Raw genomic sequence first — 57,671 nt, 5'->3', positions numbered from 1 at the left:
TATACCAGATGGATTTAAACAACAGTTTTGAGTTGAAGAATAGTAAGTCGGCGAGGAATTATGGTGTTGAAGTGGAAATGAGAAAATCGCTGGCTTTTACAAAAGTACCGGTATTGCGTAACATTACGTTGTATGGAAACTTCACTTACCTGGATGCCAGGGTGAAAAAAATGAACAGCAACATCGGCCTCTTTGATCCGGCTAACCCATTAAAAGTATCCGTGAAAGAAACAGTGGGAGAGGAAGAGAAACGTCCACAAATGGGCGCCAGCAATGTCATGCTCAATGCAGGAGTGTATTATGACAGCAAACCGTTTTCAGTAAGTCTTGCTTATAACCGTGTTACCAATCGTGTTTTTATCCCCAACCTCGTTTACTATAATGCTTTAATGGAAAAACCGCTGGAGTCATTGGATATGCAGGTAGGGGTAAAATTGTTAAAAGATAAGGCAGGCGTGAAATTAAATGTCAGCAATTTATTGAATAGCTTTTCTGTCATCTATCGTAACGCATTTTCAGCGGAAGAAAGCAGGGCTTTACAAAGCGGTAAAGCACCTACTATGTCTCAATTGAATTATCAGTCAGGAGATTTGTTGAACTACAAATTAAGTCCCGGTCGTACTTATAGCGCTACTGTCAGTTATCAGTTTTAATAAAGTGATGACGGGTAATGTGCGCAAAAGAATTTTTTACGCGTAATCGAAAAATATATCTGATCAGGTATCTATCCATTATTAACTAGTGATTTGTTTAAACTTTAAAAAGTAAAATCCCATGAACAAGAAGCCCTTAGCGGTAACCCTCGTATCTGCAGCAGCATTGCTGGGTATGATGTTAGGCACTTCCTGCAAAAAAGAAAACAACGGTGTACAAAATGATCGTACAGTATTAGCTGGTGGCCCTTCAGGTGCATCTGGTACTTGCGGCGACAGTACTATTACTGGTGTAATTACCAGCAACATTACGCTGAAAAGCTGTAAAATTTACAAACTCGATGGTCTGGTTTATGTGTCCAACAATGCAACTGTAACCGTTGAAGCGGGTACAGTGATCAAAGGTATTAAAGGTGCTACAGGTACTGCCGGTGGTGGTTTGATAGTTACACGCGGTTCAAAACTGAACGCTGTTGGTACAGCTACTGATCCTATTATCTTTACCTCCAATGAAGCAACACCAGCTTCTGGTGACTGGGGTGGCGTGGTATTGTTAGGTAAAGCACCAACCAACCATGCAGCAGCAGTAACTGTTGAAGGTATCACTGGTACTCCTCCTGCTGACGCAACTTATGGTGGACCCACCAATAACATTCCAGGTGACAACTCTGGTTCACTGAAATATGTGAGAATTGAGTATGCTGGTTTTGAACTGTCTACAGACAATGAACTGAATGGTCTTACCCTTGCAGGTGTTGGTAGCGGTACTTTGATTGATTTCGTAGAAGTGTACAAATCAAAAGATGATGCATTTGAATTCTTTGGTGGTACAGTAAATGCTTCTCACCTGGTAGCGATCGACGCACTGGATGATATGTTTGATACTGATAATGGTTATTCTGGTACTATCTCTTATGCACTGGGTGTTTCTGATCCCAACCGTGCTGATAAGAGCCAGTCTAATGGTTTTGAAAGTGACAACAACGCTACTGGTGCTGCTGTAACTCCAAACACACATCCTACTTACAATAACATTACTATCATTGGTCAGGCTACTGCGACTGCTGCTTCCATTACTAATGGTTTGCCTTCAGGTACTGGTAAATATGGTCGTGCTGCTCACCTGAGAAGAAATGCTGAATTTGCTATCAACAGCTCTATCTTCTTAGGTTTCAACTACGGCATTTCTCTGGATACTGCATTGCCTGCTCCACCGAATACTCCGCCAAATACTTTGTCTAAATACCTGGCTGGTATTTCTACACTGAACACTAACTACGTACATGCTTACGTGTTTGCATTCGATAGAGAAGTTAATAACTCCGGATTTACTGCTATCACTCCACTTGGTACTACCAACAAAGGATATGTTAACGCTAATCCTAACCTGGATATCAAACTGGCTGCTCCATTCAGTGCAACCCGTGCTATCAGCAACTTTATTCCAACAGCTTTGTCTCCTGCCAAAGCTGCCGGTGCTTTCCCCACAGGAAACACTACCTGGGCTAATACCTGGACAGTACTGTAATATTTATTACCTGGTAACGTATAGGGGGATTTCCCCTATACGTTATTATCGTTTTTTAATTTAAAGTGGTAACCAATGTACAAGAAATCCTTTACTTACTTCTTACCTATTGTTGTAGCAGGAATGATATGGAGTGTTTCCTGTAAGAAGGAGGATAAGACCAGGATCAATGTTGATCGTTCAGTAGTCGCAGGTGGCCCATCCGGCGCTGCCGGTACCTGTGGAGATACCACTCTTTCTGGTGTAATAAGTACCAACCTGACCTTAAAGAGTTGTAAGATCTATAAACTGGATGGATTGGTTTACGTGGCAAACAATGCCACTGTAACTATTGAAGCTGGTACATTGATCAAAGGTGTAAAAGGAATTCGTGCCGGAGGAGTAGAAACAGCAGGCGGTGCCCTGATTGTTACCCGTGGCTCCAGGCTGAATGCTATTGGGAATGTTACCAATCCTATTATTTTTACGTCCAATGAACCTGTACCTGCTTCAGGGGACTGGGGAGGGGTGGTATTAATAGGCAAGGCTCCTACTAACTATGGTGCCTCCTTATCCATTGAAGGTGTTTTACCTAGTTCCGCTCCAGTGGATATCACTTATGGAGGCCCTGGAAACTTCAATTTCAACGATAATTCAGGAATACTGAAATATGTAAGAATTGAATATGCCGGCTTTGAACTTACTGTGGATAATGAATTGAACGGCCTTTCCCTTTATGGTGTGGGGAATGGCACTACGTTGGATTACATCGAAGTATATAAATCAAAAGCGGATGCTTTCTCTTTCACAGGCGGTACGGTGAATGCCTCTCATCTGCTGGCTATTGATGCTTTGGATGATATGTTTTATACTAATTTGGGTTATACTGGTACCATCTCTTTTGGATTTGGTATTGCTGATCCTACCCGTGCAAGCAAAAACCAATCCAATGGTTTTGAAAGTGAGAACAGTTTCAACGGCGCACCAACCGCGCCCATTACACATCCTGTTTATAATTACATGACTATTGTTGGTGTACCGAATGCCACAGCTGCTTCTATTACCAATGGCCTGCCTTCAGGTTCGGGTAAATATGGGCGTGCGGCGCATCTGAGAAGGAATACACAGTTTACGATCAATCGTTCTGTTTTCATCGGATTTAATTATGGTATTTCCCAGGATATAGCATTGCCTGTCGTTGAACCACCTAATAATACTTATACCAGGTACCTGGAAGGTATTTCTATATTGAATACCAACTATGTACATGGATATATATATGCCTATGATAAAGAAGTTAATTTTTCAGGGTTCACAGGGATTGTTCCATTGGGGACTACCAACAAAGCATATGTTAATGCGAATCCTAATCTCGATGTGAAACTGAGGTTTCCTTTCAATGTAACCCGTGCTATTGTTAATTATATTCCGCTTCAGTTATCTCCTGCGCTGATTGCAGGCGCTTTCCCTGCCGGCAATACTACATGGGCTGATGGCTGGACGGTGTTGTAATGTTTGCCGGCCATAAATACAACGTCTTTTTTTATTATATCTATTTAATTTTTATAAACAGCGTACACGTGAATAATAAGTCATTTTTTGTTATCAAAGGCCTTTCACTTTTTCTTTTTGTAGTAATGATTGCTTCCTGCCGGAAGGGGGATTTGCCGGAAGCACGCTACTTCGGTAAAGTGAATGTAACCTTACTCAATCTTCCCAATACACCCACCGTAATGATGTATTTCGATGGTCAACCATTGGATACTATCAAAGTAATCGGTGGTAGTTCCTATGTTGTTCCGGCTGGCAAACAAGGGAAGTTAGCTGCATATGATGCTGCAAGCAAAACGTTGCTGGCGGATACACTTATTACTATTTTGCCAAATGGTATGCAACAATTCAAGTTTGCATATAGTACAGAATTCGGACTGAAAGGATTTATCGCTGAAGGCAGCAGCTCTACGGTGCCGCCGGACTCGCTGGATGTACGGTTGTTTAATAATTTGAATCCTACTTTTTATCCAAAGGAAAAATATGACCTTATATTTATCTATGCAGATCCTGTATCCGGTGAGTTAGTACCATCCGATGTGGTAGTGAAAGGTTGGGAACGGAAAAAATTATCCCCGGTATTGAGATTTAAGGCAGTAACAACAGATGGACTGGTATATTATTACGCGGCCAAACTGATCGATCCCGAAACAGGTGCACTCGTAACACAGCCCGATGGATCTGAATTTTTTGCATTCACCAGTGATCAGGTTGCCGGGAAATCCAAGATAACTGTTATTAGTGATGATAGTAACGGTGTTATATCTCCTAATGAAATAGATCTCTGATAACCCCATGCGCCCTGCCAAAAAACATATAACCCGCCTGTTTCCATACGTCTTGTATGGGATCAGCAGCTTATCCGTTATAGCGGCAGGCTGCAAAAAAAACGATGAAGTAACGCTTGCGGCTTCACCGGACATTAAAATGGAAATGATCCCTGTTTCTGATACTATCCGGCATGTGATCGCCTCCCATACCTTACTGACAGCTAATCATCCCTGGTATATTGATGGTTGGGTGTATGTAACCAATGAGGCCACACTGCGTCTGGAAGCAGGTGCTACTATAAACGTACTGCCTTCGGCAGTTAATAAGAAAGATGGCAGCCACAGTGGAGGCTTGATTATTACCCGCGGTGCACATCTTATTGCGGTGGGAACGGACGCATTACCAATACAGATAAATGTGGCAGCAACCAATAATAACGGCGCTTCCGGCATCATCGTATTGGGGAAAGCTGCTGTTGAAAAAAGAAATAGTTTACTGGATAATCCGGATGGACCATCACTCAATCACCTGAGTTATGGTGGAAAAGTACCGGATGATAGTTCAGGCGTTATACAACATCTGCATATTAACTACTACCGTATTGCAGGTACAGGATTCCTGGGGGGATTATTACTGCTGGGAACCGGAAGCCGGACTGCTGTTGAGGATATCACTTTACACCCATTACCCATGAAGAAGTCTGCGCTGAAAGCCAACAGACTACATTAAGCCACTTGAAGTAATGAGGAAAACCCTGTTTGAATTTCTACATATACCATTGTTGTTAACCCTTTCCCTTTCTTTTATCTTGGAAAGATGAGCACACTGCTCATCGCCGCTCTTTCCCGGGCATCATACATATGCTTTCGTGCAGGTATATTATTTTCAGGAGTCGCTCTCACGTTGCCGTTGATGATGGCCAGGGCTTTTGCCAGCAAAGGATCATCGGTATTACCTAATGGCAGCAATGGCTGCCGGCTCATTTCATCGATCGGATATTGAGGGGAGATGCCTGTGGTATAATTTCCCGCTCCACTGGCATTACTGAGCCGGTAGGTGAGGGGATGCATGATCCAGGGAATACGTTGTGGTGTACGCATATCATATACAATCACCGCACCTTTATCTTTACCTACTGTGGTTTGACCAATCTGTATTACCTGTGTATAGGGCTTCAGGTTATTAATAAGCAGTTCCGCTGCAGATACTGTTTGCCGGCCACTGAGAATAAATACGCGGGGGAGTTTCAGCTGTCCGGTGGACAAACTGCTGAAAAGAATGGGACCGCCGGTTTCAGGAACAGACATCGTGGTCGCAAAATCCAGGGTGCGGGTGCCCATATTACCATTGCCACTGTATTTTACAAAAATGCTTTTTTCTGTGAGGTCGGGAGCTATCATGGAGGCCATCATAGCGGCGGCAGCGAGACTGCCACCCACATTATAGCGCAGGTCAATCACCAGGTCATTAATCGCTTTGTTTCTGAAATCCTGGAAAGCGGCCAGCAGATAGTTATTGTAGCCGTCAGTAAAAGCATTATAAAAAAGATAGCCCACTTTTTTTGAGCCACTGTTGATAACGATGGCTTTATACACCGGGTTTTCCGTTGTTTTACCGGGGCGCAGCTGAACAAGCGGACTTTCTGTAATTACATTATCTTTTATAATCGCAGGCGTGAGGGTGCCTCCTTCCGCTGCCGCGCCCAATTGTTCCGGGAGTGTGGTGCTGTTCGTGGTGGTTAATACCGTTTCATTGATGCGGGTAAAATAATCGCCTCTTTTTAATCCGTCTGCTGCAGCATATGAACCTGGTACCACCAGCTTTACCACACCAATTACCCCACCGGCAGCGGATGGCCAGTCAATGATGCTAAAGTCGATACCGTATTTATACAGCATATCGCTTTTGATGGTAGCCGGATCTTTTGGGTTATAGATAACAGAGAATCTATCTTCTCCGCTTTTGATGCTGTTAAAAAATGCCTGGGTTTCCACGGAATTATTTGCCTGTCCCGGGAGGTGATCATTCCAGAGATAGAATAGATGCATGCTATCGAGTATCCATTGGTTAATTTCCTGCTGGGTAACAGGGCCGGTAGGAATAACGGGCGTATCATCTTTTTTGCGGCAGGCTGCCAACCCCATCAGCACGCAAAGGGAGAACAAAGAAACTATATATCGCATAAAGATTTTTTTGTTGATTTCAGTACGGTGAGAGGCCGGGAGATAATTATTTTCTTCTTTCCATATCTACTAAAAAATGGYTGGTCAGCTCTTTCCGGATATATTGTAAAGCAGCAGTGAGGTGATTTTTAACAGTAGCGGGAGAAATAGACAGGTGCTGGCCTATTTGCTTATGGCTAAAGCCATAGTCACGGCTCAGGGTATATACATTGCGGCGTTGTTCCGGCATTCTTTCTACCAGCTTATGCAGTTGGGAACTGAATTCTTTTTGAAGAAATACTTTTTCACCGCTGTCAGAAATATCTTTCTGTTCCCGGGCGGCCAGGGAAAGTGCTTTCTTTTCGCGGTACAATTTGCGGCTTTCATCTATCACTAAATGTCTTACGTACACAAACAACAATGGGAAAACATCCTGCCCTTTTTTCACCTGATCTATGTTTTCCCATAAACGAACAAAACATAACTGTGTGATTTCCTGAGCTCTGGAAGCATCGCTGGTTAACTTGAATGCAAACCGGTACACTTTTGCATTGTTCTCCTCAAATATTTTTTCAAAAAGTTCCTTCGGAGGGCTGTCAGACATAGTTCGAGGTTGTAACATGATCCGGATATAAATATAAGCCGGCTATGTTACACCAATGTTAAGGAGGGTTTTTTGTGCACAAAAATTTCGGGAGAAAGTGCCGGTGATTTGAATATAAATTAAAAAGTATATCCTGGGGGTTTGTTTTGAAAAAAACAGCTCTTTATTATCCTTCCGCTAATGCTCTTTTCTCCCAATCTGATTGCTATTTAACCCTTGGCTGCTTTTTTTGCAACATTGTAAAAAAATAATTCCTCATTTCTTTTGGCAGGCATAAAAAAAATATATATTTGCTATAGGATAGTATAGTATAGGATAGTGTCGATTTCACACAAAATAGCTATATATCAAATATCGATAGCATTACAGGTTCCGACGTAACTGGAATGAATCAGCCAAAATGAAGATGATAAAAGAGATTCCCGTAGATGAATGGAATGCTTCAGCCAAATAATGATCATATAAGAGATTCGCGTCAAAGAAAAACATCAATCAAATAAATGCCGATAGACTAGCAGATTCCCGGTTATGCATGGAATGAATGACGTAAACGTTATGAAATAAAACTTTTTCTCCTTTTTTAATAATTGCCACGAACACTTATGATGCCCGTTTGTCCGGCCGGATAATCGGTAAGCATCGCTATGCTTTAATGCACGTTATGATTTGTTTATTCTTCCAATAATTGATCTTAATATGTTCAGGAAATTTACTTGCTACAAAAAGCGATTTACTGCCGGGTTGCCGGTGGTATTATCAGCTCCTCCTCTCTACCTGTTGCTCCTGCTATTAATGCTGGCAGGCGGCGTTTATGCTCAAACTCCGGCAAAGGTGACTATAACCGGATCGGTGACTGACACCACCGGCAGGTCGCTGGAAGGGGCCACCATCTCTGTAAACGGAAAGAGTTCCAGTGGAACGGCCACCGACCGGAATGGGAGATTCATACTGGACGTTGCAGTGGGATCTACCATCCAGGTAACATTTGTTGGCTTTGTTGAACACCGTTTTGTGGTGAATGCTACGCAAAAGGATTACCAGGTCCGGTTAAAAAGTGTAGTGGCTTCTGTAGATGAAGTAGTGGTCACTGCATTTGGTCGTAAACAAAGAAAAGAGGCGGTGGTAGGCTCAGTGACGAGCATCAATCCCGGCGACCTGAAAATTCCAACCAGTAACCTAACGAATGCGTTGGCTGGTCAAATGGCCGGTGTGATTGCGTTTCAGCGTGGTGGCCAGCCGGGAGCAGATAACTCCCAGTTCTTTATTCGCGGGGTAACTACCCTGGGATATAGTGCCAGTCCGCTGATCCTGGTAGATAATGTGGAGTTAGGCGCCAGCGACCTTGCCCGTTTGCAGGTTGATGATATCGCCAGTTTTTCTATCCTGAAAGATGCCAGCGCAGCTGCCCTATACGGTGCCAGGGGCGCCAACGGCGTGATACTCGTTACTACCAAAGAAGGTAAGCCGGGTAAAGCCAGAGTAGCCGTGCGGTTGGAAGATGCTATTTCAACACCTACGCAAAACCTGAAGCTGGCGGATCCTATTACTTTCATGAATCAATACAACGAAGCTATTACCACGCGGAATCCCCTGAATAAACCACTTTATACACCTAATACCATACTGGCTACCCAGGCAACGATCAATAAAGCACCAGGCAGTAATCCATTCGTTTACCCGGCAGTTGACTGGATGAAAACATTGTTCAAAGAGCAAACGACTACCAAGCGCGCTAACTTCAGCGTGCAGGGTGGTTCAGATGTGACTAAATATTACATCGCCGGCTCTTACTCCCGTGACAACGGTATTCTACAGGTAAACCCGGTGAATAATTTTAACTCCGGGATGAAGTTTGAAAACTACCAGCTTCGCTCCAACGTGAACGTGAAAATTACTAAAACAACGGAAGCGGTAGTACGGCTGTGGGGTAACTTCAACGACTATACGGGGCCCATCACCAGCGATGCTTCCGGTATCGCCACGGATTTATATTCCAAAGTACTCCATACCAGCCCGGTGGCCTTCCCTGCATTTTATGAACCGGATGCGGCCAACGCCAATACCAAACATATTTTGTTTGGCAGCGCTTTTGGCTCGGATGGTAGCTTGTTAAATAATCCCTACGCGAACCTGATGTATGGATATAAAAACTTTTCCGAATCCAGGATGTCGGCGCAGTTTGAGCTGAACCAGGATTTTAGTTTCATTACAGAAGGGCTCACCTTCAAAGGCATTTTCAGTACTAACCGTTATTCCTATTTTGATCTGAGTCGTTCTTATGCTCCTTTCTTTTATGGTTTGGGCAACTATGATCAGGACAACAATACGTATGTACTGAACTGGCTGAACAGCTCTCCCGGACAGGCGCGGGAATTCCTGGACTATAAGGAAAATGCCAAAAATATTTACAGCTATATCTACTTACAGGGCGCACTGAATTATGACCGTGATTTCGGGAAAAGTAATGTGAGTAGTACATTGATAGGTACCCGGCAACAAACCCTTTATGGCAATGCCGGCAGCCTGTTGGGATCATTGCCTTACAGAAACCTCGGTTTTTCCGGAAGGGCTACCTACTCATTTGACAGAAAATATTTTCTCGAATTCAACTTTGGCTACAACGGTTCAGAAAGATTTGCACCGCAACATCGCTGGGGTTTCTTTCCCACCATTGGTGCGGCCTGGGTGGTATCTAACGAATCATTCTGGGAAGGAGGTATTGCACACATTATTTCCCGTCTGAAGTTCAGAGGTAGTTATGGTTTGGTGGGTAATGATAATATTGGTAGTCAACGTTTCTTCTACCTCTCCAATGTAACGCCGGATGACAAGGATGGCCCGGGTGCTTACTTTGGAACTAATAACAGCTTTGGACTCAAAGGCACTACCATACAGGCGTATCCCAATCCGGATGTTACCTGGGAAACTTCTAAAAAGAGCAACCTGGCCGTGGAAATGACGATTGCCGATAAACTGAATGTAACGGCAGAAGTTTATCACGAAAACCGCTACAACATCCTCATCAAGCGTGGCTATATTCCTGTTACCGCCGGTATTGAAGGTTCTGCCTCCAACAACCTGCAGGCGAATCTCGGAAAAGTAGATTCAAAAGGATTTGATCTGCACCTGGATTATAAGCAGGCTTTGTCAAAAGATATGTGGTTAAACGTGATGGGGAACCTCACAGTGACTGATAATAAGATCCGTGTGCAGGAAGAGCCGGAGTATAAATATGCTTACCGCTTTGCTGCAGGTAACCCGGTTAATCAGCAGTTTGGATATGTTGCAGAACGCCTCTTTGTAGATGATAAAGAAGCGGCTAATTCACCGGTGCAGAATTTCGGTGAACTCCCCAAAGGTGGTGATATCAAGTACCGGGATGTTAATGGCGATGGTATCATTAACCAGGATGACCAGGTGCCTATCGGTCTGCCTACCACTCCGCAGATCATTTACGGTTTCGGTTTTTCATTCGGTTATAAAAGCTTTGATGTGAGCGCGTTTTTCCAGGGGCTGGCCAGAGAATCTTTTTTCATCGATCCTAAAGCCACCGCACCATTTGCAGACAATGCCCAGTTGCTGCAGGCATACGCCGATAATCACTGGTCAGCAGAAAATCAGAACCTGTACGCTTTGTGGCCTCGTCTTTCTACTTCACATGTTGCCAATAATGAGCAAACCAGTACCTGGTGGATGCGGGATGGTAGTTTCATGAGATTAAAGTCTGTGGAAATGGGTTACTCATTGCCGAAGCGATGGATTGCGCCGTTGCGCCTGACCAATTTCCGTGTGTATTTCAGCGGCTTGAACCTGCTCACTTTCAGCAGCTTTAAACTATGGGATCCTGAGCAGGCAGGTAATGGTTTTGCATACCCGATTCAGAAAGTATTTAACCTGGGTGTAAACATTAATTTCTAAGTATAAAAAATATAGACAATGAGATTTCTTAAAAGAACATTGTTGGTAGTATTGCCGGTCATTTTATCAGTATCCTGTAAAAAATACTTAGATATCACTCCGGACAATGTGGCTACGCTGAACAGTTCATTTGCCAATGCAAATGAAACGCAGGCCTATCTGTTTGGTTGTTACTCCAGTATGCAGAACCTGGCCGATGTAAGGCGCAATGCAGGTTTTACCAGTTCCGGAGAAGTGATTTTTCCTATAGACCTGCTGGATAAAAAAACATTAGGGGGTGAGGGCGGCGATAATGGTTTTAACGTCATGCGTGGTTTGCAGAATAGCCCCAACCCGTTATTAAACTACTGGGATGGATATAACATGGGCCTGAACTTGTGGCAATCTATCCGCATGTGCAATACATTCCTGGACAATGTACATCAGCCATTGGACCTGACAGACTATCAACGCAAAAGATGGGTAGCGGAAGCTAAATTTCTGAAAGCCTATTATCATTACTGGCTGATCAGGATGTATGGTCCTATTCCCATTGCCGATGTGGCATTACCTATCAATATACCTTCTGCTGAAGCACGGCTCAAACAGCAGTCTGTGGATTCCTGTTTTGGGTATGTGGTAACCCTGTTGGATCAGGCCATGCCCGATTTGCCGGACGTGATACAAAATGCAGGCGCAGAAGCCGGCCGTATTACTTCTGTGATTGCAAAAGCTGTAAAAGCAGAAGTGCTGGCTACACAGGCAAGCCCGTTGTTTAACGGCAATCCGGATTATGCCGCTATCAAAGGAAAGGAGGGAGAAAGTTTGTTCCCTGCTGCATATGATGCTACCAAATGGCAACGTGCGGCGGTTGCCAGCAAAGCAGCCATTGATGCCGCTGTTTCAACAGGAGCTGCGCTCTACCAGTTCCGGGCAAGCGGAGGCATTGTACATATGTCAGACGCCACCAAACAGCTGCTTACATTGCAGGGCGCCCTCACCGATCCATGGAACACCGAACAGATATGGACCCTCAATCCACAGTTTGGATGGCAGTATATGGCTTCCCCACGGGTAACAGCGGATGYCGCTTCCAACGGGTTTGCCGTGTACTCCAATTTCTCCGTTCCGATGGCAGAATCAGAACTGTTTTATACACAAAACGGTGTACCTATCAGTGAAGACAGAACCTGGGATTATGCTAACCGCTATAAACTGCAGACCGGCGATGATGAACACCGGTATTATATCCGGAAAGGATACACCACTGCCCGAGGTAATTTTTACAGAGAAGCCCGGTATTATGCAGATGTAGCCTTTGATGGTGGTGTCTGGTTCGGCTCTGCCAACACAGACGATAACAATGCCAACTACGTAAACGCCGTAAATGGGTTTGCTGCGTATACCCCTACCCGTTATAATGTTACCGGCTACTGGCCCAAGAAACTGGTGCCATGGCAAACCGCCTTCGGACAAACTTCCGTACAAACAAATTACTCATGGCCATTTATGCGCTTACCTGCTTTATGGTTGTTATATGCAGAGTGTTTAAATGAAGCCAAGGGTCCCGGCGCCGAAGTATATAGCTATATCGATAAGGTGAGGGAAAGAGCCGGTTTACCCGGAGTGGTACAGGCATGGTCCAACTTCTCCCGTAATCCTTCTAAATACGGCTCAAAAGACGGTTTAAGGGCCATTATTCACCAGGAGAGGAGAATAGAACTGGCATTTGAAGGACAGGCAGGATGGGATCTCAGAAGATGGAAAGAACTGCAGGCAGTACTCAACGGACCTTTCCAGGGATGGAATTTCAGACAGCGTACGACACAGGGATTTTATCAGCTGAGCAATGTATACCAGCCGGTATTTGGGCTGAGAGATTACCTGTTTCCTATCCAGGACTACGACTTGCTCACCAATCCTAACCTGATACAAACACCTTATTGGTGATAACAGGAGGGTAAGCATAAAATCATTTCAAACCAGTTTTAATTTTTTGTATGGACGCTATATATAAAATAAGCCGCGTGTTAATACCGCTGATGGCATTAGGTATGCTACAGTTGGGCTGTAAGAAAAGCGAGGGATACAATGATGTAATATCCAATGATAAGACAAAGCCACAGCCGGTTTCCAATGTTAAAGTGATCAACAGAAATGGGGGCGCCTATATTACCTATACGTTGCCGGATTCCAAAAATGTATTGTATGTACAGGCGGAGTACCTGATCAATGATACTAAAAGCAGGCAAACCAAAGCTTCCTTTTACACCGATACCATCGCGGTAGGTGGCTTTGCCAAAAGCCAGGATTATACCGTGAAACTGTATGTGGTTTCACGGGCTGATGTAAAGTCGGATCCGGTGAATGTGACCGTACATCCTGGCACCCCTACCTATCTGCAGGCGCTGCCTACGGTTGTTATGCAGGCCGACTTTGGCGGGGTGAACATCAGCGTAACCAATACCGCAAAAGATAACATCGGTATCATCACTATTACAGAAGATGCCACCACACGTAAAATGGAAATCAAAAATCAGAACTATACCAACCAGGAAAATATCTCCTATAGCATCAGGGGCTATGATACCATTCCACGGAAATTTGGGATCTACCTGGCCGATGAGTTTGGAAACATCTCTGATACGGTGTATACGACCGTTAAACCACTTTACGAAACCATGATGGATAAGTCGAAGTTCAATGTGTACAAACTGAATTCTGACGATGGTTTTAGCTTTGGATGGGAACTGCGTTATATGTGGGATGGCAACCTGGGAAGGCCCGGATATCACTCCACTTATCCTACTACGGCACCATTGCCTAAATGGGTCACTTTTGATATGGGACAGGTAGCCAAGCTAAGCCGCTTTACAATGTGGGGCCGCGGATTGGATGACGGTACCTATCTCTGGGGATACGGTAATCCCGAAACCTGGGTGATGTGGGGCCGCGCGGATCAGCCGGTGGATGAAATATTACCGGATACTACTAATCTCCCTCCATTAGGACAAGCCACACCAGGCGGTTGGATCAACATGGGTGTTTATCATTTGCCTGCCCAGCCATCCGGGCTGGTATCTCCGGCATATAACAACGCTGATCTGGCTTTCTGGAACGCAGGTTTTGGATATAACTTTTCACTGAGCCTGCCGAAAGTACGATACATGCGGTTTGAATGTGTTACCAATGCAGCGCATAGCAATGAATTCTTTCACATAATGGAACTCAGCATATGGGGAGATAACAGGTAACGGTTACGGTTACTTCCCCCGTTACTGGTATTCTTTTAAAAATTATTTTATTAAAAATATTATGAGATGAGAAAGTATCACTTAGTTACAAAACTCCTCTTGCCACTTTGTGGTTTGTTCCTCTTCATTGCGTGCAGCCGGAAAGCTACTGATTTCAGGGATTTTCTGGGCAATAAGGAAATTCAATATCCCGGTACGGTATCTGGCATAACCATTTATCCGGGTAACGGCCGACTGGCCATCGGCTGGAAACCCAGCTCAGATCCCAGTATCAGCAAGTATGTGTTGTACTGGAATAACCGGCAGGATTCTGTTGTTATTACCGCCACTTCTCATAAGCCCACGGATACGGTGCGTTGCCTGATTCCGGGATTAAGCGAGTACGCCTATACGTTTTTTCTGTATTCCTTTGATGCGGCCGGAAACAGGTCTATTGTAACAGAAATAGATAATGCACATGCCTATGGCAACATTTACCGGAGTACGCTTCATAACCGTTTGCCCGATGCTACCAAACCCTATGAAATACGGGACGATGGTACTGTTACGTTGTTTTTCAGCATACCGGATACGATTAACATTGCCACCAACATCAAATACACCAATGCCGCCGGTGTGGAGGCAATCGCCACTATTCCGGGCACCGCGGACTCCATTAATTTACCCAGCTACAAAGCGGGTAAGCCGGTTACTTATCAGTCTTCCTACATTCCCGGAAAAGGCGCACTGGATACTTTTTATACCAACAGTTACGATACCTTCCCGGATATCTTTAAACTGGTGGCCTGCGACAAAAGTTTATTCCAGGAACATGACCTGCCAAATGATATGGGCATCTACCAGTCAGATACCCGTGTGAGCAAATTGTGGGATGGTAGCGTAGGACCGCAGGGTTATCCTGACATTTTCCATAGTGATGATCAGGGGTCGAACACACCGCTGCCACGCACCCTCACTTTTGATATGGGCAAAATATACAACCTGGGACGTATCGAAGAAACAGGCAGGAACTGCTGTAATAATCCGGCTGAATTTGAAGTATGGGGTATTGCTGATATTACCAATGCGGCTACCTCCCTGAAAAGTACTGATCCGGGATGGGCTGCTGAAATGAGCAGCAAAGGATGGACATTGCTCACTACTGCTATCAGGGGAGATGATGGTAACGCCGCCATGAAGTTTGATTTCATCCCACAGGCGCCGCCGGCACGTTATATACGTATCAGGGTAGTACGTACGGTGAATAATTCCAATTCGGTGAATATAAGTGAAGTGACCATGTTTAGTAAACAATAAAAATAAAATGAGTGGAAGCAATTTGCTTCCACTCATTTTATTTTTTCCTCACCACATTGTTGAGATAATAAGTAATTGTATAAGTTCCCTTGGTAACATAGTATTTGATAGAAGACACGGTGTTCACATGTAACCCGATGTCTGTATACTTCATATCCACCCGGTAGTAACAAATACCATTGTCGAACCCGATAGCCGTTGACGGAAATGCCGGCAACTCCGGAATTCCCTGGGGATATTCATATTCGATGGTTGTAGTTGTTTTGACTTCCGGATAATAAGGGTCCCAGTGTTTGAAACTGGGACGTTGATCGCGGCCATACACTTCTCCTGCTGCCGGATTGAAAAAATCACCGTTTTTATCTTTCCATTGAAAAATGATCTTGTTGGGTCCTTGCCCATTGTGGGTGATATCCATCTGTAAGTTATCCGGAAGAGAATAGAAGTTTCCTGCTGCATCAGCTGTAGTCCAACTTTTATAGAGCAGGGTATCGATGGTAGTCATCGGTGTAACGATGATATTACATGCGTCCCGCAGCGTCTTTTCTCCTTTCACATTAGATACAGCCACATCGATGCTGTAGGACCCCGGATCAATAAACAAAGACGTTTGAGTGAATTGCAAACGTCCTCCGATAGGGTTGATGCTAAAAGGTGCTACGAGGCTATCTCTTAATTTGGCTTTCAATTTGGCCAGTGTGGAATCTTCATAAGTAACTGCATCTGTATAAGTACTCATCATCTGAGGTGTGACGAACATGCTGTCTGCTTTTGCGTTGTTTTTTTTATTACGTATACCTGCCAGGACAACTTTGAGCGGACTCGTGGAGCCATCTGCTACCAATGTGGAAGAAGTAGCAGTGATGCCCTGCTGAATAGTAAAGGGATTTTCAATATAGTAGATGCTGTCACTCAAAAATCCTTTCTCCACTTTTTCGCAGCTATAAAACCCCAGGATGGCCAGTAACAGGCAGGTGGGGGTTAGTCGGTTTATTTTATTACTAAGCATATATGATGCTGGTTTAGACATGAATAATCTGAACAATTATCTTTTGGTGAGCTGTGCATTGTTGGCCAGTACATGCAACGTAGTGCCTGTAGACGTTTTTATACCTGTAGTTTGACAGGTAATGGCTATATCTACGGGATCTCCTTCCGGTGCACCGGGTGAGCCATCCAACGCGCCATTGACCTTTATATACTGTAGGGAGTAATAACTGAATACAGGAGCGGATCCGGAAAGCCATACCGCATAAGAGCCGGTGATGGTTTTTACCGCGCAGGGAGCCGTTACGCCCGCCCAGTTGTTTTTGGATACGGGTGTACTGCTGACATTATCCAGGCTGATGTTATCTCCAAATAAATACTGGGTAATCAGCCTGGAACTAACACTGTCGTACAGCTGATCAAGACTGCTCACATTCAGGTTCGTCATCATCAGCTTTACAGAGAAGTTGGTAAAGGCGAAAAAGGTAGCCGATTTATTGACGGAATCTTTCAGATTGAAATGATCGATGAGCAGTATGGTGGTATCAAAATAATGAGCGCTGTGTTGCTTTAAATAATCATAAGTACTCAGTGGTGTATTAACGGGGTGCTTTCCCCCATCTGTCAGGTAGCTGTCTTTTTTGCAGGAAATGATAGCTATTGCCATGATAGCAAGGATTCCTGTTTTCCAGTTTTTATGTAACGTTTTCATGGTGTGTTTTTTTAGTTGAAATATCACCGCTGCTTTATTTAAGTTTTCCTTGCCAGAAAGGTGTTTGTACCAATTTTGAATTGGTGAGAAACAGGCTGGGATCCAGTGGCCAGTAGTATTTGCCGGCGGCAAATTCACCTGTTGAAATAAAGGGGAATTTCACCACGCCGGTATTTCTGGCGAGTCGTACCAGGTCATAAAACCGGTGACCTTCCAGGAATAGTTCCCGGCCACGTTCTGCGGTGATGGTATCTAACAGCGGCCGACCCGTAATACCAGTGAGCGGCTTAGTGAGTCCTGCACGGGCTCTTATTTCATTTACAATAGAAAGTGCCCCGCCAAAATCAGGGTTTGTTCCTGCGGCCATGGCCTCAGCTTTCAGCAGTTTGATATCTGCGAGGCGGAAGATGACGATATTGTTTTGCGCCACGGTAAACTGCGGTTGTTTACTGGGATCAATGTATTGTATATTGGAATATTTGATGCAGGATATAAAGCTGGTAGTACCGGTAGCAATGGTGGCAAATGATTTTTTAAACCGAATATCTGTAGTGTCGTAGAAGAGGGTATTGACTACTCCTGTATTCAGTTGCCATAGCGGAACGGTGATATTGTTGATATAAGGCGATGCCAGGGTTTGCCCGGCTATGCTCTGCGCAGCTACCAGGCTTTCTTTCAGTTGGTTGTTGGATATTTCGAAAATGCCTTCGGGTGATTGTCCTTTATAGATAGAAAGATAATCACTGGCAGGCACCAGCGAATAGCTACCGGAGCTGATTACAGAGTCGCAGGCCATGCGACAGCTATCATAGCTGCTTTTCCATGCGTAGACATGTGCCATCAGGGCAAATACATTTCCTTTATCACCTCTTACAATTTTGTCGGCAGAGTTATTATCTTTCCAGGGCAGGTATTGTTTCGCCAGCGTCAGATCGGCCACGCATTGGGCGAGTATATCTTTTTGCGGTGACCGGGCTACCTGCGGTGCGGTAGACACATCGGGGTAGTAATTGGTTACCAGGGGAACATCTCCCCATACCCTGGCCATATAAAAATAAGCAAACGCACGCACGAAGTAAGCTTCCCCTATGTATTGATTTTTCTTTGCCTGTTGTGCACCTGCATCATTACCCGAAAATACAGCTGCAGGCATGGATTCTATGAAATGCAGACAACGATTGGCCTGTGCGATCGTAGTATAGAAGTTAGAATAGACCCTTAGCTTCAGTAGTGCTACATAACTGTTGGCAGGAGGAATGCTTCCTTCCCATTTCATGCTGGCCACGTTTTTATAAGAGTCATTATCGCCGCCGCTAACAAATTCGCTGTTGAATTCATCGGAGGGCAAATCGCCATATGCATAATGCGTGATAGAAGCATTGAGTGCACTTCTGAGTAGCGAATAACATGCCGCTACAGAGGAATTTACATCTCCTTCGGACTTCCAGGTGGTCTGATCTGTAGCCTGACTATCGGGATCCTGATCCAGGAATTTTTTGCAGGAAGTAAAGATCATGGCAGATATTGTAAACAGAATAAGCCAGTTGATTGGTTTCATTGCTGATATTTTAAAAGTTAGAGGAGAAGATTTTCAACATCCGGAATTATAGTTCCGCTCTGATGCCAATCGTAAATTTCCTGACAGCAGGATAAGCCATGTTAGAAGAGCCGGTGGTAGGATCTACCAGTTCCGGATCAGGTATAGTCGGACTTCTTTTGAACGTTAGGAGGTTGTCTGCCATACCAAAAACATTGAAGGAGCGTATGCGCATAGACTGTACCCAGCGGGCCGGGAAGTTGTAGGACAGCGATACCTGTTTTACGCGGAGAAAGCTCCCATCTTCCACAAAATAGGAACTGGCAATATTATAACGATCGCTCGAGCCATCAGATGACACCAGGGTAGGGTATTTGCTCATATCCCCGGGATGTTGCCAGAACTGATTTAATACATTCGTTAGCACGGCTGGTCCTGCATTCGTTCCCCACCAGGAATAGGATCTGCTACCGTTTAACGCATCGGATAGATAGCCGTTGAAAATTTTTCTGCCGGTCAGGAAGGAGCAGAAAATATTTAAGCTGATGCCTTTGTAACTAAAGCTGTTGCCGAATCCACCGGTTACTTTGGGTAATGGGTTGCCGGCAATTACTTTATCATCATAATCGATATTATAATCACCGTTCATGTCCTGGTAGCTGGGATCACCGGCATGCAGCGTTTTACCGAGGTAGGTGAGTTTTTTGCCCGTCATAGGATCTGTTGGTACACTGGCTTCTGTAGGGAAGGCGCCATTGATCTGGTATACTTTGTAGTTATATAAAGGCTCACCCATGGTAAGGGATTGCTGGAACCAGGATTCACCAAACAGGAAATCACGATTGTTATTTGGCAGTCTGGTTACATAGTTTTTATTAAAAGAGATATTGAAATTGGTATTCCATTGGAAGGCTGCACGGGGATTCAAGTTGTGTGTATTGATGGCCAGTTCTATTCCCTCATTGCGTACATCTGCAAAGTTGCCTGCATAGAAGCGGTAGCCGGTAGTGCTCTGGGCCGGTACCTGGTAGAAATATTTATCCTTTGCATCTTTGCGGTACCAGTCTGCCGTAATGCCTATTCTGTCATTAAACATCGAAATATCCACTCCGAAATCCGGCTGGATAAATCTTTCCCATCTCACACTATTACTGGCACTGATTCCCTGTGAGGAAAAGCCATTGTAATAAGGGTAGGGAGAGATGACAGGCGTACCATTATAAGTAGAAGGTGTTCCACCGGCGATAGGGAAAGTACCGTTGGGAACGATAATTCCGGTGCTGCCACCCAGGAAAGAGCCGTCATTGTAGAGGCCCTGGTATTTGGCGTAGAAGGAACCGGGGTCATTACCGGTAACTCCCCAGCTGGCTCTTACTTTAAGGAAGTTCACCACATTTTTTACGGGTTGGAAGAAATGCTCATCAGACACAATCCATCCGGCTGAAAATGCGGGGAAAGTACCCCATCGGTATTCCGGGCTGTAGATAGAGCTGGCATCTCTTCTGAAGGAGGCAGTCAGCATATATTTGCCTTCGTAGTCGTAGGATAGCCGGGCATAGTACGACAGCGTTGTTTTTTTCTGCTGGCTGCTGGTCACACTCAGGGAGGAGCCGGGAGGAATTGTTTGCAATGTATGTATACCGGTAACAGAGATGCCTTGTGCCTGTGCCCAGGTGCTGTAATTTTTCACTGCATAGGCAGAAGCACCTGCTACCAGGTTGATATGATGTTTGTTGATCAGGGTATTATATTCTACATAATTTTCAAACGACCAGGATGGGTTACTGGACGTGATATCGAATGCCATATTAGAAATACCATTCAATTCTTTTGGGGAGAAGTAAGCCCATTTGTCGATATAATTATTAGCGGCATAAGTACTATGGAAAACAACATTTTTCACCAGCGTATCTACTACACCGATGGAGCCGTTGTACGCAAAAATATTATTGTCATCGAATGGATTGGCTTGTCCGTTGAACAGGGCAATCTGTTGCGGGGTAAGCTGTGCAAAGGAGGTAGGGAAATTCCACGAAGCAAAAAGTTGCCCGGAGCCACCGCCGGTTCCGTGATTACGTTTTTCAGAAGTGATCATCAGGTTGGTATTTACCTGTAGTCCTTTCCTGGGACTTACGGATAAGCTCAGATTAGGAGATAGCCGGTCTATGGAGAATCCTTTTAATAATCCCTGTTCATTATAATGATTTAAGGAAACGCGGTAGTTAGCGCTGCCAAGAAAACCTGCAATAGCTACATCCTGGTTGTTGACAAGTGCCTGGTCTCTTACCATCATTGACTGCCAGTCTACATTGTTGTTAAAGGCCGGATTGAGGCTATCTGTTAGTTGAGCTGGGATATATCCATCCCGGATTTCGTTATAGGGAGCGAGGCGGGTGATCAGGTCCATTTTTAATCTTCTTTCCGCCGCACCGGTGGTTACATTTCGCAGTGCCGGTTGAGTGGTGGCGCCTAAATATCCTGATACGGATACCTGTGGTCGTCCTCTTTTAGCGCTTTTTGTTTTAACGATGATCACCCCGTTTCCGCCGCGTGCGCCATATATAGCGGATGCAGAGGCATCTTTGAGTACATCGATGGATTCCACATCATTGGGATTGATTAAGCTGAGGGGGTTGGTACCGCTGTAGGAGCTACCAATGGTATTAATGTCGAAGATAACGCCATCTATGACGTATAGTGGGCCGGTATTTCCGCCGTTGGCGTTGCCATAGTCAACGTTGGTGGCGCCGCGGATTACAATATTGGAGCGCTGTCCCGGTTCTGCGGTGCTGGACAATACGCTTACACCGGCGAGGCGTCCCTGTAGCATCTGATCGAAGCTGGCTTGTGGCATATCCTGGATATCCTTGCCACTCATAGAGGAAACGGCGGCGGTCACATTTCTTCTTTTCACACTTTGATAACCAATGACCACTACATCATTCAGTGCTTTCTGGGAAGGTTTCAATGTAATCTGCAATTTGCCGCTACCTGCTTTGATGGTACCGGTTTCAAAGCCGATATAACTGATAGAAAGAAAATTATTTTCCCGCATCAGGCGCAACGTAAAATTTCCGTTTGGATCTGTCATGGCCGCGTTGGCGGGGAATCCTTTTTCAACAACGCTGGCACCTGGTAAGGGTGTTCCGTCGTTGCTCTTTACAATACCGGATACCGTGACCGGCTGTTGCGCTTTTACTTCATGCAGGGATGCTATTATGATATAACATAATAGCAATGGGAGTCGAAGGCATTCTCTCATATTAAATCATTTGATTTTGGTTAATATTTATTGGCCTAAGTAAGCAGAGCACGATTGGTTTATACAGACAGCCGATCACAGTAATCTAAACAGCAAGGGGAAAAGGGATAGCCTTCAATAACGTTGTGAATCACCAGGTGCTAAATTAATTAGTGTCAATATGACATTAAAATTAGAATTTAATTATTCTATTAATATGCAGAATTTAACTTCTTGTAATTGCATTTTGTTAAGTTGTAGTTAAGTATGGCTGGCTGGGGACTTTTGCCTGGGAGGGGACGGGATGATAAAAAGTATACTTTTGCAGGAAGTTAAATGATAAGAATTTGAGTATTCAGCATACAAAATGCCCCGGTTGCGGCGCAACAGTATTTTCGCAGCCCGCAATGTCCGGCAGCAATCAGCCGGAATCAACGATCCAGTGCGAGTATTGTGGTTCGCAGTTCAGGGTGAGCAATCCCAATTACCGTCCCGACCCGGTGGTGCATACCACTATCAACACCTATACTACTACCTATAGAAATGTACCTGATAGTCGCCCCGCCCGATCTTCGGGATGGAGCAATGCCAGTGACAGGGAGCATAAGGTGGCCCGGATACTCGGCTATATAATTGGCTGGCTGATGTCGCCTTTTGTGCTCGGTCTGTGGATAGCTGTCTTTATGAAAGTGGATGATTTTCCCATTATGATACCGGCTGTGTTTACAGGAATAATGTTATTCTTCTTTTTCATAGCCAGCAGGAGTGGGAGAGAGCTGAGGCGTAGACAGGGAGCCTAACCGGGGTGGTATTTTTTAATAAATAATATTATATTAGAGATAGATATCCCAATTTTCCCATGACACCAGAAGCATATAAACAACGATATAAAGCAGAAGATGCAGTTGGCTGGCTTTCAATAGACAATGCCCTGGAAGGCGTTTATGGTAAAACAGAACCTCGCCATTACGGGCCGCTCTGCGGTATTCACTTTGCAGTAGGCGGTACCGATCCCATAGATGGCGTTAGCATTTATGATTCCGCCAAACAGGAGCCACATCGTCATATTATCAGCTACGGCATGTCCGAGCTTTATTATGATCATGAAAAGGCGGGTGGTGAATTCAGTAAATGGGGCTTTGAATTTACCTTCCGGCTGAAGCCATTTGCAAAAGACAAAGAGGATCCAATTTGGGCGGTACACGTAATGAATAACCTTGCACGATATGTGTTTAAAAGCGGAAAGTGGTTTGAGGAAAATCATTTTATACCTGCGAAAGGCCCCATAAGATTAGATACTGATACCGAAATAACGGGCTTTGTAATAGCACTTGATCCTGAACTGGGAAGAATAGAAACCCCACACGGCGAAGTATCTTTCCTGCAACTGGTAGGGGTAACAAACGCCGAACTGGAAAGGGTAATGCAGCACCCTACTACTAATACGGTGGCTGCATTGATCAGTGAATTAAAAAGAGATAACCCTTTGCTGATAACGGACCTGAACAGGAAGTCTTAAGGAACCGTAATAACAATCTTTCCAAAATACTTTCCCTGCTCCAACAGCTGGTAAGCGTCACGCACTTGCTCCATGGGGAACACGCTATCAATAACCGGATGTATATCCGCTACTTCTATGGCCCGGTTTAACGCCGCAAAGCTTTCCGCGCTGCCAACCGCTAATCCCTGAATCCTCAGAAACGACATATTGATCTTATGTGCGTGTATATCCAGAGGAAGGGAGGTGCCGGTAATGAAGCCTGCAGTACCTACAAAGCCGTTTTCTTTTACAGACAGTAAGGATTGTCCTATTGTTGCCGTGCCGGCAATATCTAAGGTGATATCCACCCCTTCTCCATTTGTTAGCGCAAGTACCTGTTGATGCCAGTCGGGATAATTGTTATAATTAATCACGACGGTGGCGCCAAGTTGTTTCAATCTTGCTGCCTTTTCATCGCTGCTGGTGGTAGCAATTACCCGGGCGCCTGCTGCTTTAGCTATTTGAAGCGCAAAAAGGGAAACGCCACCGGTACCCTGGGTGAGCACCGTTTGTCCCAATTGTAAATGAGCCTGGTTGATTAAAGCATGCCAGGCGGTTACTGCTGCGATGGGAAGTGTGGCAGCTTCTTCGAAGCTGAGGTTGTCCGGTGATTTCACCAGTCCATACTCAGGAATGCATACATATTCAGCCATCACGCCAGGCGTTTGCCAGGCCACCCTTATTGAATTACTCTCTTTATTGATGGCGCCTCTTGTCCATTTTTGTACATACTGTATGGCTACACGATCTCCGACTTTCCATTGGGTAACGTCTGGCCCGATTTCCGCTACAATACCACTGCCATCGGATGCGGGGATATAAGGAAATTTGAGTTTATCGTTAAAGCTTCCATTCGCCACTATGCCGTCCAGGTAATTTAAAGATACTGCTTTGATTTTCACCAAAACCTCGTTGCGGACGGGTTTCGGGGTTTCAATTTCCCGGATGTTGAAATGGTCAATTCCAAATTTTTCTAATACAACAGCTTTCATATAATTATAATGCTTTGATGTTAATTAATCTTTTTCTCCCAGCGTGATGCGAAGCCGGTTGAGTGCATTCATGAGGGAAATGCTGGCAGTTAGCTCCACCACTTCCTTTGGGGTAAATTGTTTGTCCAGCTTTTCGCGTAGTGAGGGAAGATCTTCCTGCATCAATGTGATGGCCTCTGCCCATTGCAACACCAATTCCTGTTGATGATCAAAGGCTTTAGAATGTTTCCAGCCGGGCAGTCTGTCGAGTACCTCTTGGTGAAGTCCCATGTCCCTTAGCTCCTGGTTATGAAAACGGCAGCAATACGCGCAGCCGTTTAATTGAGATACACGTAACTCTGCGAGCGCAATCAATTTGTTGTCCAGTCCGGATTTCCGGATGCTGTTATGCGCCTGGTAGAGGAATCCAATCGTTTCTTTTGAGATGGTTTTGTAATCCATGATTCGTTTATTGTAGCGCAAAATTGGATCTCTTATGGTTAAATTAACGGTAATAACCTCTGAGAAAACAGTAACGTGATTGGAAAGCGATATTTAACCGTTCGGAGTTCGTACTTTTGCTATATGGATTACCTGCACGATACGTTTGCTATTGAGATCGCTGAATACCACGAGTGGAGCGAGAGGAACAGGAAAAACAACTTCTTTGAACTGGTATATATTCTTCGGGGAGAAGGTCTGCAAAGCGTAAATTACATCAAGCGGAAATATACGGAAAACGGTATCTTTCTGCTGCCGGCTGCCAAATGCCACATGTATATCATAGAAAAACCCACGCTGTTTTTGTTCATTCGTTTTACCGGAAGTTATTTTATGTCCGGGGGAAAAGACCAACTGGACTATAGTTCCTGGTTTAGCCGGCTCAACTTTATTTTAGGTAATCATGATCGGGATCCCGGAGAGATCATCAATGACCCGGAAGACAAAAGCCAGGTGAAAAGACTGCTCGATGTGGTACTGTTTGAATACGAGCGAAAAGATATTTGTTCCGCATTTATTATCCAGAACACATTGGTATCTATTCTCGGTATTTTGTCGCGTAATATCCAGAAAAAGGTATTGCAGGGGCGTACATTCAAAGACAGGAAGTTTATCGATTTATGGAATTTTATCTCCTTTAATATTTTAGATCCGGAGAAGATATCAGTACCTTATCTGGCTGCTAAATTTAATATTGCTGAGAGTTATTTCAGTGAATATTTTCAACGGAATGCTGCAGAACGATTTCAGGACTTTGTATTGAAATCACGTTTGCAAATTGCTGAATCCCGCGCTATTTATACGACTACTCCTTTAGCGGAAATCGCCTGGGAATTGGGATTTACGGATAGCAGTCATTTGAATAAGATGATGAAGAAATATTTTGGTAAAGGGATGAGGGAGATCAGAAAGGGGTTATAATTTATCTATCACATCTTTATATCCTCTTCCAATAGGTATGGATATGCCATTAAGCTCCACCATTTCTGCTGTGTAGGATTCTATTTTGTTGACAGAAACAATGAAAGACCGGTGTATGCGTTTGAAGATGGCCGTTGGCAGGATCTCTTCTATCTCACTGGTACTCATCTTGGAAATGTACTCATTCCTGGTGGTAACAATTTTAATGTATTCACGCTGGCTTTCAATATATAATATCTCTGAAAATAGGATCTTGACTTTCCGCTTTTGTATATTCACGAAGATAAAGTCCCTGTTCTCATTTGATCCTTTCTTTTGTTCTGTATTGACCTTATTTACTGCGGTTAGAAACCGTGCAAATTCAAATGGTTTCAGCAGGTAGTCCGTTACATTCAGGTTAAACCCTTCTACGGCATATTGATGATAGGCCGTGGTAACAATAACAGCAGGTGGATTGGCCAGTGTTTTCAGGAAATCCATGCCTTTTAGTTTAGGTAGATGGATATCCAGAAAGATAAGATCTACCTCGTTATGCAACAGAAATTCAGCAGCAAGGATAGCATCTTTAAATACTTTCTGCAATTCCAGGAATGGCACTTCGGAAATATAATCACTTAGTACTTTCACCGCCAGCGGCTCGTCTTCTATGATGATGCACTTTATTTTAGGCATGGCTTGCAAGGTTTATTTTTAAAGTAGCGGTGAATACAAAGTCACCTTGTTGTACGTCCAGTTGATAGTCGGTGTAAAGCAATTCCAGTTGCCGCCGCAGATTGGAAAGCCCTATATTTTCTTTTGCCTTGGTTTCACCGGAAGGGTCACCAGTAGAATTTTTTACTATAAAAAGTAGCTGCCTGTTTTTTACAGACAGATGAATATCTACAAACGGAAGATCTCTCGTTTCAGATACGCCGTGCTTGAAAGCGTTTTCAACCAGCGGAATCAACAGGAGAGGGGGCAACGACTGCTTCATATCCTCCAGGTCATAATTGAAGTTGACGCGCAGAGAATCATCGTAGCGTAGTTTCTCCAATGCGATGTAGTCATCGATGATTTTAAGATCCTGTTCAATAGCAATATAGGGGCCACTGGTTTCGTACAGCATGTAGCGGAGTATCTTCGACAAACGAAGAATGGATTCAGGCGCCAGATCAGACTTGTCTCTTGCCAGCGAATAGATATTATTCAGGGTGTTGAATAAAAAATGTGGATTGGTTTGAGACTTAAGATAGTTCAACTCCGCTTGTTGACTGGCAATACGTAATTGCTGTGCCGACTGTTTCAGCCGGATATAATTGTAGAGATGTCTGACGATACCAAAAAACAAAACCGATCCTATACTATAGCCTGTCAGGTCGCCGATTCTTTTTGCTATTGTGATAGGTTTGCCCAGCGTGGTGTGGATATGCAATGTTACACCAAGTGTCCGCCAGAGATAGAAACCCAGCGAGAAAATAAAGCAGTATAACAATACCCGAAAAAAAGAAGAGATAAACCTTTTCAGACTTAGCTTCGGCAAGGTGTATTCAAACAGGGAGTAATTTGCTACCGATAAATAGCTTACTAACCAGATTTCATTAAAAATTATCAGGGGAAAGTTGCCGGGATTTTCTATTGCATCACCAAGCAGGTTTAACAACAAAAAAGCGGGTATCAGCCACACGTACAACTCAAATAGCTTTATGTCAGATAGTTTTTTCATGTTGATGTTTGGTAGGATAAATGTCGGCAAATATTTTTCTTTCTCCTAATGCCCTCCGGTGATTGACGCCACTTTGCCGTTTGTTTACCATAACCCGTTGTTCGTTGACAGGTCACCATGCAAACAGGAGGGATTCGCTATCCTTGTATTGTCAACAACCAAACAACCTAATATTCAAACTCAATTTAAACAAAACATGAACAAGCTAATGCAGTTTGGCGAAATAGTAGATGGATATGATATCCCTGTCCTGAATGAGAGAGAAATCAGGGCCTCCGCAGGTATACTATTTCTGGCCACCTATACTTCCCTGATGTTTATCCTCTTTGCCGGCAATTTTATACTGGTAAAATATGTCATCTCCGGCTTCCTACTCGATTTACTGATACGGGTATTTATCAATCCGAAATTTTCTCCGGTATTAATCCTCGGGCGTTTGATCGTTCGTAACCAGGCGCCCGAATATGTGGGCGCACCGCAAAAAAGATTTGCCTGGAGCATTGGTATTGTCTTATCTGCCATCATGTTTTATTTCCTCGTAATTGTAAATGCATATAGCCCGATAACAGGGATCATTTGTCTCATTTGCCTGATATTCCTGTTCTTTGAGGCGGCTTTTGGTATTTGTCTGGGTTGTTTGTTCTATCCCCTTTTTTATAAGAATAAAGTACAGCATTGCCCGGGAGAAGTATGCGACATCAAATCCAGGCAGGACATTCAAAAGGTTTCACCGGTACAAGTGGTCATGCTGCTCTTATTTATCGCCTCCGTTTTCTTTGCCACCAGGTTGCTCCAAGAACCGTTTAGCAAGAAACCCCATGATTTGTTCAAATCTTCCACCACGGCTAAATCCAGATAAATATGCTACCGCTACCGATGCCGCGTGAAAGCGGATTAGAAGAATACTTTGCTGTTTACCGGAACAATATCATCGGCCATCAACAAACCTTTATCTCACCTTTTGGAGAAAAGAAAATCATTTATGCCGATTGGACCGCCAGTGGCAGGGCTTACGGGCCTATTGAAAAATATATGCAGCAGCACCTACTTCCTTTTGTTGGCAATACGCATACCGAGACGACAGTTACTGGTACCTACATGTCTAAGGCCTATGAAGAAGCGAAACGCATTGCGAAATCACATGTCAATGCCAGCGAAGCGGATGTATTACTTTTTTGCGGTAGCGGCATGACCAGTGCCGTCAACAAGTTGCAAAGAATATTAGGGCTGAGATTGCCAGAGCGTTTTACTGATTACCTTCATGCCCGTGAACTTCCGTCCTGCGATGAAGTACTGAAGCCGGTTGTTTTTGTAACGCATATGGAGCATCACAGTAATCACCTCAGTTGGTTGGAAACTATCGCCACCGTGGAGATCATCGGATGTGACGAAAATGGCAATGTTGATATCGCGCATTTCAGCGCTTTACTGGAGCACTTCAAACACCGGCCCAATAAGATAGCCGCGATAACGGGATGCTCCAACGTTACCGGGATCCAAACGCCTTATCACGATATTGCAAAACTCATTCATCAATATGGCGGGTTATGCTATGTAGACTTTGCTTGTTCTGCCGCTTACTGTAATATCAATATGCATCCGGAGAAGGACGATGCCCATTTGGATGCCATTTATTTTTCAGCGCATAAATTTTTAGGTGGACCAGGCACACCAGGGGTATTGATTTTTAATAAAAAATTATACAGAAATGCAGTGCCGGATCAGCCGGGAGGGGGTACCGTAAAGTATAGTAATCCCTGGAAGCAGCATGAATATGCCACGGATATTGAACAACGGGAAGATGGGGGAACGCCTCCGTTTTTACAGGGTATTAAAGCTGCCATGTGTATCCGGTTAAAAGAAGAGATGGGCGTAGCGAATATCCTACGGCGGGAAGAAGAACTGCTGACCATCATTTTTTCCAGGTTGTCAAAGATAAAGCGCGTAAATATACTGGAAGCCGAGGTAACAAAACGACTCGGTGTTGTTTCTTTCATTGTAACGGGAGTGCCTTATAATTTAGTCGTTAAACTACTGAACGATAGGTTTGGCATTCAAATGCGGGGAGGATGTTCCTGTGCCGGCACCTATGGACATATGCTGCTGAATGTGGATAAGCCGCAATCTTATGCTATACTGGATTCCATCCGATCGGGAGATTTATCGTGTAAACCGGGTTGGGTGCGCTTATCTATACATCCTACCATGACCAATGCAGAAATTACCTTCATCATGGATGCTATTGAAACAACGGTATTCAACATACCCGAGTGGGAGAACGATTATTACTGTGATCCTCACTCAAATGAATATTTCTTTAACGGGATAACAACAACGGAACAACCAGATGCCGTTGATTGGTTCGATGTTGGGAAATGGAGTAATTTATCTTGTGTCTGAATCTCCCGGGATGGGATTGGCCAGCTTTCAGGACTTTTAATTAACTTACCTGCTTTATGATGAAGACCTGGAAATGAAGGTATTCAACGGGGTATCATCGCTGTATTTTAACCTGATAGCAGCTGTTTATGCGTTTTCTTATTTTAATTTTATTATTTATCAGCACGGGGGTGTCCGCCCAGTTTGCTGACGTTGATCAATTTATCCGCTCCAAAGAGGGAACCAGGGTGTGGGAGAGAAATACAATGATATGGCGTTGTATAAAGGGGATGAAAGCAGATGCCAGCAATAAAGAAGCTGTTCAGATCTGCACTTGTCAGGCTGATTTAATTGACCGGCATTTTCCTATAAAGCGGATAAAGGAATATGACCGTTTGTATGCCGGTGAGGCATTGTCTAAACTGATTGAAGAAGATACCGCCTTGCAGGCAAGTATTGAGCAATGTTACAAAGATGTTTCACAAACCAACCTTTTCTTCTCCCCCGGTCAAATTATCGGCTATCGCGATTCTATGGCCGCCTATATTCGCGCCAATAAAAAGGAGCCGCTGGAAGAAAGCCGGATAAACAGCTACTGTGATTGTGCCGTAGCTATTATGGCAAAGCGGAAAATAAATACGCAAACCATTAAGGACATGAATGACCCCAATTCTATGTTGTATAATGAAATTGCTTATCGTTGTGGTGGGTATCCCTATAAAAAAATATCTCCCACCACCGGGTGGAAAATGTCCGATAGCCTCGATGTAACTGGTAACAAAAGGATCGATTCCATTGATGTTATCACCGTTAGTGGCATGACGAAGCTGAAAGTGAAAATAGGGCCGCTTGTAAACATATGGATGCTGGATTGCGGTGCTACCGATATGCTGGTATCAGATACGATGATCAATAAATTACTTCAGTTGAAATTGGTTTCCAGGAATGATTTCCTTGGACAACAAACATACACCCTTGCCAGTGGTAAAGATATTTTGTGTGACGTATACCGGATCAATAATGTCCAGGTGGGAAAGTTTACCGTTAATAATCTCGTCATCGGCGCCTCCAAAGAAGCTAATACCTTTCTGCTGGGGAAAACTTTACTCAATAAATTTCGACGCTGGTCTATTGACAACCAACGTGACCAACTGATTTTAGAGAAGTGATAGTCATGACAAAGCCCAGTATAATGCCTGTTTGAAGGCAGTAGAAGAGAGGGGGTTCAAAAGGAGACTACCATCGCCCGTTCCGGAATTTTGTACCCTGGTATAATAAAAGAGATGACAGAAGAAGATAAATATTTAATTGAGTTTAAAGAAAAGATCCTGACATATTACCCGGTTTCGGATAATGCTTTTGAACTGTTTAAAAGTATTATCAGCTTTCATCAGCTGGATAAAGGGGAGATACTCTTAAATATTGGGCAAGTTTCCAAACATCTTAACTTTATCTGCAAGGGGGCTGTGATCGCCTTCTTTACAGACAACGACGGAAAAACCTATAATAAAAATATCTTTTTAGAAAGACAGTTTGCAGGATCTACTGTTTCAGCACTTTTAAAAACGCCATCAGAATTCACCCTGCAGGCGATTGAAGACACCACCATTATCAGGATGAGTTATGCCTTATATAAAGAGGCGATCTACAAGAATGATGAACTTAAAAGTTTTTATATTACTTATCTCGAAAAGAACTGGATAATAGATAAAGAACAAAGAGAGATTTCTTTGGTAATGGAAAATGCTACTATAAGATATCAGAAATTGCTGGCAGAATATCCGAACATAGATAAAAGAATTCCGTTACAGCACATTGCATCGCATCTGGCAGTTACCCCCACGCAATTGAGCCGGATCCGAAAGGATTTAAAAAAATAGCCCCCTCTCAACATATGTAAAGAACAATGAAGATGCTTAGGGATAATTTTGCCCTATGAATCAACATTTTTTCTCTATAGTAGCTTTTGTTGGAGGCGTTTGTTTGGCTGTACAAGCCGGTTTTAATACACAATTAGGCATATTACTTAAGAAGCCAATTTTTGCCTCCATTTCACAATCCGTCAGTAGTTTTATATTCGCATCTGTTTTCCTGTTGCTTTTTTCAAAGGAACTCCCCAGCCTTCAAATTGCCAAACAAATCCCCTGGTATCTCTGGTTTATAGGCGGCTTGTTTAGTGTAACCGGCATCACGTTGTACTATTTCACTATACCTAAACTGGGAATTTCGAAAATGATTGCCTTAGGATTATGTGGACAACTTGTACTTTCCGCCGTTGCCGGGCATTTCGGTTGGCTGAACTTACCTGTTGAGCCCATTACATGGAAGAAAATCATCGGAATTGCAGCCATGATGACAGGAATAATTATCATTAATTCAAAGTGATCAACTACCCATTAAAATAAATCAATACCATGGATTTTATTAAGAACCTGGAATGGCGATATGCCACCAAAAGGTTTGACACAACCCGGAAAATTTCCARAGAAGAGCTGGATCTTTTAAAAAGAAGTATTCAATTAACGCCATCGCCATACGGACTACAGCTTTACAAGGTGATCATCATTGCGGGGCAGGAACTGAAAGAGATGTTGAAGCCGGTGTCCTGGCATCAGCACCAGATTACAGATTGTTCGCATCTTTTTGTATTCTGTAACTATGCAACAGTGAAGGATGAATACATTGATGAGTATATTCACACAAGATCAGGAATACTGCATATAGATAGCGAGCAATCAGCAACGAGAGGAGCATTCATGAAAGGGAAGATTGCAGAAAAAACGCCGGAGCAAAAGACGAATTGGTTGAAAAATCAGACTTACCTTGCTCTTGGCAATTTATTGGCAGCCTGCGCCGATTTAAAGATTGATGCCTGCCCGATGGAGGGATTTGAACCGGAACATTATAATCGCATATTAGGGTTAGAAGAAAGCGGTTTAAACGCCTGTGTGATTGCTGCAACCGGCTACAGAAGTGCCGAAGATCAAACGCGGCATCATCTGAAAGTAAGAAAGTCCACCGAATTACTATTTGAAGAAAGATAGGCACCATTTAAAATATATGGTTATGAACAAGCTCAATAAAGAAAATATCCAACCAGTCGTTTTTGAATTATACAACGATTATGCACACAATCGGTTAAGCAAAGAGGCATTTACAGAAAAGTTGTCTGCTTATGCAGTTGATGGATGGACTGTAGCCTCACTAATAGCTTTCTTAACGCCTGATTACAAAGATGCCATACAGGTTAGGCCAGATGATCCGGGAATTATTACAACATATATCAGCTATCCATCTCCCAAAGGAGGAGGCACCATAAAGGCGCTGTTGTGTATGCCCCGGGGAAATCAAAAGAAGCTACCTGGAATATTGGTGGTGCACGAAAACAGGGGCTTGAATCCACATATTGAAGATGTGGCGAGGCGTACCGCTCTGGCAGGATTTGTTGCCCTGGCGCCGGATGCATTGAGCCCTTTAGGCGGCTATCCCGGAAATGATGATGACGGGCGGGCCTTACACAATAAAAGGGAGCCGAAAGAAATGCTCGAAGACTTCATCGCAGCATTCAACTACCTGCAGCAATATGAGTATTGCAACGGTAAAGTGGGGGTAGTAGGATTTTGTTTCGGAGGATGGATTTCTAATATGATGGCAGCGAGAGTACCCGATTTGCTGGCTGCAGTTCCTTTTTATGGAGGTCAGGCTCCTTTGGAAGAAGTACCCAATATTAAGGCAGCACTTCAGTTACATTATGCTGAAACAGATGCAAGTATCAACAGCGGTTGGGAAGCTTATGAAGAAGCATTGACAGATAACAATAAGGAATATACCGTTTACCATTATCCGGGTACAAATCACGGCTTTCACAATGATACCACTCCTCGTTATGACAAGGAGGCAGCGGTGTTGGCATGGAGCCGTACTATTGATTTCTTTTCGGGAAAGTTGGTGTAAATAATATATATAGTTCTTTCCGGATCTCATAGTCGCTTAAATTTTTTAAGCGACTATGAGATTTTTGTTTTGATGTATGTTGCGTGTTATAACATGAATGGCAAGGAGATAGCTACAAAAGTATTTGGTGGATTCTCAGGAGATTCTCTTAAATTTGTTATAGAGAGCCTACAATAATCAGCGACCCCAATTGATATTTTATCACCCCAAAAAACACTCATATGGCTACATAGCAATTTAACGGAATACTGTCTCATGAAATAGGATGGAGAATGACGCTTAAATTGATTTAATTACAACCCCGAATAATAAATATTTCTCTCAAATAGCTGTACTGGTACTACATGAGACCTGTTCTCACCTCAAATCCTCTGTAATAACCTCATTACTCTCCCGCACCCATTCACACGGTGCACTAATCAATTTATTATGAAAGAAAACAAATTTGTTGTAGATCTTGGAGATCTCAAGCTTACTGACGAACAACGTCATAAGATCAATAGCGCTATTCAAAAAGCAGTGACTGGCGAACTCGCTGGAATTAGTGCTGGTAATGTGGCCCGTAATGTATTGATCCCTGTTAGTCACTGGCCTCATTCTCCCATTATCTGGGGCTTTATACTAAGGGATTTTGATAAAGTAATCATAAAGGATTCTATCAGGTTCGAATAACTGTTTTTATGAAAGATCAGGAGAAATTTTTATGCCCGTCATCGAGGTGTAAAACAGGATCTGAGCTGCTGGGGATGAGGCAGGAGGATGGTACCGTTGCCATTCTGCCTCAGACTTTGCCGGTCGATGAAACATTTATTCAGAAAGTAAATGAAAGCCAGGTTACAGCAGAGCAGGCATTCAGATTTACCAATAAATGTGTTGAAGGTGCCTGTTCGCAATGGACTGGTAGCAGTTGTGGGGTAATAGAAAAATTGGTTACCTACCTGGATAGTGTTCCCGCAAAGGAGGACTTGCCAGGTTGCCCCATCCGGAAAAATTGCAGATGGTTTCATCAACAAGGTAATGGCGCCTGTAAGATCTGCGTGTTTGTAATAACTGAAGTCACGGAACAAGACATGACGACGGTACAAGCATAGCGGGTATCCAGCAAAGACATGTAATAATGATTTGATCCGTCAGCAGACGGAATTACAGCAGCCGGAAACAGTTGTTCCGGCTGCTTATGTATTGTTACCCTTCTTTTTTCGTTCCTCATTCAATTATAAAATTTCTACTTCTTCCGGAATAACAAACAACATGGTACATCCAGTTTTCGTAGTGACGGAGTGTTTGAAATTCGGAGGAGTATATAGATAGTCTCCTTGTAAAAGTGTGGCCCCTTCCAATATTACGTCACCGCTTAGTACAAATATTTCTTCACCGGCAGGATGATTATGATAGGGGTATGTTGCTCCTGGTTCAAATTTCAGCAGGATAGTGGTGGAACGCTGCATTGTTTCGTCATAGCGGAGAGAAATAACAGATATGCCATGATAATGAATTCCTTTTTCAATTAATGGCTGCCACTCTTTTTGATTATTTCGTACGATGTAGTGATGAATGTCTGTGTTCATATTTGTTGTTTTATACGGTTAGTTGTTTAATAATTGATCAATGCTCCATTTGTAGGAGGGCATGGTGGCCAAAAGGAAGGCGCCCGCACAGAAAGCGAATACAGAGTAGTCCATCGGCTCTTTTATACCAAATGACCAGGTCATGGCCAGGGCAAATACGAATGAAAGCAGGGCGGCGCTATAGGCGGCATAATTTGTTTTAAAACCAACGAGTAACAACATTCCTAATGTGGTTTCCAAAACGGTGCTGCCTATCGCAATTGCCGGAATGATGCTTTTGGGCGCAAATGAATTTACCTGTGCTGTATAGTTTAAGAAATTGGTCCAGCCGGATGACTGGCTTCCCCATAAACTAAGGCGACTTGCTACGGCAGATAAAAAGCCTGATGCCAGTGCCAATCGTAACAGTAGGGTGGCTATGTCTGTAACTTTCATGTCCTGATTTTTTAAAATTGCAGATAATTAATCAGACACAAAGATGGCTTATAAAGCCCCCTTAAAGAATAGAGAATGTTGAGAAAAGCATGTAATATTTATGCTGTCAGCCTTTCTTTATATTGTTTGGGGGAGGATTTTGTTTGTTTCTTAAAGAAGTTGGAGAAATAGAAGGGGTCGTTAAAGCCAAGCTGATAAGCGACCTCTTTTACGGAGAGGTTGCCATAAGTAAGCAGTCTCTTGGCTTCAGAGGTCACCAGCCCATAGATCACATTTTGCGCTGTTTTTCCCGCATGTAGTTTGGCAAGCTCATTTAATTTTAGTTCGGTAGTGCCGAGCAATTCAGCAAACTGACTAAGCGGATAATTGTGCTCAAAATTATTCCTTACCGCTTCCAGGAATTTAAGGAATAATGCATCGGGTTTCCATATTTCATCTCCCCGGGCAACTTTAGCGCGGTTAATCGCCACCAATATCAGTTCTACCCTGCTATGGACGGAGATAAGGTATTGATATGGTGTATTAAGCAATTCCTCCTCAATCGATTTTAGCTGAGCTTCAATAACTGCTTTATCAACGGATATCACCTCGTTCATAGCGAAATGACAAAACAATCCGTTGTGGAAAATCAATTCAATGTCTTTATCATCTTTACAAAAGAAATCTAATGTAAATTCAAGTATGTAACCTTTCGCTTTTGGAGGCCTGATCAGGCTGTGAATTTGCCCGGAGGTGATCGTGATGACCTGTCCTGCAGCAAGATGAAATTCTCTTTCGTCAATAGTCATAGATAGTTTGCCTGAAATGCAGTAAACTAATACGTATTTCATAATGCGCCGTGGTTTGTCCAGGCCGGCAATATTTTCTACATCGTTTATTGTTATCATCTGTTACTATGGATATGAGACTGTTTAGAATTTGGGTTGACGATTTTGGTTGTTGCGACTATCGTATAGTTGTATATCCGGCTTCTTATGGGCCGACTTCAAATTTAATAATGTTCTTTTAGATTTTTGGAATTATTCTGAATTTTCGTTGCTCGATCATCGAGAATATAGTCTGTGATGTAGATGACTAATCAGTCATGGTTTGTGGTTTCTTAATTCGTCCAGTGCCAATGCGGCTATATCTCCTGTTATTTTCGTTGGCGAATTACAGTCACAATTGCTCATGCCTATTACATAAATATCCTCGCTGGGGATGTAGATGGCCATTGTTTTATATCCAAATATACTACCACCGTGTTCTCTGTCCGGTATATTTTTGATCTCCTTAATATGCCAGCCGTATCCGTAGCTGAACTCTTCTCCATTGTTTAATCTATATTTGGTAAATGCTTTTTTTGTCTCTTCGGCATTGAGCAACAGGTGTTGGTTTAAAGCATTCTGCCATTTCAACATATCGCCGGTGGTGGACATCAACGCGCCAGATGAAAAAGGAACACTAAAACTAATTATTGTTTTATTTACATATCCGTATTCTTTTTTATGGTATCCGTATGCTCTTTTTGGAATGATTTGTTTATCGCTGCAATAGTAAGATTGACTCATTCCAATTTTATCGAAAATATGCTTTTTGATAAAATCTTCATACGTTTCTCCGGAAACCAATTCTATAATGTATCCTAACAGTACGTAACCGGAATTACTATATGCAAATTTTTCGCCTGGTGCAAAATCAGTTGACTCATTTTTAAAAAAGTCGACCATCATTTTAGGACTCATGTCCTGCTGTGCAATCGTGGACAGCGTTTTCATTTTGGTAAAATCTTTAATACCTGAAGTATGCGTCAGCAAATGATGTATAGTTATTTTATTTCCTGAAGGATAATCTGCTATATATTTAGAAATGAGATCTTCTACATTTAATTTACCTTGTTCCTCTAACATCAGCACTGCGATAGCAGTAAACTGTTTTGTCATAGAACCTAATTGGAATACATGTTCAGGAGTTAAATTAACATCCAATTCCAGGTTTGCTTTCCCGAAAGCTTTCTGATAAATTGCTTTTCCATTTTGAGCGACCATAAATACGCCACCAGCGCCATTTTTATCGTTGAAGACAGTTAGGATCAAACTATCGATCTTAGCATCAAGACTTTGTGCAGAAACGATACTTAGTGGAGTGCAGATTATCAGTAATGATAACAGTTGGACATAGAACGGCTTTAATCTACTCATATTAGTATGGAAGGAGGTTTGTTAAATATTTCCTGGCCTGATGCCCGGGTATTCTTCAAAATTACATGATTGGGTCAGATCTCTGTAAAAATGTTACATAAGTATAAATATCCGGGACGAAAACTGCTACAGGAACATTTTTGTTGCGAAAAAAGTTCAAAGCGCGGTTCCTTGTTTAGCTGGAAATTTCGCAGATGATGCCCGCATTTTGAAAGCAACACTCATTCCGCAGACAGCGTCTGCGGAATGAGTGTTGAAAGAGCTGATACATTGCTGCTCCTTTGATATCCAGATGTTGAAAGCGTTTTTAATGCTTGACAAACTTATAAGTATGATTTATCTCTTCTGAACTGACTTTCAGGAAATACGTACCTGGTGTTAGTTCCGCAATATTAATAGCTGTTCCTGATGCCCGCTTCATACGTTGACCATTGTTATCATATACCTCGAGCGTAGCGATATTATTTAATCCACGAATATAGAGTTTGGTGCCAACTGGGTTAGGATACAGCGAGAAGCCTTTGGGCTGATTTGTGGTCTTCCCTTCTTTTTGGATTTTCGGATCTGTAATAACATTGATACGCGCATTATTCAGGCTGGATGATGGCTTGCCAAACAGTTCGATCTCCGCCAGTTGTAGAATTGTTCCACTGTTATTGGAGATGTTGAATCTATAGAATGTATACGCCGTGTTATTGTTAGTGTTGAAAACCCTGTTTTGAAAACGATAGGGGAAGTCTTCATTGGAACGGCTGTCAATAGTGTTCCAGGTGGTACCATTTGTGGATCCTTGTAATGTCCAGTTCATAGCATCCCGATCCGGTTCATCATTTGCTGACGTGATGGTATAACTTTTCACGACATAGCTGGAGGGCGCCTGATATTGTATCCAGGCAGAAGAATTAAATGTCAGGTATTTCGAGTTACGATTGTTGTCGGTCAGGTTTGTATATTCTTCACCTGTTGGAGAACCTGTTTGATATTGCGCACTCAGTATTCCTCCCTGCAGGTCTGTAATATCTACTCCCAGACTATTGTCAGTATTAACAGTGGGAAGGCCATTTTTTTCGCGCAGCAATTGAAAAAGATGATCTGGTCGCACCACAATATGATTGGAGTCGAGCGAATTCATGACGTTCTTAAAATTTGTGGGCTTCACATCCTGCCATGGTTGCGCTTGAATAATGATGAACCTTGGCGCTGCTCCATTCCATCCTGAAGAAGCGGATGCAATGGCATCTTTCATCGCTTGTTCCCCGGTGCAATAGTTGCAGGAAAGCGGCATCCCTGGGAGGACCTGATTATATATGCTGAGCGGGCCACCTGTATTCTGAGCTGTTAACCCAAGTAATGATGGCGCATATGTGGCAAAGCTCTCTCCAACATTTTGGTTGATACCACCTGTGATCGTGTTCCAGATGGTGACAACGCGGAACCCTGCTCGTTTGTTATAGTCTTCCGTTTTAGCAACAAATTGGTTTAATGTATTCTGATTGGGGAAATTATTGGGATATACATAACCGTATCCGGACGGCCCCGAAATCAGGTTGTCATTATTAGTGGCGGTTTGATGATAGAAGTTCAATGCTCCCGGCATCGCATCCAGCATCGCGGGAGACAAGGTCCATCCAATAGGTACTGAGCCACGATCCGGATTATTCCAAAGCTTGCGCATCAGGTGTTCAACAAATTGTAAGTTGTCTCCGTCACTTAATATAAATGCAACATAAATTTTATTTTTCAGGACTGGCTTTGGCGGTATCGGTTTAACAACAACCGTTCTGGGCATACCGCTATGAACCGTTAAATTGGTGGCATAATCACTCGCAATGGTAGCTATGCCGTAGCTGGATGCTCTTGTTACGCCAGAGCCTTCTTCCGGCCACCAGCCCATGAAGTTTGCTCCGGCCGGCATAGAAGATAGAAAGCTGTTTAGCAATTCACTTTCACCCGATACCCTCGGATCCAACCATATTACTGCGGCACCCAATGCAGTAGCGTATTCCCGTAATGAACCCTGGTGCGCTTCCGGGCTTAACCCGATCAACAACCGATGATCCAGTGTGGGCCAATAGGTGTTATACAACGTCTGGTACACCTGTAGATTACTGGTAAACTGGCCACGCAAATCAACCAATACAGGGAAATTATAGGGGGCAGCCGTTAAACGTGCTAATAAAGATGGAGAAGTAATGAGCGCCTTTTTGTTTTTTGCGAGCACGGTGGCCAGGTTCACAGTAGCTGTTTGTGCAGGATCATATACTATCAGTCCATCTATTTCGGTGCGGTATTTAGTGATCAGTTCCCACCTGTCTGTATGTTCTGTCCAGGTTAAACCTAAAGACTGCATCCAGGTATAAGGTCCTTCTGCAAAGGCATCGCCTTCATAGGAGAAGATACGTGGTTGTGTTTTGTTAACAACGCCTTTCAGCGAACTGAATAAATAAGTTTCGGCAGTGGCATTATCCTGCTGTACGCCCACCCAGTCCACTTTTATATAGGCTGCTCCCCGCCAGAATACCCGTAGCTCGATGTTGTGGTTGTCTGCCGGCATGGTGAAGGGTAATTTAATACTCGTGTAGTTAGATGCTATAGGAAATTGCTGGCGGGTAATTGTTTTAAATGCAAGGGTGGCACCGGTAGTAGCATCTCTGACATCGATATCTATTACAGAATCGTTATTGGCAGTGTTGTTATCAATTTTCATTCTAAATTCAGCAATATTAAATCCTGCCGTAACGGTGTTATCATAAGGTCCATAAATCATATGCTGATTTGCTGCATCGATTCCAACCTGGCAAAGCCAGCCATCGGTTTCCAGGCGCCCTGTCTTATGACTAAGGGAGGTGCCTTCTGCTTCCCAGCGCCAGGATCTTTGCTCTGGGAGAGAGGTACCATTACTGTAAAATAAATCCAGCTGACTGGCTGTTGCCGGAAATGAGGGTAACAATTGACCAGCAGGCCATGTTGTTTGAGCTGAAGAAGGTATTATCATCAGCACAAATAAAAGAAGGAACAATGCTGTACGGATTAACGGGTATTTGTGGGTCATAGTCATTAGAATTTGGTTCATGGAATATGATGGGTTTCAATAGTCGCGATCTGTTACGCCTGCGGTTTATCAAAGTATCTGAAATATAGGTAAGCCCGCCTGTTGCTGTTAACAGGGCATCTGTGTAGTACACACATAAAATAGGGTAATTAAATTACATTTTTCGAATTTTTATGATTGGCGGTTTTCATCAAATCATTGCAGGAGGTGACACTGAAATTATTTTATGAAGAAGTGGGAAGGGTAGGATTGGAAGGTATAAAGCCGCCGCTCATGTATCTATGGTTCGCCCAAAAATTAAGCGGAATAACCTCATAGAGATTATTCCGCTACTAAAAAATGTATAGTGACTATTTTCGTGTATTCACCGGGTTGGGCCTGGCTTCACCGCCACCAGGCAAGTTCACGAAGTAAGGTGTTCCATATCCGTTTCCCGGGCGGAAAAAATCCGTGGATATGATCTGTGCCCCGCTTTCAAAAGCTGCGTTAGCCCTGGTATGATCATTCACTTTCGCTTCATAGGTTTCGATGTCGGAGCGGGTTCTGACCAGGAATCCTTGTTGTATCGCCTGCTGTATTTCTTTCTGACGCACAATGGCGTTGTCCTGTAGTAAGAAGGCTGCATAGGTATCCTGTGGGAGCGATTGCATGAACATCACCCTGCCTTCCAGGTTAGGTCTGTTTTTAGCGTAGTCGGATACCAGGTTCATTCCCGCCATAGAAGGCAGCAACAGGAAAATGAATTTTCCTCTGGCAGTTTTTACGGTAGGCCAGTTTTGAGCTAAGACAGCTTCGCGCAACGTTGGAAATTTTCCGTGTACGTCATCAGGTGTGATCAGCTTGTCTTTACCCAGTTGAGAAATAATTTCCTGATCCAGCGCATCAAAGGCTTTTTCATCAAAAGGCAACACCTGTGCGGAACCGGGGAATAAAGGAATACCTTTGTCTTTGGCTTCTATCATTACATAAATCGGGAAATGGTCGGGATGAGCATCTGACCAGGAGCGCATAGCGGCCAGTGCATCTTTGAAGGTGGTATAATGGGTACGGAAATCAATATCGGCCATGTGTAACACTTTGAAGCCTGGCTTGTCCAGATCTTTTGTATCAAAAGGTGCCAGCTGCGTAATACCTTTCTTCCGCAGCTCACGATATGCAGCGGGGTCGTTAAACCGGTTGCCGGTAGGGTCGTTATACACATCTATCTCGAGGCTCCGTACACCTGCATCCAGTTGCACATCAAATGGAGGATGGTTGTAATGTAGGCCTTCACTCATTTTGACCGTGTTGGGATGAAACTCCTGAAAGGCCGCCAGTTGTTCCTTCGGCATGCTTTTCATATATGTTTGTCCCATTTTTTCAAAGATAGGATCAATATAGGCCAGCACGGCGGAATCCACGGGTCGGGCATAACTGTTGTGCGTACCCAGTATCTGTACCTGGTTTATTTTAAGCGTATCCAGTTGTAAAGATTGTGCGTCACAAATGGTAGTTGCGCAGGCCATCAGCATTGTTCCCAATACCCTGGTAATAGTTGTCTGCATTGTTGATTGTTTTTTTAGTTAGAAAATTTTAACGCTCACGCCTATTTGTCCGCGAATGGAATACCATTCAGCTTGTTCTACCCGGTCAAAGGTGCCGTGATAATAGCGTACCGGTGTATTGGTGATATTATTTAATTCGAGGAATGTCCTGATTTTGGGCGTGATGGCATAAGAAGCAGAAAAATCGACCGTGAAATTCTCCGCATACCAACGATAATGGTCGGGGCCTGCAGATTGACGGATCACGTCGAGGTACTTGCCTTTATAGTTGCCGGCGATGCGGGCCATGAACTTACTGTATTCGTACTGCAGTGATAGGTTGAAGATATGTTTGGCCTGCTTGGGGATTACGCTGTTGTCTTCCATCTTCTTGTTGTCGACAAATCGGGGGATTTTCACTTTTGAATCGGTGTAGGTATAGTTGGCATCTATTCCAAATCCTTTCCAGAAGCCCGGTAACCCGGTAAATCTTTTTACAAAACCGGCCTCAAAGCCTGCCAGCCAGGCGCCTTGCAGGTTATCCGGTTCACTCACGGCGTATTGTACGCCGCCGATCGTTTCAGACCACTGATTGGTATAAACCAGGTCGGTTAGTTTTTTATAAAAAGCACCTGCGTTGACCATGCCTATGCCACCGAAATAATGTTCGGCCATGAGGTCGAAGTTATTGGCAAACGTAGGTTTCAGACCTGCGTTACCCCTAACGATTACCTTGTTGGCATCGTCCTGGGTGGTAGCGGGATTCAGGTTGTTGAAATCTGCACGGGCGAAGGTGCGCGTATAGGCTAGCCGAACAATGTCATTTTCAGTCACATTATATTTCACATGCAGCATTGGCAGGAAGGCATTGTAGCTGTTGTCCTGTGTGAGTGTGGTTACCTGCTTGCCACTGGCATTAGAGACTACTTTGCTGCCGTTGAAGGTTACTTTATTGTATTCATTTCGAATGCCGCCTGTGAGCATCAGTTTCTCCGACATCTTATATTCTCCCATCACGTATAGCGCATATACTTTTTCCACACCCGTGAAGTACTTGGTGGCGCCTGATGCGTTGGTAGCGGAATCTACCTGGAACGGATACAGGTGATGCTGACTGATGCCTTCCGGCGTGACCAGTGATTTCAACTGGTTCAGGGCCATCTGATCGATGATTACATTATTGTATGGTGAACCGATTTCAGACAGGAAGCCACCATTGTAAGGGAATCGCTCTGTACCCAGGCTGTTCATTGTGGGGGCTGCTCCCTGAATGCCGGCTACATATACGTTGTAGGGCGATTGCACCACCTTGTCTTTATGAATGAACTTACCTCCTAACTTCAGGGTCAGGGGCCCGGCAGGCGTATATTTTAAATTGAAGCTGAAACGTTTGTTCTGTTCCCAGTTGGTACTGCGCACCATAATCACCTGCGAAAGTTTCATGGCATCGGCGCTGATAGGGGTCGTGGAGGATACATGTGGCAGTACTGCATCTATCACATCACCTTTTCCATCGGGAGCATCCATGGCCAGGTATTTTTTTCCATCAGTAGCCAGGCCATCGTAAGTGACAGCCTGCTGAAAGATGGCCATAGGATAATAATCAGGATCTTTAAACCTAAACTTTGACTTGTCCATACTGGCCGCCCAATCGAGACTCAGTTTACCGGAGAAAACATTTTGTCCGCTTAATTCGCCGGAAGAAAGGTCAGTAAAGTAATTAGATGCCCTGTCGGTAATCGTTGCATTTTTGGCGTTGAAATAGAAGTAGGTTTCCCGTACGTTCTGCCCATCGAGAAAGGCGCTGTAGATACCTTTGAACTGTATTTTATGACGGTCGTTGAATTTGTATTCCAGACCAGCGTTCAGCCCTGTGGTTTTGCGGTGTGCGATATAGTCTCTCAGCTGGAGATCTGTGATGGAATACGACTGTTTAGCATTGGGATTGGAAAAATCATAGTTCATGTTATAACGGTCCTGGGCTGACGTACGATCCCAGATAACGCCGGAAACCACGAACCCCAGTTTGCCTTTCAACAGCCGGTCGCCGTATACAATAGAGGCATTGTAGGAACCTTTGCGGGCCTGGTCGCCATATCCGCCGGCGGCATTGATCCGCAATATCTTCGACAGCGGTGCTGCTTTGGTGATGAAATTGATGGAACCACCAATGGCATCCCCTTCTATATCCGGCGTGAGGGCTTTGGACAGCTGCACATATTCTATCAGTTCCGAAGGGAAAATATCCATTTGTATGCGACGGTCGGTGTAATCGAGACTGGCAGTGGGCAGGCGGTTGCCGTTTAGCAGGGTGGCGCTCCATTGGATAGGCGTACCACGTACAGACACATACCTTCCTTCTCCCTGGTCCCTTTCGATAGAAACACCCTGGATACGTTGCACTGCTTCTGCGGCGTTACGATCGGGGAGTTTGCCGATAGCATCGGCAGCCAGCACCTCCATAATACCCGGGGCATTCTTTTTAATGCTGATGGCCCGAATCTGCGAACCGGCGGAAGCACCTTTCACTACTACTTCTCCGAGTACACCGTTGGCAGGCTCCATCAGGATAGTTCCCAATTGATTTAATCCCGGCTTGACATCTATTTCCACCGTTTTAACTGCAAATCCTACATAGTTGATTTTAAGCGTCACCTTCCCGGTTTTTCGGAGAGTGATATTAAATACCCCAGAGAGATCTGTTTGTGTTCCGGTGCCATCAATGACGATAGTAGCAGAGGGTAAGGGTCCCTCTTTGGATAAAATGCTCCCCCTGATTTGTTGTGCCGTACAGAAAACAGGCAGGAACAAAAACATTAATAAAAGTCGGCTGCTCATGGGCAAAAAGAATTTTCCGCAAAGTTGAACCGACGGCTGGAGGAAGTCGTCCTTGTAGATAAATCCGCACGACTTTATAGATCAATGAAAACAAAGAAGGTTGTTATTTATTAATAATCAATAGATTATGCAATGTTAGCTTATTGTTAAGCCAATTAAGTCAGGACACTTTTGACCATCCCTTCCTGCATTATTACCACCACATTTTTACTTTTCAAATAGGCAGAAGGGGTATTGCCTGTTACTTTTTTGAAGTATTGGTTAAAAGAAGATTTGGAATGAAACCCTGCTTCAAAAGCCAGTGATAAGATATTGGGTGCATCTTTTTGTTGCCTGTGCTCATCAATCAGTTTGATCACTTCCCGGATCCTATATTCGTTGATGAACTGATAAAAGGACTGGCCAACGTATTGATTGAGGGCTTCTGAAAGATGATGCCGGGAAACGTCCATGGTTGCGGCGAGCTTATCCAGCGTGAGTTCCGGGTCTTTATACACTGCTTTTTCATGCATCCATTGTTTGAGCTGCCTGGCAATGGTGGCTTGTTGTGCTTCCGTCAACAAAGATTTTCGGGATAGCTGTGGAATGTCAGGTGCTGTTTCCTTTTCCACAGTTTCCCCGGCGAAGGCAATAGCAGGGGCTATCTCAGGGGGAGTATAGTCTAACATTGGTAATGATGTTCCTRTATCCGTCAAAAATAAAATCCTTACCCTCCCAATAGCCAGACATATACTCAACAGTGATATATAAGTAAATATTCTCCCCCACAGATGCGTGTCGGCAATGAACCGGGACGTGGCAGGCAAATGGTTATTGAGCACCATTACCAGCATCCATACTGTGGTAGACATAAACACCGCTGCCATAAAGCGGACCAGCCATATTTCCGATTGCCAGAAGGACGGGATAAAACGGGATTCCCACAGGGCCAAAGCGCCATATAGCGGAAAAGAGATCATTGCAATATATCCTACCACCTGGTTATAATAAATGATCATTGCGGGTGTAGTACCGTCATGTAGGATAATGTAGCCTGCAATCGTAAAATAAACTACAGCACCTGCCATTGCCGGCAGGAAGTGATAATAATTTTTCCGTCCCGTCTGCAGATGCCGGCCGGAAAGTTGCCTGGCATACATCCACAGCAGCGGTGCATATATTAGTGTGATAAAAGTGTAGAACTGCTTATGTATTTCCGCGTTGGGGAAAAGTGTATGTAGTGCGAAGCCACTTCCCAGATGCACAAACACCAATATTAAAAACCAGCTTAATATATTATCCGAAGGCTTTTTTTTATGGTCGATGATGAATATACTGAATACGACCAATGCCTGGAAAGCTCCCAGTAAAATAATATACTTCATGACACCCCGTTTATATGATGATTTTCAGGCGTGAAGCTACATAACCATTATTAAGAAATTATTACCAGTGTCTTTGGAAAAATACCTGGTCGGGGAGGGCTTTATATAATGCCTATTGTTACAACAGCCAATGTGCCCAGTGATTCCCCATTGTCCCCATTAATATTATTGATCTCCAGTGATATGGGCATGCCATACATTTCCCGTAACTGGGTAATGCGCTGCCGGATATTTTCCAGGGCAAACGACTGATGAGAAGTAAGCATGCTTTCCTTTTGGTGGTTGATGCCAACACCATTATCTGCTACTTCAATAAACAGGGTGTCCTCTTTTTCATATATGCTTATCCGAACCATATTTTCGGCAGACTGCCTGGGAAGCAGTCCATGCCTGATCGCGTTTTCCACCAGGGGCTGTATTAGCAGGGGAGGTACTGTAATGATATCGGTGTCTACTTCCTCGTCCACATCAATGGTATAATTCAGTAAGTTTTTAAAGCGCAGTTTTTCCAGCCGGAGATAATTATGAAGGAGGGTGATCTCTTTTGAGACCGGGATCAGTTCTCTGCTCACGTTATGCATATTCTGGCGGATCAGGTTGGAGAAGATCTGCAGATATTCATTCGCCGGACGTTTGTCATCATTGTTGATCAACCCCTGTATATTATTCAGGCTGTTGAATATGAAGTGTGGATTCATTAGCGCATTCAACGCTTTATACTCGGATTTCATGAACCGGATCTTTGCGGCGTGTGCGAGTTCCCTTTTGCGGACTATATATTTCGTAGCATAACGGAATATAAGCAGCAATAATCCAATGGCACCTATTCCCAATGGCAGCAGGAACCAGGGCGTTGTCCAGAAAGGACTGGTAACGGTGAGTAGCAATGATACCGGAATGCTGTAATTGCCGGATGCACTGCGGCATCTGATCCTGATCACATGTTCACCATATCCGGGGCTAACCAGGTTGATCTCTGTACCTTTTATAGGTTGCCAGTTATCTTCCCCGCTTTTTGAAATGCTGTATTCGTAGTATATGAGCGGACTACCAAAAGAAAGCGCAGAGAAGGCAACGGAGATATTATCTGCATCCCGGTAGGGTATTATAAAATTGTCTGTGGTAATGTGGTGTACCTGTCCGTGGATTTTAATGTGTGTAAAAAAAATCCTTTGCACGGTGTTATTATTTAAGAGGAGCTTAACCGGTATGGCGGTGATTTTTCCTTCTTTAAAAAAATAACAGGTAATGGAATCAGAAGAGATATAGGATACTTGTTGCGGTATAAAGATGTTTTCTACGGTAGTAAGTGTATTTTTATTTTCCCCGAAACTAAGCACGCTGTATTGGTTATTGCTGCTCAGCAATACGTGGTCTTTATCCAGTCCGTACATCCTATTCCAGATACAGGGCTGTTCAGGAAGGGTGTCTATCCTGAGATTGTCATAAATATTACTGCAAACGATTAATTTGTTGTTATGGGTAATGCCGGTAAGATGATCACCGAATATATAAAATCTTTTGAAGGAGATATGATTAAAAGCAGGTAAGGTGAGGATCTTCACTTGATCCGTCATCAGGTGCATGGTGTCGTTGGTATTGTACCAGATACGGTCATGCAGGTCCTTTGCCATTCCGTATATCCGTTGTTTTCCGCTGATGGCTGTCGGGCTTTCAAATATAGTGGTATGGCTGGTTTTAACGGCCTTCCTGTTGATGCGGATAATTCGGTTGCCCGACTGAAGTGCATAAAAATATCTGGAAGTTTCCGCCATTACTTTGAATCCGGCTCCTGCATTGAGCAGGTCAGGGCTATGTGAAGGCTGTATTGCATTTCTTCTGATGTTGGGCACCGGTGCATGGAGGTGTTGTAATATCAGGTGGTCGTTATTATAAAAGTTGTGATATTCTCCATCTGCATAAATAAATCCTGCTTCATCCTGTATGGCATATTTTTTTGGATGGTACCTTTTGTAATGCAGTATACAGGTCGTTTTTCCTTTGTAAAACCGGTAGAGATTATTTTCGCTGTTGGTGTAAAACAGTGTGCCATTATCGGTAAATGCAAATTTTATTTTACCGGGATAATCGACCTGGTGGGCATCGCTGCGGATGATATCTTTTCCGATAAGATAAATGCCTTCATTCAGGGTGGTGAGCCAGTAATTGCCGGTGATATCCTGCGTAATACCACTGAACTTACCACTGGAAAGAACGGGAGCATGGTGATTGATAAACAGGCCCTTGTCAGTGGTGGTAATAAATACATTGCTGTCTGATTGGTGACAGTGGGTGATGTTGTTTCTATTGATCTCTCCCGGTTTAAATGAAAATACGGGTTGTCCGCTGCTGGTAACGATGGTGTGATTGCTTAGCAAGGTATATAATCCTTCCGGCTCCTGTAGCACTTTGAGGGGACCGGGAATACCGGTGGGAGTAATTTTTAGTATTTGTCTGCTGGTGTCCATAAGGATAGTACGCTTGTTGGTATATAGTTCGTAAGTACCACGGGGCAGCATTTGCAGGTTAATAACATATTCGCCGGGACTTTTATCCCAGTCAGGGAATTGGTATACGCTGCAGGTGTCATCCCTGATATTGATAAATTCATTGTTGGCCGAACGAAGAATAGTAATGGAGCTGTCTTTTTCTGTCCTGATGATGTTGACGGGGGCAGATGTTATCTTCAGCCGCAGGAAGGGAGTATTGGCCGGAGTATGAAACACCCCGTCTTTGTAATAGCACAGCAGGCCATTAAAGGTTTGTATCCAGAGGCGTTGGTGATGATCCTCCAGGATGTAGAAAATTTCATTGTCGGGTGCGCCGTTGAAAGTGGTAAAGGTTTCAAACCTGATACCATTGTACATAACGAGGCCTTTGTCTGTTCCGAACCACAGCAGTCCTTTACTGTCCCTGTAGCTACAGTATACAATATTGGATGGCAATCCGTTTTCAGTAGTATAATGTACTACGGGCAGTTCCTGGGCTGCACATAACAGGGAGATGCCTGACAACAGCCATATTACAATGGTTATATGCAGGCGTTTACACATCCGGGAAGTTATTGTTCTTTAAATAGAAGAGCAGTCCTTTGTAACGTCTTCGACCTACCGGCAGCCGGTACCTGTTATCCAGGAGTATCATGGGGTTTTCTTCCTTCAGTATTTTCCTGATGTGTCTGCAGTTAACGAGATATGATTTATGTATACGATAGAATAGTGTATCGGGCAGCAGTGATTCATACTCTGAAATGGAATGACTCATCACAATGCTTTTTGGAACACTATTATGCTGAAAAAATACTTTGGAATAATTGCCATTAGCCTCTATATAAAGCAGGTCTTTGAAATCTACTATTTCGATCTGCAGGTGATTCCTGAGTGTGATCTGATTAGGTTTTGCTTTGTTGGGCGCCTGTGTCTGCCAGTCATGGGCCATCTTCCTGTAGTGACATTTCTCCTTCAGTTTCTCTACAGCGTTGGTGAGTTCTTTTGTGTCAATAGGTTTGAGGATGTAATCCACCGCATTAAGCCTGAATGCTTTTACGGCATATTCATCATAAGCACTTACAAATATGACCTCGAAATTCAATGGCTTTAACCGTTCCAGAAAGTGGAATGCATCTTCTCCGGGCATTTCGATGTCAAGGAAAACAGCGTCCGGTTGATGTGTTCTGATCAGCCTTTCCGCTTCCTGCGTATTGTATGCCATACCTTTTATAGCAATACGTGCATCTATATAAGTGAGTAACAAATGACGGAGGTTCCTGCACGCATCTTGTTCATCATCAACAATAATGATGTTGATGTCCTTTTCAGGTATATCATGTATCGGGCTAAACATGGGCTGGAAGTTAAAAAAGAACAGTGGTGGTAATTACAATAAGGGTAAGCACCGGGTTAAGTTTGCTCGTATCATTTTCATAAGAATACTTTACTGATCAGGTAGCAGCACTACATCAGCAATATAATGAATAAAGTGATAATCCGGTACAGAAAGTGATGAACTGCCGTTAGTGAAAAATATAGTACCATTTATGGACTTTCAAAAGAAAGTGATGCCGAATCTTTTAACTTTATTTCGTTACAATATTTACCATGAGCCCTGGACAAATATAACCCATAGCCCTGTAATTTAACCATGACAAGAGCGCCTTCGCCTGATCTGTAATAATGTTATAAACACTGATACCCAAACATTTAACCTGTAATCACGGGCAGATAACCATTTGCCCAAATTTTCTCACATCAAAAAAAATAACGTATGAAAAAGAAAAAAGCTGATCTGAACCAGAAAATTTTCCTGCAAAAGGAAACTATTGCCAATCTGAGTATACCACAGCAACAGAACATACAAGGTGGTGCTGCTTTCACATTGAGCCCGGCAACTTTGCAATCAAGGCAGCAACCGCCTAATTGTCTTTGCTGTGTTACAGATCCAACCAGTTCCTTGTAAGTATCAATACTCACTTAAAAGTATGGTATGAAAAAGAAAAAAGCTGATCTGAGCCGAAAAATTTTCCTACAAAAGGAAACTGTTGCAAGTTTGAGTATACCGCAGCAACAAAATATACAAGGTGGTGGTCCTTTCACAATAAATCCAATAACTGGTCCATCCAGGCAGAGCCCACCTAATTGTCTTTGCTGTCCTGGAGATCCGACCGTTTCCTTATAAATAACAATACTCATTTAAAGGCATAGTATGAAAAAGAAAAAAATATCCCTGCCCACAAAGCTGGTGCTGCATAAATCTACCGTTGCTGAGCTTAACAGGCAGGAGCAATCGCAAGTGGTTGGCGGAGCAGCGGCCATGCAATTTGTGGCCACCAGGTTCGTCACCTGCGAAACATATGTATCCCCCACCAGGTGTGTAAAATGCGCTGACTGATATCAGTGTAGGGAGCACTTTTATGGCGTTGCCGCTAGTATACAGCGGCAGCGCTTTTGGCATAGGTAGCTGTGTCGCTTTTGCATGCAACAGGAATATACCTGTTCTTCTTGCCTTCCCTGATTTTCCGTTTTATTAAATCAATACCTGTTCATGAAATTAAGAGAGATACAAACCGCTATCTACAAGGATATGATAGCATTACTGGAACAGAAAAAGTATGATCCATCCTATGAAAACAGCTTGTTTAAAGGCCCTTGGGGCGCATTGTTTTACCTGTTCTATTACGAGCAATATGTAGATGACAACGAAAACAATGCGGTGAACTTCCTGGAGAAACTATATGATGCTTTTGATCCGACAGCGGCTACTAATTATTCATATAGCATAGGAAATACAGGCCCGTTCTGGCTCATGCACCACCTGAGCAAACATGACTTTATTGATATCGATATAGATCATCTCTCCGCGGGTTTTATTGCCGCCGCTATCATAGAAAGTGAAGCCTGCATTGCACAGCACAACTTCGACTTTATGCATGGAAGTGGAGGCATATGTACATTCCTGGTTGAATATGCCCACAGGAAAGAAGTGAAGGTACTCCTGGAGAAATTTGTCACCGGACTTTTGGATATCAGCAGGATGACAGATAAGGGCCGCAGTATACCTGTATTTCTAATAATGGAACCAGCAGAGAAAGGGAGCACCGATGCATTCAGTCTGGCTCATGGTGTATGCTCATTGCAAATACTGTTGCTCAGAATTCATGAAGCCGGCATTATGCAGGATGCCTGTAAACAGCTGGTGTCGGAAAGCATCGATTTTGTCATTAACCATAAAAACATCGCCATCCCGGATGCCCGCTGGGGGCTGTATCCGGGTATCCTTGATGGAATGGGCACCTATAGCCGCTTATCCTGGTGCTATGGAGATCTTAATGTGGCATTGGCATTATGGTATAGCGGAAAATATTTTAAAGAAGATAAATGGATGAGAGAGGCGCTGGATATCATGCATTATAACATCAGGCGTAATACCGATGAAACTGCCGGTATCCTGGATTCCTGTTTGTGTCATGGATCCAGCGGCATAGCAGCTTTCTACCGGAGGTTCTGGCATGAAACCAATGATAAGGCTTTTTATAAATGCGCAGAACACTGGCACAACAATACGCTACAGAAATTAGTTTTTCCGGAAGAGAGAGGTGTTCATGGAATCCGGACCTGGCAGGGAACAGATACGCAATGGGCATATTGCTGGGATCTGTTGGATGGTAGCTGCGGTGTGGGTTTATCCCTGTTGTCGCATGATTATGCAGCGCCTTTGCCATGGGATGAATTTTTGTTGTTGTCATGAGTAATTGAATATCCTGTTTTCTTTTTCCAGGAATTCCCTTGCAAAAGCATCATCTGTCAGCTTCGATATTGCATTAAATAGCAGCTTTGATCCGCAATACCTGATGCCGATTGATATTGTAACACGACAGAATTGTAATTACCGAAGCAGGACTTCAAGTAAGCCTACAGTAGTACCAGGAAGAAATGAAGATAACGATGATCGATATTGTTTGACATAGAAATGCTATCTCAACACTTCTCCCCGGTTACTATAGCTAATGGGTTGTTTCCAGCACTACAGGTCCGAGCAGACCTGATTCCAGCAATTCCCATTCAGGGCGGATGGCAATGTTGGTTTTGGTAAACCGCTTGTCAGCAGGCTTATTACGATCACCTACCAGCCGGTTACGCCAACTGTTGATCACTTCTACCTCCAGCACATTACTGCCCGCGCGCAATATACCGTTAACGGGTATACGGTACGGCGGCGTCCATAATACGCCAAGGTGATGACCGTTGAGTGTTACACTGGCAATGCCTACGTCTTTAACTACGCCCAGGTTCAGGTATACTTGTGCATTTGCCAGCTGCTGGTCTGCTATAAATTCTTTATGATATACCACGCTGCCGGAATAATAGCGGATGCCTTCTTCCGGTCTTTCTGTCCAGCTGCTCAGCGCCGGAAACACCACGGAGGCAGGGCCTCCCCAGCGTTCGTCAAAACGCAGTTGCCAGGGACCCTGTAGGGTATCTGCGGTAAACCAGGTTGGGCTGTTGGTCATTGTATTTCCGGATTGTGTTGTGGGAATGGATTTACGGAAAACGATGAACCAGGCGCCATAAGGTGCAAAAGATACCGGTATGGTGGTAGTACCATTTGCCTGGGTATAGGCCGCTGCTGGTTGCCTGTTGCCGGTCACGGGGTCCCAGAACTCTGGCAGGCGCCCGCTTATACGCAGGGTAACAGTCGCATTACAGGATTGTTTTTGCCGGCTGCTGATGAAATAATAATCTTCTTCCTGCCAGCGGTGATGGATATATCCAAATGAAAGAGAATCGGGCGCATTAAAATGACAATCCGCTGCCAGTTGTTGCGACAACAACCAATCCGCAGCAGTATATCCCCAGGCGATGCGCCCTTTACCAACAAGTCGGCTGCCTTGCGATGTGGTGGCAGTATCGCGTCCCCATAAAGCAGCGGTTAACTGCTGCAGTTCTTTCTGTGCGGCCGGTTGCTGTTCCTGGCTCATGATACGCTGCGTACGCGGGCCAATTACAGTAGCCCCTTGTTGCACCAGTTGATATACTTTCTTTAGTGCCGCCAGTGATAATACCCTATGCGCAGGTAATACGAGTACGCGATAGCTCATACCATGGGGCAGCACAATGTGGCCCTGTTGTACCTGCAAGACTAACAGGCGCTCTTCGTTGATCACATCGTAATCAAAGCCAGGTAAGGCTCCTGCGGGATCATCCTCTTTCATCCGCACAATGTTAGGTACATGATCGCCATAATAGTACAGTACATCTGCTACAAATTGTCCCTGCTGCATCATGTATTGCGCCCGTGCCATGTAACGGAAAAATGCATCCGCATACTTCCACCAGGTAATGTTGGGGTTCAGGTGCGTACCGGCAAAATATTCCTGTCCTGGTATACCCATTTCCGCAGGAGAGCTGGTAAAAGTATGCAGCAGCGTAAGGTTTAGCCCTGCGCAGAGCTCATGATCGAAACTGGGTTTCATCTGCTCCCAGATAATATCATCCCATTGGCGGCCAATGGTGGTAAAAGCTTCAGCACCCACCAGCGGCTTGTTATAGATGTGTGCTGCGCTGGCAGCCTGTTTTACAAAAAAGCGGTTTTCGGGACGGGGGCGATGGGGGGAGGGTGACCAGAATTCTCCCATCATGATTTCACTATGTCCCAGGTTTTTCAATCCATCAAAAGGACCTGCATGCGGCCCGGCAGATTCCGGCTGTATGCCCATACCATAAGCCGCGGCTTTTTCCTGGAACAGTTTGTAATGATTATCTGCTATACAGTCACTGATCGTTTTTCTGAGGTCGGCGAGGAAACGGTTGCTGGCATCGCGGCTGTTGATGATCTTGCCCGCTATTACCGGGAGATAAGGCACCATGTCATATCCTCTTCTGGTACGGAACTCCCGCTCAAAGCCTTCTGTCCAGTTAATACCGCCCACTTCCCAGCTATCTGTTTGCAGGTAACGCAGCGTTGTGCCTGCGTCGGTGCCGATGCTGTCCAGGAGTGGTTTTACATGTGTATTCCAGTAGCGGGTGAAATGCTGTTTGCTCATGTAGTCGATGACACGTCCCTGCCATTTTCCGCTGGCAGTAGATATCTCCGCCCCATTCAGGGTATAGCCTATCCGCAGCAGCACCCATTTTCCGGACGGCGCTTTCCAGGACAGCTTGCCATTGCTATCCATATACCGGGAAATATTAATGATGTGTTTTGTATTGGCATGCACCCGGTAATTGGCGGTGGTGTCTTCATCCAGYAGGAAACGGGTGTCTGTAGCAGAACCACCTACTTCATCAAAAGCCGCTTTCAGGCGTAGGTGATGGATAGGCTTTATACCGGTGGTATCATACAAGGGAAAGGCTAATACGGCAATATCTCTGTAAAAATGATCTGTTGCCGGTGGTAACGGTAATGAGGGTACGTTGTTACCGGTGATGATTGTTTCTGACCAGGTGAGGCGCTTGGCCGCTTCCTGCGGTTGCACATCCGGTGCCCCGAGGTTCCAGCCGCTCTGGATATTGAGACTAAGTACGAGTCCCAGTCGTTTTGCCTCTTTTACTGCATGTCGGAATAGTACCTGCCAGGCAGGAGAGCCAAACATCGGGCCTTCCGGAGCAGGGCCGTTGCCTCGTTGATCCTGGCCGCCGGCGTCAAAGATACAGGCGCCACTGAAGCCTTTTTCTTTCATCGCTTCCAGGTCGCGGGTAATAGACTGTTTTGTAACATTGCCGTTGAGCCACCACCACCAGCAACGAATGCCGTATTGGGAAGGTGGCTGACGAAAGGTGGTTTCTGAAAGCTGTTGGCTTTGCACAGAAAATGCCAATGGTGTGAGYAAAGCCAGACAACAAAAGATTTTTGCTACGCGTGTTAATATCATGCGGGTTACCGATTAATTGGTTAATTGTACTTCTCTGCGTGGATACTGACAGGTGAGCCGGATCGTGGTATAGGCAGCAGGCACCAGGTAACTCTTCAGGTTCTTTTCCCTGGCGGCGTGCGCCTGCATCACAGCAATGGCCCGGCCAGTGCGCAGGAGATCGAACCAACGGTGGTTTTCGAAGGCCAGTTCCACCCGGCATCCCAAAGTTGATCTTCCATCATGTACAGTGTTAAGCGGCGATAATGGAATGTAAGCAATAAGTTTCAACTAACTGTCCTATACTGTCATGATCTGGCTAATAGATTGACTGCTTTTAAGCGGCAAGTTTGATATTTGCCTTACTAAAAAAATGAAACCCGCTCATTAACTTTAAAGAAAGTTCTGGTTGCGGGTTTATGTGAATTTATAAGGATGGTAAGAACAACCATCGAAATTGATTACGGAAGAACGGTATTCTTAGAATAAGCACTACTGGATTTTTACCGAACTCATTTTATCATTCGCATTAGGAGACAGCCCCCCGAGCCAGCTGTTATTAGCGGTAAGTGTCCATGAGGTACCGGAAAAGTTATCATCCGCATACATGACAACCGTCCAGCCGGAAGGAATCTTTACTGAAGATGCCCAATCATTCGCCACTCCCCTTGTTTGTAATTGAGATAAAGTATAGTTGCCTTTCACAATTGGCTGTGAAGCTGCGCCCCCATAGTTTGAATCCTGGTAGAATATCACGCCGGTTGTTCCATTGCCACCGCCAGCCGGGTTCATGATCTGGATCAGCTGTTTGCTTACGATGTAAGTAGGTGCATAAGCCGTGTTATCGGTAGAGGAAGTTAATGGAGCATCTCTGTCTATCGCATAGCTGAATACGCCGCCTTTCTTACCAGTACCAGGTTCCCAGCGTGCATAGTCATACGCACGGCCAGTACCGTTTACCGGGTAAGTTACATCATACCATACATTGGAGGGATATCCTCTTTCTTCATAAAAAGAAAAACCGGGTATGAACTGGGTTGATGTAATATAAGGAGAGAAGGTTGTCCATGTTGATTGCAATGTACCGGCACCACGTCCATAGGCCTGTAACCACACATAGTCGACCATTGTATATACCTTTTGGAAAAGGCTGTTGTTTCCATTCTGATTGGTATCAAACGTGAGTAGCTTTCCTGTACCGGATTTTGGTCCAAGATACCTGGAA

The 57,671-nt window shown here is 44.1% G+C and carries 48 protein-coding genes (2 of these 48 cut by a window edge); 25 read left to right on the top strand and 23 right to left on the bottom strand.

All coding sequences use genetic code 11. From position 1 onward, the window contains the following. From AC1DP6_RS08155 to AC1DP6_RS08135, 5 genes are all read left to right on the top strand, one after another. Positions 1 to 653, top strand: the 3' end of a protein-coding gene (locus AC1DP6_RS08155; RefSeq protein ID WP_477054386.1) for a TonB-dependent receptor domain-containing protein. 2,575 nt of this gene lie to the left of the window's left edge; the window shows 653 of its 3,228 coding nt (coding positions 2,576–3,228); its start codon lies beyond the left edge, outside the window; its stop codon occupies positions 651 to 653. Between the two features lie 121 nt (positions 654 to 774). Next, entirely contained in the window at positions 775 to 2,181 is a 1,407-nt protein-coding gene (locus AC1DP6_RS08150) for a hypothetical protein (RefSeq protein ID WP_477054385.1), read from the top strand. Positions 2,182 to 2,256: 75 nt separating this feature from the next. Continuing rightward, complete coding sequence (locus AC1DP6_RS08145) at positions 2,257 to 3,672, top strand: hypothetical protein (protein WP_477054384.1); 1,416 nt, start codon at positions 2,257 to 2,259, stop codon at positions 3,670 to 3,672. A gap of 68 nt (positions 3,673 to 3,740) precedes the next feature. Further along, positions 3,741 to 4,499 carry a hypothetical protein gene (locus tag AC1DP6_RS08140; protein ID WP_477054383.1) on the top strand — a complete coding sequence of 253 codons (759 nt, stop codon included), beginning with the start codon at positions 3,741 to 3,743 and terminating at the stop codon, positions 4,497 to 4,499. Positions 4,500 to 4,506: 7 nt separating this feature from the next. Beyond that, entirely contained in the window at positions 4,507 to 5,211 is a 705-nt protein-coding gene (locus AC1DP6_RS08135; protein WP_477054382.1) for a hypothetical protein, read from the top strand. Between the two features lie 74 nt (positions 5,212 to 5,285). Here the strand turns inward: AC1DP6_RS08135 and AC1DP6_RS08130 are convergent, their stop codons facing one another. Together AC1DP6_RS08130 and AC1DP6_RS08125 are read right to left on the bottom strand one after the other, a co-directional pair. Then, positions 5,286 to 6,665 (bottom strand): S41 family peptidase, encoded by a 1,380-nt coding sequence (locus AC1DP6_RS08130; protein ID WP_477054381.1) that lies wholly within the window; start codon positions 6,663 to 6,665, stop codon positions 5,286 to 5,288. Positions 6,666 to 6,711: 46 nt separating this feature from the next. Further along, positions 6,712 to 7,248, bottom strand: a complete 537-nt coding sequence (locus AC1DP6_RS08125; RefSeq protein WP_477054380.1) for an RNA polymerase sigma factor — start codon at positions 7,246 to 7,248, stop codon at positions 6,712 to 6,714. 696 nt (positions 7,249 to 7,944) lie between these two features. On the opposite strand from AC1DP6_RS08125, the gene AC1DP6_RS08120 reads away from it, so the two are divergent. From AC1DP6_RS08120 to AC1DP6_RS08105, 4 genes are all read left to right on the top strand, one after another. Further along, the gene (locus tag AC1DP6_RS08120; RefSeq protein ID WP_477054379.1) at positions 7,945 to 11,166 is read left to right on the top strand and encodes a SusC/RagA family TonB-linked outer membrane protein; all 3,222 of its coding nucleotides are present in this window, start codon (positions 7,945 to 7,947) and stop codon (positions 11,164 to 11,166) included. 18 nt (positions 11,167 to 11,184) lie between these two features. After that, positions 11,185 to 13,095: a RagB/SusD family nutrient uptake outer membrane protein gene (locus AC1DP6_RS08115; protein ID WP_477054378.1), complete on the top strand. Its 1,911-nt coding sequence runs from the start codon at positions 11,185 to 11,187 to the stop codon at positions 13,093 to 13,095. A gap of 50 nt (positions 13,096 to 13,145) precedes the next feature. Continuing rightward, positions 13,146 to 14,399, top strand: a complete 1,254-nt coding sequence (locus AC1DP6_RS08110) for a DUF4959 domain-containing protein (RefSeq protein WP_477054377.1) — start codon at positions 13,146 to 13,148, stop codon at positions 14,397 to 14,399. 66 nt (positions 14,400 to 14,465) lie between these two features. Beyond that, entirely contained in the window at positions 14,466 to 15,695 is a 1,230-nt protein-coding gene (locus tag AC1DP6_RS08105) for a DUF4998 domain-containing protein (RefSeq protein WP_477054376.1), read from the top strand. Positions 15,696 to 15,732: 37 nt separating this feature from the next. Here the strand turns inward: AC1DP6_RS08105 and AC1DP6_RS08100 are convergent, their stop codons facing one another. The 4 genes from AC1DP6_RS08100 to AC1DP6_RS08085 are packed head-to-tail and all read right to left on the bottom strand — an operon-like array spanning position 15,733 to position 22,193. Beyond that, complete coding sequence (locus AC1DP6_RS08100) at positions 15,733 to 16,704, bottom strand: hypothetical protein (RefSeq protein WP_477054375.1); 972 nt, start codon at positions 16,702 to 16,704, stop codon at positions 15,733 to 15,735. A 36-nt stretch (positions 16,705 to 16,740) separates the two neighbouring features. Then, positions 16,741 to 17,394 carry a hypothetical protein gene (locus AC1DP6_RS08095; RefSeq protein ID WP_477054374.1) on the bottom strand — a complete coding sequence of 218 codons (654 nt, stop codon included), beginning with the start codon at positions 17,392 to 17,394 and terminating at the stop codon, positions 16,741 to 16,743. A gap of 34 nt (positions 17,395 to 17,428) precedes the next feature. Then, complete coding sequence (locus tag AC1DP6_RS08090; RefSeq protein WP_477054373.1) at positions 17,429 to 18,952, bottom strand: RagB/SusD family nutrient uptake outer membrane protein; 1,524 nt, start codon at positions 18,950 to 18,952, stop codon at positions 17,429 to 17,431. 46 nt (positions 18,953 to 18,998) lie between these two features. Beyond that, positions 18,999 to 22,193 carry a SusC/RagA family TonB-linked outer membrane protein gene (locus tag AC1DP6_RS08085; protein ID WP_477054372.1) on the bottom strand — a complete coding sequence of 1,065 codons (3,195 nt, stop codon included), beginning with the start codon at positions 22,191 to 22,193 and terminating at the stop codon, positions 18,999 to 19,001. A gap of 326 nt (positions 22,194 to 22,519) precedes the next feature. Here AC1DP6_RS08085 and AC1DP6_RS08080 point away from each other — a divergent pair, with 326 nt between their 5' ends. Both AC1DP6_RS08080 and AC1DP6_RS08075 read left to right on the top strand, forming a co-directional pair. Then, the gene (locus AC1DP6_RS08080) at positions 22,520 to 22,972 is read left to right on the top strand and encodes a hypothetical protein (RefSeq protein WP_477054371.1); all 453 of its coding nucleotides are present in this window, start codon (positions 22,520 to 22,522) and stop codon (positions 22,970 to 22,972) included. Between the two features lie 59 nt (positions 22,973 to 23,031). Continuing rightward, positions 23,032 to 23,691, top strand: coding sequence for a suppressor of fused domain protein (locus AC1DP6_RS08075; RefSeq protein WP_477054370.1), 660 nt, complete (start codon positions 23,032 to 23,034; stop codon positions 23,689 to 23,691). Here the strand turns inward: AC1DP6_RS08075 and AC1DP6_RS08070 are convergent. Continuing rightward, positions 23,688 to 24,704: a zinc-dependent alcohol dehydrogenase family protein gene (locus AC1DP6_RS08070; RefSeq protein WP_477054369.1), complete on the bottom strand. Its 1,017-nt coding sequence runs from the start codon at positions 24,702 to 24,704 to the stop codon at positions 23,688 to 23,690. The two genes, AC1DP6_RS08075 and AC1DP6_RS08070, sit on opposite strands and share 4 nt — an antisense overlap. A gap of 24 nt (positions 24,705 to 24,728) precedes the next feature. Continuing rightward, positions 24,729 to 25,145, bottom strand: coding sequence for a carboxymuconolactone decarboxylase family protein (locus AC1DP6_RS08065; RefSeq protein ID WP_477054368.1), 417 nt, complete (start codon positions 25,143 to 25,145; stop codon positions 24,729 to 24,731). A gap of 123 nt (positions 25,146 to 25,268) precedes the next feature. Between AC1DP6_RS08065 and AC1DP6_RS08060 the strand changes: the two genes are divergently transcribed. Next, positions 25,269 to 26,105, top strand: a complete 837-nt coding sequence (locus tag AC1DP6_RS08060; protein WP_477054367.1) for an AraC family transcriptional regulator — start codon at positions 25,269 to 25,271, stop codon at positions 26,103 to 26,105. On the opposite strand, the gene AC1DP6_RS08055 is transcribed toward AC1DP6_RS08060, so the two are convergent. Both AC1DP6_RS08055 and AC1DP6_RS08050 read right to left on the bottom strand, forming a co-directional pair. Then, positions 26,100 to 26,777, bottom strand: coding sequence for a LytR/AlgR family response regulator transcription factor (locus AC1DP6_RS08055; RefSeq protein WP_477054366.1), 678 nt, complete (start codon positions 26,775 to 26,777; stop codon positions 26,100 to 26,102). The two genes, AC1DP6_RS08060 and AC1DP6_RS08055, sit on opposite strands and share 6 nt — an antisense overlap. Beyond that, positions 26,770 to 27,807: a sensor histidine kinase gene (locus AC1DP6_RS08050; RefSeq protein ID WP_477054365.1), complete on the bottom strand. Its 1,038-nt coding sequence runs from the start codon at positions 27,805 to 27,807 to the stop codon at positions 26,770 to 26,772. Before AC1DP6_RS08050 ends, AC1DP6_RS08055 begins: the two co-directional genes overlap by 8 nt. 196 nt (positions 27,808 to 28,003) lie before the next feature. Here AC1DP6_RS08050 and AC1DP6_RS08045 point away from each other — a divergent pair, with 196 nt between their 5' ends. The 9 genes from AC1DP6_RS08045 (at position 28,004) to AC1DP6_RS08005 (ending at position 35,231) form a co-directional block, all read left to right on the top strand. Beyond that, the gene (locus AC1DP6_RS08045) at positions 28,004 to 28,666 is read left to right on the top strand and encodes a DUF4395 domain-containing protein (protein ID WP_477054364.1); all 663 of its coding nucleotides are present in this window, start codon (positions 28,004 to 28,006) and stop codon (positions 28,664 to 28,666) included. A 2-nt stretch (positions 28,667 to 28,668) separates the two neighbouring features. Then, entirely contained in the window at positions 28,669 to 30,207 is a 1,539-nt protein-coding gene (locus tag AC1DP6_RS08040; protein ID WP_477054363.1) for an aminotransferase class V-fold PLP-dependent enzyme, read from the top strand. A gap of 128 nt (positions 30,208 to 30,335) precedes the next feature. Beyond that, positions 30,336 to 31,355, top strand: coding sequence for a retroviral-like aspartic protease family protein (locus AC1DP6_RS08035; RefSeq protein WP_477054362.1), 1,020 nt, complete (start codon positions 30,336 to 30,338; stop codon positions 31,353 to 31,355). 114 nt (positions 31,356 to 31,469) lie between these two features. After that, positions 31,470 to 32,066: a Crp/Fnr family transcriptional regulator gene (locus AC1DP6_RS08030; protein ID WP_477054361.1), complete on the top strand. Its 597-nt coding sequence runs from the start codon at positions 31,470 to 31,472 to the stop codon at positions 32,064 to 32,066. A gap of 55 nt (positions 32,067 to 32,121) precedes the next feature. Beyond that, positions 32,122 to 32,571 (top strand): DMT family transporter, encoded by a 450-nt coding sequence (locus AC1DP6_RS08025; protein WP_477054360.1) that lies wholly within the window; start codon positions 32,122 to 32,124, stop codon positions 32,569 to 32,571. A gap of 29 nt (positions 32,572 to 32,600) precedes the next feature. Continuing rightward, positions 32,601 to 33,230: an NAD(P)H-dependent oxidoreductase gene (locus tag AC1DP6_RS08020; RefSeq protein WP_477054359.1), complete on the top strand. Its 630-nt coding sequence runs from the start codon at positions 32,601 to 32,603 to the stop codon at positions 33,228 to 33,230. 22 nt (positions 33,231 to 33,252) lie between these two features. Further along, positions 33,253 to 34,140, top strand: a complete 888-nt coding sequence (locus AC1DP6_RS08015; protein ID WP_477054358.1) for a dienelactone hydrolase family protein — start codon at positions 33,253 to 33,255, stop codon at positions 34,138 to 34,140. Between the two features lie 429 nt (positions 34,141 to 34,569). Beyond that, the gene (locus AC1DP6_RS08010) at positions 34,570 to 34,812 is read left to right on the top strand and encodes a hypothetical protein (RefSeq protein WP_441573843.1); all 243 of its coding nucleotides are present in this window, start codon (positions 34,570 to 34,572) and stop codon (positions 34,810 to 34,812) included. Between the two features lie 8 nt (positions 34,813 to 34,820). Then, on the top strand, positions 34,821 to 35,231 hold the full coding sequence (locus AC1DP6_RS08005) for a hypothetical protein (RefSeq protein ID WP_477054357.1): 411 nt from the start codon (positions 34,821 to 34,823) through the stop codon (positions 35,229 to 35,231). A gap of 123 nt (positions 35,232 to 35,354) precedes the next feature. On the opposite strand, the gene AC1DP6_RS08000 is transcribed toward AC1DP6_RS08005, so the two are convergent. The 10 genes from AC1DP6_RS08000 to AC1DP6_RS07955 form a co-directional block, all read right to left on the bottom strand. Beyond that, positions 35,355 to 35,708 (bottom strand): cupin domain-containing protein, encoded by a 354-nt coding sequence (locus AC1DP6_RS08000; RefSeq protein ID WP_477054356.1) that lies wholly within the window; start codon positions 35,706 to 35,708, stop codon positions 35,355 to 35,357. A gap of 18 nt (positions 35,709 to 35,726) precedes the next feature. After that, a complete protein-coding gene (locus AC1DP6_RS07995) occupies positions 35,727 to 36,143 on the bottom strand; it encodes a TQO small subunit DoxD (protein WP_477054355.1) in 417 nt (138 codons plus the stop codon). Between the two features lie 98 nt (positions 36,144 to 36,241). Next, complete coding sequence (locus AC1DP6_RS07990; protein WP_477054354.1) at positions 36,242 to 36,973, bottom strand: helix-turn-helix domain-containing protein; 732 nt, start codon at positions 36,971 to 36,973, stop codon at positions 36,242 to 36,244. 252 nt (positions 36,974 to 37,225) lie between these two features. After that, the gene (locus AC1DP6_RS07985) at positions 37,226 to 38,323 is read right to left on the bottom strand and encodes a serine hydrolase domain-containing protein (RefSeq protein ID WP_477054353.1); all 1,098 of its coding nucleotides are present in this window, start codon (positions 38,321 to 38,323) and stop codon (positions 37,226 to 37,228) included. Between the two features lie 307 nt (positions 38,324 to 38,630). Then, entirely contained in the window at positions 38,631 to 41,375 is a 2,745-nt protein-coding gene (locus AC1DP6_RS07980) for a T9SS type A sorting domain-containing protein (protein WP_477054352.1), read from the bottom strand. A 350-nt stretch (positions 41,376 to 41,725) separates the two neighbouring features. Next, entirely contained in the window at positions 41,726 to 42,919 is a 1,194-nt protein-coding gene (locus AC1DP6_RS07975; protein WP_477054351.1) for a Ca2+-dependent phosphoinositide-specific phospholipase C, read from the bottom strand. Positions 42,920 to 42,937: 18 nt separating this feature from the next. Beyond that, positions 42,938 to 45,736 (bottom strand): TonB-dependent receptor, encoded by a 2,799-nt coding sequence (locus AC1DP6_RS07970; protein WP_477054350.1) that lies wholly within the window; start codon positions 45,734 to 45,736, stop codon positions 42,938 to 42,940. A 155-nt stretch (positions 45,737 to 45,891) separates the two neighbouring features. Continuing rightward, positions 45,892 to 47,100 (bottom strand): helix-turn-helix domain-containing protein, encoded by a 1,209-nt coding sequence (locus AC1DP6_RS07965; RefSeq protein ID WP_477054349.1) that lies wholly within the window; start codon positions 47,098 to 47,100, stop codon positions 45,892 to 45,894. A gap of 101 nt (positions 47,101 to 47,201) precedes the next feature. Then, on the bottom strand, positions 47,202 to 50,153 hold the full coding sequence (locus AC1DP6_RS07960) for a sensor histidine kinase (protein ID WP_477054348.1): 2,952 nt from the start codon (positions 50,151 to 50,153) through the stop codon (positions 47,202 to 47,204). Next, complete coding sequence (locus AC1DP6_RS07955) at positions 50,146 to 50,943, bottom strand: LytR/AlgR family response regulator transcription factor (protein ID WP_477054347.1); 798 nt, start codon at positions 50,941 to 50,943, stop codon at positions 50,146 to 50,148. Before AC1DP6_RS07955 ends, AC1DP6_RS07960 begins: the two co-directional genes overlap by 8 nt. 420 nt (positions 50,944 to 51,363) lie before the next feature. Here AC1DP6_RS07955 and AC1DP6_RS07950 point away from each other — a divergent pair, with 420 nt between their 5' ends. From AC1DP6_RS07950 to AC1DP6_RS07935, 4 genes are all read left to right on the top strand, one after another. Further along, entirely contained in the window at positions 51,364 to 51,555 is a 192-nt protein-coding gene (locus tag AC1DP6_RS07950) for a class I lanthipeptide (RefSeq protein ID WP_477054346.1), read from the top strand. Between the two features lie 27 nt (positions 51,556 to 51,582). Beyond that, a complete protein-coding gene (locus AC1DP6_RS07945) occupies positions 51,583 to 51,774 on the top strand; it encodes a class I lanthipeptide (protein ID WP_477054345.1) in 192 nt (63 codons plus the stop codon). Positions 51,775 to 51,801: 27 nt separating this feature from the next. Further along, entirely contained in the window at positions 51,802 to 51,987 is a 186-nt protein-coding gene (locus tag AC1DP6_RS07940; RefSeq protein ID WP_477054344.1) for a class I lanthipeptide, read from the top strand. Positions 51,988 to 52,140: 153 nt separating this feature from the next. Beyond that, on the top strand, positions 52,141 to 53,343 hold the full coding sequence (locus AC1DP6_RS07935) for a lanthionine synthetase LanC family protein (RefSeq protein ID WP_477054343.1): 1,203 nt from the start codon (positions 52,141 to 52,143) through the stop codon (positions 53,341 to 53,343). Between the two features lie 256 nt (positions 53,344 to 53,599). Here AC1DP6_RS07935 and AC1DP6_RS07930 read toward each other — a convergent pair whose 3' ends face one another. From AC1DP6_RS07930 to AC1DP6_RS07920, 3 genes are all read right to left on the bottom strand, one after another. Beyond that, entirely contained in the window at positions 53,600 to 56,467 is a 2,868-nt protein-coding gene (locus AC1DP6_RS07930) for a glycosyl hydrolase (protein ID WP_477054342.1), read from the bottom strand. Between the two features lie 12 nt (positions 56,468 to 56,479). After that, a complete protein-coding gene (locus AC1DP6_RS07925; RefSeq protein ID WP_477054341.1) occupies positions 56,480 to 56,737 on the bottom strand; it encodes a RagB/SusD family nutrient uptake outer membrane protein in 258 nt (85 codons plus the stop codon). A gap of 201 nt (positions 56,738 to 56,938) precedes the next feature. Continuing rightward, positions 56,939 to 57,671 carry the 3' portion of an EndoS/ChiA family endoglycosidase gene (locus AC1DP6_RS07920; RefSeq protein ID WP_477054340.1) on the bottom strand. The gene runs 554 nt beyond the window's last position, so only the last 733 of its 1,287 coding nucleotides appear in the window; its start codon lies off the right edge, out of view — the gene reads right to left on this strand; the stop codon is at positions 56,939 to 56,941.

This window comes from Chitinophaga sp. 01L420 (assembly GCF_056399985.1).
The sequence above is the reverse complement of the archived record's forward strand: the minus strand, read 5'-3'. Positions and strand labels throughout refer to the sequence as shown.

Coding starts and splice junctions, on each gene's coding strand:
- AC1DP6_RS08150 (WP_477054385.1), top strand. CDS start 775: ATGAACAAGAAGCCCTTAGCGGTAACCCTCGTATCTGCAGCAGCATTG.
- AC1DP6_RS08145 (WP_477054384.1), top strand. CDS start 2,257: ATGTACAAGAAATCCTTTACTTACTTCTTACCTATTGTTGTAGCAGGA.
- AC1DP6_RS08135 (WP_477054382.1), top strand. CDS start 4,507: ATGCGCCCTGCCAAAAAACATATAACCCGCCTGTTTCCATACGTCTTG.
- AC1DP6_RS08130 (WP_477054381.1), bottom strand. CDS start 6,665: ATGCGATATATAGTTTCTTTGTTCTCCCTTTGCGTGCTGATGGGGTTG.
- AC1DP6_RS08120 (WP_477054379.1), top strand. CDS start 7,945: ATGTTCAGGAAATTTACTTGCTACAAAAAGCGATTTACTGCCGGGTTG.
- AC1DP6_RS08110 (WP_477054377.1), top strand. CDS start 13,146: ATGGACGCTATATATAAAATAAGCCGCGTGTTAATACCGCTGATGGCA.
- AC1DP6_RS08105 (WP_477054376.1), top strand. CDS start 14,466: ATGAGAAAGTATCACTTAGTTACAAAACTCCTCTTGCCACTTTGTGGT.
- AC1DP6_RS08100 (WP_477054375.1), bottom strand. CDS start 16,704: ATGCTTAGTAATAAAATAAACCGACTAACCCCCACCTGCCTGTTACTG.
- AC1DP6_RS08095 (WP_477054374.1), bottom strand. CDS start 17,394: ATGAAAACGTTACATAAAAACTGGAAAACAGGAATCCTTGCTATCATG.
- AC1DP6_RS08090 (WP_477054373.1), bottom strand. CDS start 18,952: ATGAAACCAATCAACTGGCTTATTCTGTTTACAATATCTGCCATGATC.
- AC1DP6_RS08085 (WP_477054372.1), bottom strand. CDS start 22,193: ATGAGAGAATGCCTTCGACTCCCATTGCTATTATGTTATATCATAATA.
- AC1DP6_RS08075 (WP_477054370.1), top strand. CDS start 23,032: ATGACACCAGAAGCATATAAACAACGATATAAAGCAGAAGATGCAGTT.
- AC1DP6_RS08070 (WP_477054369.1), bottom strand. CDS start 24,704: ATGAAAGCTGTTGTATTAGAAAAATTTGGAATTGACCATTTCAACATC.
- AC1DP6_RS08065 (WP_477054368.1), bottom strand. CDS start 25,145: ATGGATTACAAAACCATCTCAAAAGAAACGATTGGATTCCTCTACCAG.
- AC1DP6_RS08060 (WP_477054367.1), top strand. CDS start 25,269: ATGGATTACCTGCACGATACGTTTGCTATTGAGATCGCTGAATACCAC.
- AC1DP6_RS08055 (WP_477054366.1), bottom strand. CDS start 26,777: ATGCCTAAAATAAAGTGCATCATCATAGAAGACGAGCCGCTGGCGGTG.
- AC1DP6_RS08050 (WP_477054365.1), bottom strand. CDS start 27,807: ATGAAAAAACTATCTGACATAAAGCTATTTGAGTTGTACGTGTGGCTG.
- AC1DP6_RS08045 (WP_477054364.1), top strand. CDS start 28,004: ATGAACAAGCTAATGCAGTTTGGCGAAATAGTAGATGGATATGATATC.
- AC1DP6_RS08040 (WP_477054363.1), top strand. CDS start 28,669: ATGCTACCGCTACCGATGCCGCGTGAAAGCGGATTAGAAGAATACTTT.
- AC1DP6_RS08035 (WP_477054362.1), top strand. CDS start 30,336: ATGCGTTTTCTTATTTTAATTTTATTATTTATCAGCACGGGGGTGTCC.
- AC1DP6_RS08030 (WP_477054361.1), top strand. CDS start 31,470: ATGACAGAAGAAGATAAATATTTAATTGAGTTTAAAGAAAAGATCCTG.
- AC1DP6_RS08025 (WP_477054360.1), top strand. CDS start 32,122: ATGAATCAACATTTTTTCTCTATAGTAGCTTTTGTTGGAGGCGTTTGT.
- AC1DP6_RS08015 (WP_477054358.1), top strand. CDS start 33,253: ATGAACAAGCTCAATAAAGAAAATATCCAACCAGTCGTTTTTGAATTA.
- AC1DP6_RS08010 (WP_441573843.1), top strand. CDS start 34,570: ATGAAAGAAAACAAATTTGTTGTAGATCTTGGAGATCTCAAGCTTACT.
- AC1DP6_RS08005 (WP_477054357.1), top strand. CDS start 34,821: ATGAAAGATCAGGAGAAATTTTTATGCCCGTCATCGAGGTGTAAAACA.
- AC1DP6_RS08000 (WP_477054356.1), bottom strand. CDS start 35,708: ATGAACACAGACATTCATCACTACATCGTACGAAATAATCAAAAAGAG.
- AC1DP6_RS07995 (WP_477054355.1), bottom strand. CDS start 36,143: ATGAAAGTTACAGACATAGCCACCCTACTGTTACGATTGGCACTGGCA.
- AC1DP6_RS07990 (WP_477054354.1), bottom strand. CDS start 36,973: ATGAAATACGTATTAGTTTACTGCATTTCAGGCAAACTATCTATGACT.
- AC1DP6_RS07985 (WP_477054353.1), bottom strand. CDS start 38,323: ATGAGTAGATTAAAGCCGTTCTATGTCCAACTGTTATCATTACTGATA.
- AC1DP6_RS07980 (WP_477054352.1), bottom strand. CDS start 41,375: ATGACCCACAAATACCCGTTAATCCGTACAGCATTGTTCCTTCTTTTA.
- AC1DP6_RS07975 (WP_477054351.1), bottom strand. CDS start 42,919: ATGCAGACAACTATTACCAGGGTATTGGGAACAATGCTGATGGCCTGC.
- AC1DP6_RS07970 (WP_477054350.1), bottom strand. CDS start 45,736: ATGAGCAGCCGACTTTTATTAATGTTTTTGTTCCTGCCTGTTTTCTGT.
- AC1DP6_RS07960 (WP_477054348.1), bottom strand. CDS start 50,153: ATGTGTAAACGCCTGCATATAACCATTGTAATATGGCTGTTGTCAGGC.
- AC1DP6_RS07955 (WP_477054347.1), bottom strand. CDS start 50,943: ATGTTTAGCCCGATACATGATATACCTGAAAAGGACATCAACATCATT.
- AC1DP6_RS07950 (WP_477054346.1), top strand. CDS start 51,364: ATGAAAAAGAAAAAAGCTGATCTGAACCAGAAAATTTTCCTGCAAAAG.
- AC1DP6_RS07945 (WP_477054345.1), top strand. CDS start 51,583: ATGAAAAAGAAAAAAGCTGATCTGAGCCGAAAAATTTTCCTACAAAAG.
- AC1DP6_RS07940 (WP_477054344.1), top strand. CDS start 51,802: ATGAAAAAGAAAAAAATATCCCTGCCCACAAAGCTGGTGCTGCATAAA.
- AC1DP6_RS07935 (WP_477054343.1), top strand. CDS start 52,141: ATGAAATTAAGAGAGATACAAACCGCTATCTACAAGGATATGATAGCA.